This window comes from Pseudomonas sp. DWP3-1-2, assembly GCF_049896285.1.
Lineage (GTDB): Bacteria > Pseudomonadota > Gammaproteobacteria > Pseudomonadales > Pseudomonadaceae > Aquipseudomonas.
Genome location: NZ_JAFCTZ010000001.1, coordinates 507335 through 564022 on the forward strand (window position 1 = coordinate 507335; position 56688 = coordinate 564022).

The following is a 56688-nucleotide window of genomic DNA, read 5'->3' on the forward strand; positions in this document are numbered from 1 at the left end:
TTTGATTCACGCCGAGTTGTTCGGTTATGAGCAAGGGGCGTTCGAAGGTGCCCAGAAGCGCAAGATCGGCCGTATCGAGGCCGCCGATGGAGGAACGCTGTTTCTCGATGATATCGGCGATCTTCCCATGGACGCCCAGGCCAACCTGCTGAGGTTCTTGCAAGACAGGCACATCGAACGCATCGGCGGTAGTGAGCCGATCCCCGTCGATGTCCGGATATTGGCGGCCACCCATGTGGACCTTGAAGCGGCGATTCGCAAAAAGCGTTTTCGCGAGGATCTGTATTACCGCCTCAACGTCTTGCAGGTCGGAACGGCCCCCCTGCGTGAGCGACATGGGGACCTGGCGCTGCTGGCTAATCATTTCGCCCATTTCTACAGCCAGGAGACCGGACGCCGGGCACGCAATTTCAGCCAGGACGCGTTGGTAGCCATGGGCAAGCACGACTGGCCGGGAAATGTGCGTGAACTGGCCAATCGGGTGCGGCGTGGTCTGGTTCTGGCCGAAGGTCGGCAGATTGAAGCCTCTGATCTGGGGTTGCTGGGGGAGGATGAGATCGTCACCAGCATGGGGACTCTGGACGAATACAAATCCCGAGCCGAGCGCCAGGCGCTGTGCGATGTGCTGACCCGGCACAGCGACAACCTCAGTGTTGCCGCCAAAGTGCTGGGTGTATCACGTCCGACCTTTTATCGATTGCTGCACAAACACCAGATTCGTTGAGGGATGTGGGGGGCTATACGCCGGGCTTCACGACTCGGCGAGCAGTCCCCGAACAGCCGCGAAAGCCTGATGCCTGCGAGTGAGCCAATCTCCGCTGATGATTTGGTAGGGCTGTTGATGCGTTTCGAACCAGCGCTGACTGTCTGAGAAAAATGCCTGACGCAGTTCGAGTTCGGGCTGGCAACGCTGCCCATCGCTGATCCACTCAACGCCCTCGGGTGCCAGCAACAGGTGCAGGTCGTAATGACGCTGGAGCAACTGGTGCTCGACCCAGGCAGGGCAATCCCCGAACAACGTGCGACTCCAGAGCATATTGCTCAACAGGTGCGTGTCGAGAATCACCAGCGCGCAAGCGGTAGCGCGGGCGGCATCTTCCTGGTCGAGTTGGCCTTGGGCAATGACCGGGATATCCGCGTACACGGTGTCCCGTTGCTGCGCGTCAATAAACTCGCGTACGTACTCACCCACCACGACGCCGCCAAAATGCGCTTGAATTTGCCCTGCCAGCCAGCTTTTACCGCTGGATTCCGGGCCGGCCAGCACGAGGACTTTCATTGGGCCGCCACCGGGACACGATGCCACTCACGCCAGCCCTGAATCGCCAGCAACAAGAACATGGCGTAGAGCCCTGCGGTGACGTACAGCGCCTCGTAAACAAACAGGCCCACAAAAATGAAATCAATCGCGATCCACAATGGCCAGCATTGCACGCGCTTCTGTGCCATCCAGACTTGCGCCACCAGGCTGAAGCCTGTCAGGGCAGCATCCAGCCAGGGCTGCGTGGCATCGGTAAAGCTGGACATGAGACCGCCCAGCAACAGGCTGGTGACCCCGCCCACTGCCAGGCCGATGAGAACCGAGCCCGGCGACAGCGATGTGACCGCACGTGGTTTTTGCGTTTGTCCTCGCTGGGTCCACTGCAGCCAGCCATAGACCTGCAGGGCGGCATAGATCACCTGTAGCAACATGTTCGAATACAGTTTGACGTCGTAGAAGATCCAGCTGTAGATCAACACCATGACCAGCCCTATCGGCCAGCACCACGAATTCTGTTTGACCGTCAGCCAGACAGCGATTACGCCCAAGGCTGCGGCGAACAGTTCAAGAGGGGACATTACTGCTCCTTGCAGGGGGGAGAAAAAGCGCGGCGATTGTAAGCGGATATTGAACAGTCCGGCAGATTTTGCTGATGGAAATGCTGTTCGGCCCCCTTAAACGCGTGCCTATGGCTGAAACGTTACTTCTGACCTCGTGACGCCACGCCCAGACACCAATGTTCAATGCGCGCGCAGGTGTCGCAAGGTCTGTTAGCATCGCGGCGCCTTGCACAAAAATGATCGCCAAGTAGCGGTTTTTACGGGCTTTTCACATTTGGCCGGGCATATTCGCAACCGTTTGAATCACCTATAACTAAGAGGCCTGCTTCGAGCAACGCTTCACTGGGGGAATGATGGATCTTTGGACCGCCGCTCAGGCATTTATTCTTGGCGTAGTGGAGGGTTTGACAGAGTTTCTGCCCATTTCCAGTACTGGCCATCAGATTATCGTCGCTGACTTGATCGAATTCGGTGGGGAACGCGCCATGGCGTTCAACATTATTATTCAACTGGGAGCGATTCTGGCGGTGATGTGGGAGTTTCGCCGCAAGATTCTTGACGTGATCACCGGCTTGCCCAGGCAGCGGGAAGCGCAGCGTTTTACCCTGAACCTGCTCATCGCGTTCATGCCCGCCGTGATATTAGGGGTCATTTTTGCGGACCTCATTCACGAATACCTATTCAACCCCATTACCGTTGCAACCGCGTTGGTGATCGGCGGGGTCATCATGCTCTGGGCCGAGCGCCGCGAGCATGTGGTGCATGCCCATAGCGTCGATGAAATGACCTGGAGCGATGCGCTGAAAATCGGTTTCGCTCAGTGTCTGGCGATGATTCCAGGCACTTCCCGTTCGGGCTCCACGATTATTGGCGGCCTGCTGTTCGGGCTGTCGCGCAAAACCGCCACGGAGTTTTCATTCTTCCTGGCCATGCCGACGATGGTTGGCGCGGCGGTGTACTCGGGCTACAAATACCGGGAACTGTTTCGCCCGGATGACTTCCCGGTGTTTGCCGTGGGTTTTATCACGTCCTTTATCTTCGCCATGATCGCCGTACGTGGCCTGCTCAGATTCATCGCCAGCCATAGCTATGCGGTATTTGCCTGGTACCGGATAGCCTTCGGTCTGTTGATTCTCGCCACCTGGCAGTTTGGCTGGGTGGACTGGACATCGGTCAAGGGCTGAATAAACCATGGATGAACCCAACCTGTCGAAAAGCAAGAGAAACGTCGAACCCGCCCGGGCCAGACGTTCGATGCAGTTCCCGCAGCTCAAGCTGATCGTCTTGATTGTAGTGTGCGCCGTTCCTTTATTCGGTGCCTTTTCGCTGCTGCTTCAGGGTTCCTGGCTGCCCGCCGCCATTTACCTGGGCATGAGTCTCCTGGCGTTTGGTCTGTATTGGCGAGACAAGCGTCAGGCCCGCCTCGACGGTTGGCGCACGCCGGAGAAAGTCCTGCACGGCGTGGAGCTGTTGGGCGGATGGCCAGGTGCTCTGCTGGCGCAGCAAGCGTTCCGGCACAAGACGCGCAAGTTCAGTTACCAAATGGTGTTCTGGCTGATTGTTCTTCTGCATCAGGTGGTGTGGATTGATTGGCTGTTTCTGGGGGGTAACTTTCTGGCGCGGCATTTCTACTGAGCTGGATTTTCAACGCGATTTGCAGGCGCTTGGGCAAACGACTCACGACGAGCTGGTGGGAGCGCGTGAGCAAGTCCTGCAATTCAACGTCCGAGAGTGAGTAGGGCACCGCCACGCTGATCCAGTAAGCTCTGGCGAGATAAGGCGCCGGGCGAATGCCGGGGCGGTCCACATAGCCCAGGAACAGTTCAGGTCCTACCTTGAACGACAGCCCTTTACCGGCAAGGTCCATCACGGCGAACATCTTGTTCCCGGCCACCGAAAACACCCGGACACCTCCCCATTTGTAATCTTCGCGAGCGCCTGGCAGGTTCAGGCAAAATTGCGCGACTTCTTCTGTCTGCATGACGGCTCCTGTGCAGGTTGTTCAAACACAACCGGTATCGGCGGTGAACGAAACGCTGACGTGTTCGATCCAGGCGCGAACCGCAGGCAACATGCCGCGTCGCTGAGTATAGGCGGCCTGAAGGTTGCCTCCGGGAAGTGACCACTCGGGTAGCAGCTGGATCAATTCGCCGCTCGCCAATTCTTCATGGCAGTTCATCATCGGTAACAGGGTGAACCCCAACCCGCGCAATGCCGCGCTTTTACGTATCGGAAAATCGTCCACTACCAGACGGGCTTGCAGGGCCACTTCACACCGCTCGCCATTGAGATGCTGCAACTGGAAGTGAACCTTGCGATCGGCCTCGATAGCGCCAAGTACCGGCAGACTGGCCAAATCCGCCGGTGTGTGAATGCGTTTACCTTCCAGCAGCGCCGGGGAGGCAACCAACGCGGCTCTGGCCGGCAACAACTGCCGTACGATCAGGCTCGGGTCTTCATCCCCGATATCACGGACGCGCAATGCCACATCAATGCCTTCGTTGACAAGATCGACCCGGCGATTGACCAGTATCAGTTCGAGCTCTACCTGAGGGTGGCGCAGTAAAAATTCGTTTACCACCGAAGACAGGTTCCAGTGAATCATCCCGACGGGGCAAGACACTCTCAAGCGCCCCCGCGGCTCCGCAGACAGGGAGGCGACGGCTTCGTCGGCCATTTCCGCCTCCAGCAGCATTGCCTGACAGTGACTTAAATAGCGCTCGCCGACCGCCGTAAGGGCGAGTTTACGGGTGGTCCGTTGCAGGAGACTGGTATTCAAGCGGGTTTCAAGCTCGGCAATGCGGCGTGACAATCGTGATTTGGGGATACCCAGTTGCCGGCCAGCCGCCGCAAACCCCCCGGCCTCGACCACCTTGACGAAGTAATAGAGATCATTGAGGTCCTGCATGGGTCTACCTATTGTCCTATGAGTAGGACGAACTATCGCATTTATGCGGGCTAATCAGCTATTGGTTTGCACGGTAGGATTATCCCACTTGATCGCCAAGCGGCGATTCTCACTTGGGAAGCACGTTATGAAACTTTTGCACATCGATTCCAGCATCCTCGGCGATCACTCCGCTTCGCGTCAGCTAAGCCGCGCCGTTGTTGAAGCATTCCAGTCCGCTGAACCTGCCAGTCAGGTCACTTATCGCGATCTGGCCAGCGATGCATTGAGCCACTTTTCCGCGGCAACCCTGGCGGCAGCGGGCACGCCGCTTGAAGGCCGTGACGCTGAGCAGCAACGGGAAGTGGACAGCAACGAAACCATGTTGCAAGAGTTTCTCGATGCGGACGTGGTGGTCATCGGCGCGCCCATGTACAACTTCACGATTCCGAGCCAGCTCAAGGCCTGGATCGACCGTATCAGCGTTGCAGGTCGCACGTTCCGTTACACCGAAGCCGGTCCTGAAGGGCTGTGCGGCGGCAAACAAGTGATCATCGTGTCGACTGCGGGCGGCCTGCACGTCGGCCAGCCTACCAGCGTCGGTCATGAAGACTTCCTGCGGTTGCTGTTCGGTTTCGTCGGCATCACCGACGTGAAGTTCGTATTTGCCCACGGCCTGGCCTACGGTGATGAGCCTCGTGCCAACGCCATGAACGCTGCGCAGAAACTGATCGCCGAAGAGTTGTTCGCCGTAGCCTGATGGTTTATCAAAACACCTCTTGGGACCGGCTTTAGCCGGGAAGAGGAAAGGGCATTCGCTGCATCTGCATCGCCTGAAATACCCTTTCCCGGCTAAAGCCGGTCCCACGGGTCAGGAACATTGTGCGAGCGCCTACAAAACCCAGCCGCGAGCTGCCTGACAAGACCGTCCAACTTTTGGGGGGACAGTTCATATCGCACGCCTGCTGAACAGAACGACCCCAAAGCCTTAACCAGGCTTTGGGGTTTTTTGTTGTGCGCCGTGCCAATCGCTCAAGAGGTCCCGGCCAGGAAATAAACCGTTGTTCAGCCGCCACCGCTTTTGTTGGCCTGCCTTGTGCACTATTTCATTCACAACCACTCAAAATCGAAGATACGCCGGCGTATAGGGGTTCGTTGCGGGGCATTTGGCTCGTCTCGGCTCCTATTCATTGGCGCGATGGTGTTCCCCAACAGTGCAGAGTAGGGGTTTTGTCATGATGCGTTTGTGTGCATTGCTGCTGATGGGTTTGCTCAACGGCGCGCTTTCGGTGCAGGCCCAGGCCGTGGAGAGCTGGAGTGTCGGGTTTCATCAGCTCGACTTCCCTGATCCGCTGGATTCGCAACCCATGCACGCCATCGCGTTTTATCCCTCCACGGATCAGGCGCAGTTGAGCAAGATTCAGGGTTATACGATTGAAGCCACTGAGGACGCCCATATTGCAATGGGCCGCTTTCCGCTTCTGGTCCTCTCCCATGGCAATACCGGCACGCCGCTGGCGTTGCACGATCTGGCCACTTCGCTGGCGCGTCAGGGTTTCGTTGTCGTTGCAGTGCTTCATCCGGGTGACAATTACCTTGATCACAGCCGTCTGGGCAGTCTGAGCAATCTTTACGGGCGACCGCTGCAGGTTTCACAGGCGATCAGCGCCGCGCTGCTCGATCCCCTGCTTGCGCCTTACCTGAGCGCTGATCAGGTGGGCATCATTGGCTATTCGGCGGGCGGCGAGACGGCGTTGATCCTGGCCGGTGCCCAGCCAGACCTGGCGCGCTTGCGCAAGTACTGCTTGCAGCGTCCGCAGGACCGTGACGCTTGCAAGACGCAGGGCCAGTTGATTGCAGACCGCGACGACTTGAGCCCACAGGCTGATCCTCGGGTCGGCGCGATTATGTTGATGGCGCCCCTGAGCCTGATGTTCGGGCGCACGGCCCTGGGTGGCGTTCACGTGCCGGTGCTGATGTACAGCGGTGATGGCGACGAACTGGTGGCCGTCGACATGAACGCAGATGCACTGGCGCGCAAGTTGCCGCAACCCCCTGACTACACATTGTTGGCTGGAGCAGGGCACTTTGTGTTCATGGCACCTTGCAGCGAAGATCAGAGGGCCGCAGCGCCCGCCTTGTGTACTGATCGCGAAGGCGTGGATCGGGAAGCTATCCATCGCTATTTGAGTGACGAAGCCGTGCGCTTCTTTGAAGGGGCCTTGGGCGTTCCCGAACTGAAGGCTGGCGGCCTGCAAACCGCTCATCAACACGTACTGCAAACACATGACTAAGCCGGGGTGGTGCTCAGGGTTTTCAAGTAATCGCCAAATCCACCTTGGGCACGTGCGTTGAGTCGGGTGCTGGTGGTAACGCGAGGCCGACAACTCCAGGCGATAGCACTCACAAGAACACCACTTCAAAGGGGCGCATTAACCTTTCCAGGGCAGAAGGCGGTAAAACCGGCTCCAGCCCAATCAACGGATCACCTTCCAGCTGGCTGGCGAACGCGTGAGCGGCATGGCGCTTGCGCGCAGTGGTCATGGGGTCCAGGAGGATTTTTCGGGCCCGATCCCAGGGCATACGCTCGTCTTCGGGCTCTGCCCAATGCCAGGCCCAGATCGGCACCTCATGAAACTGCGCGCCCACGGCGGCGGCGGCACGCGCGCTGGCGCGACCTACCGCTTCATGATCGGCATGACCGTCCTGGGCCCAGGTGGCAAACACCACATCGGTGGGGCACAGGTAGCGTTCAAGAAAGGCCACCAGTTCGTCTTCCTGTTCGGCCACCGCGCTGTCGCAGAAGCCGCCGCGAATCCATTTCAAACTGTGCAGCGGGATGTCCAGACGGCGCAGGGCTTCTGCGCTTTCCTGGGGGCGGATGATGCCCAAACGATCAGTCGGCCAGGTCTGCGACCCAGGATGACTGGTGCTCCCATCAGTGATGGAGATCAGCTTCAACGGGCGTTCCAGTTGCGCCAATTGGCGCATCAGTCCACCGCAGCCCAGGATTTCGTCATCCGGGTGAGGTGCGATCACGACCGCTCGGGAATTGACTGGCACCAGAACATCCACTGTGATAACGGGCAGTTGAGCCAGTTTTTGCGAATTATTCCATGCTTGCAGCGAGGTTCCGCCGCCCACGATTGGATTGTTTTTCATAGCAGCCACTTCCTTGATGGCGTAGCCCCATTGGAGCCGGCAGTCAGTTGACCCAGCACCGCGAGGTCTCTTTCGGCATGACTTTGCCTGAGAAATACCGGCAGATCAGCGATCAGCCGGGCGAAATGCGCGTCCTTGCAATAGGGGCTTGCCCCCAGTGCTCGACCGACGTGCATCATGATGTGTTCAGCGCTTTGCTCGACCACCCCACGACAACGCCGAGCGATAAGCTCGGCGTCGTCATGTGGAGTTGAATCAAGGCTGACAGCGGCTGCGTGAAGCACACTGGACGCGCTGTGCAATGCAATATCCACTGCACCCAAATGCGCCAGTGCATGAGGTTCATCGTGCCGACTGGCATGAAGCAACAAACGCTGGGCAATCCCGCGTGCCGCTCCCTGCCAGCAAGCGGCAATACCGATTGCCCCTTGCCAGAACCCCGGACGGGCCAGGTAGGCCCCAGGGTCGCCGATCGCCACTGCTTGAGCGTTGTCGAAGATCACTTCAACGCTGCCCGTTGCGCCCATACCCACTGCGCGCCAACCCTCAGTCGTGACGGTCACGCCCGGCTGATCCAGCTTGACCGCCACCAGTTGCTGGCGGTCCTGCGGGTCCCAGACGGTCATGAGTGCGTGGCTTACTACCGCGGCACCCGAACACCAGGCTTTGCGGCCGTAAAGCCGAGGCTCCTCGCCCTGTAGGTGAAGATTGACCCGGGTCTGGGGAGGTTCGGCGGTCCAGGCCCCCCACGTGCTGCCCGAGTCGGGCGGGGCAGCATGAAGCTCTTGCATGATCGCCAGAGCATCCGTATGACCTTCGAACAGTTTGCACAGCCCCAGGTCATGTCCGGCAACGCACGCCAGCGCCTGCCAGCGCTCAAGTGTCTGACCCCCGGCAGGCAATGGCAGTTGGTCCAGCCCTTCATTGACCAGCGCCTGCAAGCCCTCACCCAGCGCACGCGTGTCGGCATAGCCGTGCTTGCGCCAGTCAAGAAACTCGCTCAGCGCCAGGCTCATGGCTGTTCGTCGCGCTGCAATTCAAACAGCAGCAGGGAGCGCGCAGTCACGGTGTACTCGGCACCAAAACCAAACTCTTCGTGCAGGCGTGTATCCGGTTGGTTGGTGTCGATCAGGCAAGTCCAGTGAGCACCTTCAGGCACCTCAGGCAACGTGAAGTTGACCCCGTCATGGTGGGAGTTGACCACCAACAGCAAGGTGGCGTCAGAACCCGGACGACGAATACCGGTTTCCTGGGCGCGGCCATCCATCAGCATGCCCAGGCAACGGGCGTTGGCGTCTTCCCACTGCTCGATGCCCATTTCGCTGCCGTCCGGAGACAGCCAGGTCACGTCCTTCACGCCGATTTCTTCATTGTAATCGCCCACCAGGAAGCGGCTACGACGCAGAATCGGATAGGTCTGACGCAGCTTGATCAGACGTTTGACGAACTTGAGCAGCGCCTTGCCGTCTTCGTCCAGATCCCAGTTGACCCAGCCGATTTCACTGTCCTGACAATAGGCGTTGTTGTTGCCGTGTTGGGTGCGGGCAAACTCGTCACCGGCGACCACCATCGGCGTGCCTTGGGCCAGCAGCAAGGTGGCAAAGAAGTTACGCATCTGCCGCAAGCGCAGGGCGTTGATTTCCGGGTCGTCAGTCGGGCCTTCGACGCCATGGTTCCAGGACAGGTTGTTGTTACTGCCATCCTGGTTGTTTTCGTCGTTGGCTTCGTTGTGCTTGTCGTTGTACGACACCAGGTCGTGCAGCGTGAAACCGTCGTGGGCGGTGATGAAGTTGACCGATGCCTGAGGACGGCGACCGCGCTGGTTGAACATGTTGCCCGATGCCGTCATGCGCCCGGCGAAGTCGGCCAGTTGGGCCTCGTCACCTTTCCAGAATGCCCGCACGGTATCGCGGAATTTATCGTTCCACTCCATCCAGCCTGGCGGGAAGCCACCGACCTGATAACCGCCCGGGCCACAGTCCCACGGCTCGGCAATCAGTTTCACCTGACGCAGCACAGGGTCCTGGCGGCACGCCACGAGGAAGCTGTGACGCTCGTCGAAGCCGTCGTGGTAACGGCCGAGAATGGTTGCCAGGTCGAAGCGGAAACCATCGACGTGCATTTCTGTCGCCCAATAGCGCAACGAATCCGTCACCATCTGCAGGACGCACGGATGACTCAAGTCAAGCGTGTTGCCCGTACCGGAATCGTTGATGTAGAAGCGCTTGTCATCCGGCATCAGGCGGTAGTACGACGCGTTGTCGATACCGCGCATGGACAGGGTAGGGCCCAGCTCGTTGCCTTCGGCCGTGTGGTTGTAAACCACGTCGAGGATGACCTCGAGACCAGCGTGGTGCATGTGCGCGATCATCTCCTTGAACTCGGCGATCTTGCCGTGGGCAAGGTAACGCGGGTCCGGGGCGAAAAACGCGATGCTGTTGTAGCCCCAATAGTTGGTCATGCCTTTTTGCAGCAGATGCTGGTCATTGACGAACGCATGGATAGGCAGCAGTTCGACGGAGGTCACACCCAGCTTGCGCACGTGATCAATGACCTGCTCGACCATCAGGCCGGAGAACGTCCCCTTGAGTTCATCAGGTACGTCCGGGTGGCGCATGGTGAAGCCGCGCACATGGGTCTCGTAGAGAATGGTTTTGTCCCACGGCACACTGACCCGCTGATCGCGACCCCAGGTGTAAGCCGGGTCAATGACCTTGCTTTTGGGAACGAAGGGCGCGCTGTCGCGCTCGTCAAAGCTCAGGTCGCCATCGGGATGGCCGATGGTGTAGCCGAACAGGGCTTCAGACCATTTCAATTCGCCGACCAATTGTTTGGCGTAGGGGTCGATCAGCAACTTGTTGTGATTGAAGCGATGGCCGTTTTGCGGGTCATAAGGCCCGTAGACGCGATAGCCATAGATCAGGCCCGGATGCGCATCAGGCAGGTAGCCGTGGAAGATCTCATCGGTGTATTCCGGCAGCTCGATTCGCTCAAGCTCCACTTCGCCGGTCGAGTCGAACAGGCAAAGTTCCACTTTGGTGGCGTTGGCCGAGAACAACGCGAAGTTGACGCCCAGGCCGTCCCAGCTCGCACCGAGGGGGAAGGGCAAACCTTCCTTGATGCGCGAGGGATTGGCCTCTGGAGCCCCTGGCTTTTCCTGGGGGGACTCGGCTTTGGGAGCCTCTTTTTTTGCGGTTTTGGATTGCTGCGTGCTCATGGTTAATCCTGGTGTCGGAGATTTTCAAGGCGGCCGAGGCCGCTATCGAAGCGTTGACTTCAACAAAAAACTAAAAAAAGGGGGACTGCCGCAGAGGTCGACCGGTACCGGGTCATACCTCTGCGGTCTTGATCTGACGCTGGGCCTTGCTTGCTCAGGGGGCCGAAGGCTTGCGCGGTTTCTTCTCGACGCTTTTCGCAGGCTGTTCTGCCTGCGTTGCCGGCGCGGGAGGCTTGGCCTTGACTGCCGCCTTTGGCGCAGACGCCGGTTTGGCTGCTGTTTTGGCCGGCGATTTCGCAGCCGGCGCAGCCTTTCCATTGGTCACGCCATCAGCTTTGGGTTTAGGCTTGGCCGCTTTACGAGCCGTGGACTTCTCAGGAGCCAGCGCCTCGGCTTCAGCCAGTTTGCGAGCCATTTCCCAGTGACGCTCATCCTGACCTGTGGGCTGGCCTTCTGATTCCCATATCTGATACGCAAACTCGCGAATTCGTTTTTCGTCGGCACTCATCTCGACACTCCCAGGTATTACGTAGTTTTAATAAACAGGTTCACAGAAAAATCCTGAAGCGCTGCACTGAGCAACAACTCGCTATCAGGTGTGACTACAGTCTCCGAAAAAAGTCCCTTCCATGTTGTATCTGTCTCCGTGAACGGTAACAGGACGCGCGTATCGCCCCAGCTATCGGCATTGATGAATGGAGCCTGGGCAGTACCCAATAGTTCACTGAACACGCGTGGAACGATGACAATAGCGCTTGCCCCATCGAGTATTCGGGCGAAGGCCACCACGTGCTCAGCATGGATACCGGCCACTTCCAATGGGACATACCGGCCGCGACTGAACAGATCCGGATGCTCGGCGCGTACGTTCAACACCTGGGCGATAGCGGCCTGTTTCACGCGCCCGTCCTGCCAGTTACCGAGCAGTTCGGCAATCGCGCGAGGCTCGCTCAATGACTGCTGACGGGCAGCATAGTCCACCGGGCGACGGTTATCCGGGTCCACCAGGCTGAAATCCCAATACTCCGTACCCTGGTAAAGATCGGGTACACCGGGAACGGTATTGCGAAGCAAAACCTGCGCCAGACTGTTAAGCGCGCCCGCTGCCGCAATACGGTTTGCCGTAGCACCCAAAGACTGACGCAGCGCAAGGCCTTCAGGACTGAGCAGGATGCTGTGCAGAAATTCCCGGCAGGCACGTTCGTAGGGTTCGTTATTGGCGCTCCAGCTGCTCTGCAGCTTGGCTTCGCGCAGGGCTTTTTCCTGCCACTGAGTCAGTCGCTCGGCATAGGTTTTGTAGTCGGCGTCGCTTTCCAGACCGAAAGGCCAACTGCCCAGCATCGCCTGATAGAGCATCAGCTCATCGCCTGCGCTGATCGCAACCTCTGCCCCTTTGAGGGGCAAGGCCAGTTGTCGCCAGCGTTCCACTTGCTCGGCATACCAGCCGGAACACTCGCTCAATACCGCCAGTCGTGTACGGGTGTCTTCGCCGCGCTTGTGGTCGTGAGTGGCGGTCGCCAACAGGTTGTCGGGAAACGACTCGATGCGCTTGAGACAGGCCCCATGGAAGTCTTCAACCGGCGCGCTGAAATGCTGGGGATGAAACCCCACATCGTTGCGCGACAACAACACGGCGCTGCGATAGAACGACGTGTCTTCCACTGACTTGGCCGCCACGGGGGAGGTGAGTTGCTGGAAACGAATGCACGCGTTGCGGTACAGCTTGCGTTTGGGGCCACGCGGCAACTGCCGCCACGATTCGCCGCCCAGCCAGCGTTGCAGGTAATCAAGCACCTGCCAGTCAGCCTCGCTCAAGGTCGTACGCGCGCCTTGCATGGCCTGTTGGAAAAACCGGTCATCTTCTTCGGATCGGCCGCACACACTGATGTACGTGCGATAGATCGGGAAGTTCACCACCAACGCCAGCAATGCACGGCGAATGGCGCCCAAGGTCAGGTCGCGGCTCATCAGATCGCTGCGCGCCACTTGTAGCAGGGATTGCGCGACATTCTCGAAGTCCCCGGCCAGGGTGCCGTGCAGGACCAGATCCCGGGCTTCCAGCACTTCCTCATTGAAGTCAGCCGTGCGCTCACTCAATCGGCTCCACAACTCTGCCAACGGCGCTTGCCCCTTGGGATCATGTTGCAGCAGCGACACCTGATTCATGAACTCGTAACCGGTGGTGCCGTCCACGCCCCAATCTTCACGCAATTGCTCATCAGGGCCGAGGATCTTCTCGACGAAGATCGGCAAATGCGCCAGTTCGGTGCCCGCGGGCCGTTGGGAGAGCAGGCTTTCCACACGACGGCGAAGCTTGCGGCAATAGCCGCGTGGATCGGCGAGACCGTCGATATGGTCAATGCGCAAACCGTCCACCAACCCCTTGGCGATCAATTCGAAGATCTTGCCATGGGTGGCTTCGAACACATTGGGCCGCTCTACACGCAGGCCGCCCAATTCGTTGATGTCGAAGAATCGACGCCAGTTGATGTCATCACCTGCCGTACGCCAACTGGCCAGGCGATAGTGCTGATGCTCCAGCAACTGATGCAGACGATCAAAGCCTTCAGGCTGGCTCGAATCAAAGCGCGCCAGGTTCTGTTGGATGGCCTCGGCTATAGCAGTGTCGCGGGCCAGTTCAGCCAGTTCGGCACGCGCCTGGCGGGCACGCTCGTACGCTTGCGGGTACTGCCCAAGCGCGGCGAAACGCTTGCTCAACTCGTTCAGTTGCGGGTGTTCGGTTGAGTCGAGCAGGGGGCCATAGGTGATCGGGTTGACCGGGAAGTGATGCTGGTAGTGCTCAATGTAAAAAGCGCCCTGTTCGGCGTCGAACCGCAGCGGAATTTCCCCCGCCTGCAACACGGTGCCGTAATCGCTGCTCAGAAACGGCAACAGCAACTGCCCCTCAAGCAGCGGATCGGGTGAGTTCCACTGAATATCGAAGAAGTCGGCATAGGGGCTGCGGCGTCCCCATTCAAGGAGATCAAGCCACCACGGGTTGTCTGCACCGCCCACCGCCATGTGGTTGGAGACGATATCCAGGATCAGCCCCATGCCCTGCTCACGCAGGGCTGCGACCAGTCTAAGCAGGGCGGGTTCGCCGCCCAGCTCCGGATTGATCACGCGGGGATCAACCACGTCATAACCGTGCATTGACCCGGCGCGCGCCTTGAATAGCGGTGACGCATAGATGTGGCTGATTCCCAGGCTGGCAAAGTAGGGCACCAGCGGCACCGCATCGTCCAGTGTGAAGCCTTTATGGAACTGCAAACGCTGTGTGGCCCGCAGGGCTTGGAGTTGACGGGTCATTGGTCACGCTCCGCAGCTTGTAGACGTGCCTGGGAGAGCAGTTCAACGCGTCGGGCGACGTGCGGATTGTCTAGCAAGCCAGCGCAGTCCCCTGGCAACCTCCGCCGCCAGTTAGGATGGCTGTCCGTGGTTCCGGGCAGGTTGAACTGTTCATCCAGACCCATGGCGTCTTCCATCGGCAGCAGCACCAGCGGAGCCCGGGTATGCCCTAGATAACGAATGGACGCATCAATGATTTGATCCACCTCGTTGGCATTACCGGTGAAATTGTCAGCGTTTTGCTCAAGTGCGGTGCACAAGCCTGCGCGTTCGCGCTGTCGATCCTGACGCCACTGATGCGCTTGTTGCTCATCCACAAAATTCAGTTTCAGATTCCAGTCGATGTCTTTTTCGGCCAGCCATCCTGCCAAGGTGGGCAGATCATGCGTGCTGGTCATGGCCAGCGCTTCGTCCGACCAGTCCAGCACGGGTTTGAAATGGGCGTTGTGCTGTTCGAACAACAGCACACGCATGCCCAGAATGGCCCGTGCCGACAGTTTTTCATGAAGCCCTTCGGGCACGGTGCCCAGGTCTTCGCCCAGCACGACGGCCTTGTGCCGCCAGGATTCGAGACTCAGCAGGCGCAGCATGTCGTCCAGCGGATAATTCAGATAGGCGCCTTCACTTGCCGCCGCGCCCACGGGCACCACCCAGAGCCGTTGCAGGCCCATGATGTGGTCGATACGCAACCCGCCCGCATGGGCGAAATTGGCCCGCAGCATCTCGATAAACGCCCGGAAGCCATTGCGCTTGAGGCCATCCGGCGAAAACGCCGAGATGCCCCAGCTTTGGCCGGAGCGATTGAGGATGTCTGGCGGCGCGCCGACGGTCAGCTCGGAAAGCAGCTCATCCTGACGACTCCAGGCCTGGCTGCCAGCGCCATCGGCACCCACCGCCAGGTCGGCAATCAGGCCCACACGCATGCCGCTGCTACGCGCCGCGATTTGAGCGCGTTCCAGGCCTCGCGCCATCAACCATTGAGCGAACGCATGAAAGCTGATCTGCGGGCCGTGCTCGGCGGCAAAGCGGGCGATGGCGTCACTGCGCGGGTCCTTGAGCTCCAACGGCCATTCATGCCAGTTCTGGCTGATACCCAGGCGGTCGCACTCGCCGCGCAGGGCTTCGAAACGACAGTGGTTCTCCAGCGCCTCACCGCCGCTGTGGCGGAAGCTGTTGAAGTCTTCGTACAACGGATGATCGCAGCTGCTGAACGCATCGTAGAGCTTGTGCAGCAGCTTCCATTTGGCAGCGGCTGCAGCGGGCCAGTCGATCAGCTCGAGACTTTCCAGGCGCTTGAGTTCATCGCCAAGCCCGGTCTCATCGATGGCCAGGCGCAAGGCCCGCTCACCCAGGATCGTGCCCGGCGAGCAATACAGGCTGTTAAGGAACAGTCGGCTCGAAGGCGAGTAGGGGCTGTATCGGTGAGGATCGTTGGCAAACATTGCATGCACAGGGCTGATGGCCAAGGCGTCAGCTCCGCGTTCGCCCGCTGAACGGGCCAGCGCTTCCAGAGCCTGAGTGTCGCCGAATCCGCCATCGCCTTCGCGCCGCAAGCCATACAACTGAACGGTCAGGCCCCACGTGCGTGCAACCTGGGTGTCGGTGGCCATGGCCATGCTGAAGCAGGTTTCGGGAGCGACGGCAATGGTGAGGTGTTGTCCCGCGATGCTCAGCTGTTGATAGCCGACGGGTGCCAGGGCCGGCAACTGGCCGGTGGCGGTCAGGTTGGCGGCGATGGTTGCGCCGTCTTCCAGGGACAGCACAAAGGGTGTTCCAGGTTCAAACCAGGCGCTGAGATTCAGGTTGCTGCCGTGGTCGACAGTCAACAGCGGCGGCGGAGTGGCCTGATGGTTGGCGGCCAACAGCCGCTGCAGGCTGGCGTCGATCTGGTCATGGCTGTCGGCGGGATAACCCAGACCATCCAGTACTTTGCACAGCACTTCAGGGCTGACCCGTTGGGGCCTTCCGTTTGCATCGATCCAGTCCACTGACAGGCCCGCTTCGGTGGCCAGTGCCTCTAATTGCTCATTGCTCATCCTGTATCTCCGAAACATCTGTTGCTATCAGGCTGACAATGGCCGTGTAAGGATTGAGGGTGCCCCGCCGGGAAAGTTCTGCCGCATGTGGCAGTGTTTCGAAAAGAACACTGCCGGGATGCCATTCAGGGGCAGCCACTGCATGCTCGGAGAGGTTCAGGTCGATTCGCAACAGGCTGCCGTCCCCCATGCTCCAGCGAGCACTGACGGCCCCGTCGCTCAGCTCCTGGCAGTCAATCGCTTGCGCGCCCTCAAGGCGTGGCATGATTTCGCGATGGCGAATATCAAGCAGTTGGCGGTAGAGCTCCAGCCAGCTGAGGTGATCGGCACCGATGTCGGTTTCCAGATACACCGCGTCGAACGCCGGCTTACAGGCGTCGAAAGTGGCGGGTTCGTTGGGGTCGGGAATGTGCTCGCGCTTTTCTTCATCGGCAAACGCGGCGAAGTCGGCGAACTCACCGCGCCGGCCTTCACGTACTGCGTCAGCCAGTTCGCCATGATGGTCGGTGAAGAACAGGAATGGTTCGCTCGCGGCCCATTCATCGCCCATGAACATCAGCGGGATCATGGGGGAAAGCAGCAACAACGCGGTGGCGGCTTTCAGCGCAGGGCCATGACTGATCTGCGAGAGCCGTTCACCAAAGGCCCGATTGCCGATTTGATCGTGGTTTTGCAGAAACAGCACAAAGGCGCTGGGGGGTAAATGCCCGCTCGACTCCCCGCGCGTATGACCGTGACGCGTGCTCTCGCCCTGATACACAAAACCCTGGCTCAACAGACGCGACAGTTTGTTGGTGGCCTGGTGAGCGAAGTCCGAGTAGTAGGCGTCGGTTTCGCCGGTCAGCAACACGTGCAGTGTGTTGTGCCCGTCGTCGTTCCATTGCGCATCGAAGCCTTGTTCCAGCAGGCTTGCCTGATTGAACTCATTCTCAAGGTTGAGCCACACGTGACGCGGCGCAGGAATATGCTCATGGACCGTCGCGGCAAGCTCGGTGAGAAAGGTCGAATCATTGATGGCGTGGACAGCGTCCAGACGCAGGCCGTCGAAACGGTACTCCTTCAGCCACATCAGGGCATTATCAATGAAGAAATCCCGCACTTCGCGGCGCCGGAAATCAATGGCATCACCCCAAGGCGTGCTCACATCGCTGCGGAAGAAGCCTTTGGCGTAGCTGCCCAGATAATTGCCATCTGGCCCGAAGTGGTTGTAGACCACGTCAAGGATGACCATCAGTCCAAAGCCATGAGCCGCGTCGATCAGGTGCTTGAGTTCTTCCGGCGTGCCATAGGTGGATTGCGGCGCGTAGGGCAGAACACCGTCATAGCCCCAGTTTCGGGTTCCCGGAAACTGCGCGATGGGCATCAGTTCAATCGCCGTGACGCCCAGTCCGGCCAGCCGTTCCAGATGCTTTTCAATACCGGCATAGCCGCCCAGCACGCCCGCGTGAACCTCATAGATCACCGCTTCATGCCAGGGGCGACCCTGCCAGTCAGTGTTCTGCCATTCATAGGAAAGGGGGTCGACTACAACGCTGGGGGAGTGAACGTCAGAAGCTTGGGCGCGGGAGGCGGGGTCGGGGACTTCCATGTCTCCGTTGATCTTGTAGCGGTAACGAGTGCCCGCCGGGCAGCGGGCCTCAAGTACAAACCAACCATCGTTTTGCGCAACCATGGCCAGTGACTGGCCATCTTGCACTTCGACATTCACTGCTTTTGCATCAGGTGCCCAGAGGGCAAACCGGGTGTTTTCAGAGTCCAGTAATACGGCGCCGTGGCGCCAGTTCTTGTCCGTACGCAGAGGCATCCGTCTACCCCTAAATTAATAATGAATTGAAACACCCACGTTCTTCTTCAACAGGTCCTGATAAAGCTCTGCGTATGGCTCTACCGCTTGGTGCCAGTTGAAAGGGGCGGCCATCGCTCTGCAGCGCATGGCGTTGAGCAACGCCGGGTTGGCGAATACTTTGAAAGCTCGGTTCAGCGCTTCGGTATAGCTTTCCACCGTCGATTCATCGAAAAGGAAACCCGTCACGCCGTCTTCAATCGTGTCGGCCAGTCCACCCGTATTGCGGGCAACCGGCAGCGATCCGAAACGTTGCGCATACATCTGGCTAAGGCCGCAAGGCTCGTAGCGAGAAGGCATGAGCAAAAAGTCGCTGCCAGCAAACATGCGCCGAGCATCGGTTTCATTGAAACCTACACGGACGCCGATCTGCCCCGGAAACCTGAGCGCCAGATCACGCATGGCGTCTTCTTCCTCAGGCTCGCCACGACCGATGATCGCGATTTGCCCACCCTGGGCGACGATATGCTCGGCAACACCAATGGTCAGATCCAGACCTTTTTGATAGACCAGACGCGACACCACAGCAAATAGAGGCCCGGTAGAGGGCTCGAGTTCAAACAATTCGCGAACATGATCGGCGTTGATTTCCTTGCGCTGCCATTCGTTAGGCGCGAAGTGGCAAATCAGGTGTTCATCGGTCGCCGCGTCCCAACTGGCATCAATGCCATTGGGGATGCCACTGAGCTGGCCACGATTGGCTTTGCTCTGCAGGAAACCTTCCAGCCCGCAACCAAACTCAGGCGTGGTGATCTCTTTGGCATAGGTCGCGCTGACGGTGGTGATATGGCTGGCGTACGCCATACCTGCCTTGATGAAGGACAGCTTGCCGTAAAACTCCATGCCGTCAGCGCTAAGCGCTTCCTCTGGAATGCCAAGTTCACGGCTCGAACCGGTGCTGACCGTGCCTTGGTAGGCCAGGTTGTGAATGGTGAAAATGCTAGGCGTCGTCTGCCCGCGCCAGCGCATGTACGCCGGAGCAAGGCCCGCTGGCCAGTCATGGGCGTGGACCAGTTCAGGGCACCATTGAGTCTTGACGGCGCCTGCTGCAAAGTCAGCGGCAGCCAGGCCCAGACGTGCGAAACGAATATGGTTGTCGGACCAGTCGCGACCGTTGTTGTCGGCGTACGGCGTGCCTTCGCGTTCATACAGCTCAGGGCAGATCAGCACGTAGATGACCAGCCCGTCCTTCATGTCCATGCGGCCAATCTTGCAGGGCGGCAGGGCGGCGTAACCGCCCAGTTGACTGATGACATGAATCGGGTTGCCACTATTGAGGACCTGCGGATAGCCGGGTATCAGCACACGGACGTCGTGCAGGTGACGCATGGCTCGCGGCAGAGCAGCAGACACATCGCCAAGCCCCCCAGTCTTGACCAGGTCAGCCAGTTCCGACGTCACGAACAGCACTTTACGTCTGTTGACCGGAGCAATGGTTGGCTGTGAGGTAGGCAGTTGCAGCAGTGGAACGCTTGTCGTAGCGAAAACCGGCAGATGCGTCAGCTCGCTGGCCGGCTGATTAAAACTCTCTCCCTTCTGGGTTTTGACAGCGGCGCTTATCATCGTTTTCTCCCATTAACACAGTGTTAGTACTGCACTTGAGTTTTTTATAGGCCATGTCCTATGGCCGGGCGTAAAAACACTACGCAAGATCAGTACCCATTTACCGATTGCGTAGAGAATGGACAGGTGGGCAGCGTCTTGATTTTGATTCTAAACCGATAGCATAGGCGCTCTATTAAGCTGACCCGTGGGTATTTCAGAAGTTTCGACTTTTTTCGTAGGAAATGTCTGGAACGCGGCTTATCGCGGAATTCTTAACGGCCTGAGAGCGCGTAAGAGGTCGCTGTACACGCCCTTACGCTCCTTTGTGGAGCGTCATTTTTGAAGGGTTGCTACTCCAGACCGCCTGTCGGATTGTTCGACAATCTATCCGTTTCATTACCTGTTCGGGCAGCTTCAAGGCCCTCGCGGCCTGTTTGTGCGCACGAAAACCGCAGTTGCCTTGTCCTGGTGCAGAGGCTCAATCCCGTTTTGCGCAGAGATAAAGCAACACTTGCCCTCCGGACATTTCAGGGTGCGTCGGGATAGAATCAGCGACCCAAAGCCGAACCCCAAGGGAGAGGCCCATCAAAGCAGTCAGGTGAGGAAGCCAATGCAAGCCCCCGAGGTAGTGGTACTGCAAGCGAGTTACACCAATCAGGTTCACGCTGAAGCGATTGGCTTTTTGCTCAATCAATATGCCCAGGACGCCATGGGCGGGGGCAATACCTTGTCCATTGATACGCAGCAGCAATTGGCGATCGAGCTGGCCAAACGGCCTTATGCGTTCAGTGTTTTGGCCTTTGTCGCAGGGCAGCCGGTCGGGCTGGTCAACTGCTTCGAAGCCTTCTCCACGTTTCAGTGTCGTCCACTGGTGAATATCCATGACGTAGTGGTTGTCAGCGAACAGCGTGGGTTGGGCATCAGCCAGAAGATGTTGACGAAGGTGGAAGAGATCGCCCGCCAGCGGGGCTGCTGCAAGCTGACCCTTGAGGTGCTGGAAGGCAACACCGTCGCGCAGAACGCTTACTTGAAGCAGGGCTTCGCCGGCTATGAACTGGACCCTGCCATGGGTAAGGCGATGTTCTGGCAGAAGACGCTCTGAAACATGGCCGGCCGCTGAATCAGTAACGCCTGCTGCCCGCTGATACCGGGGCCTGTCATTGCTGGCAGGCCCCGGTATCAGGTTATTGTTGGGCGACTTCCGGAGCGGGCGGTGTCGGTGCCGTATTTTCCAGGCGAGCAAAATCAGTGAGGCCTTTCTCATGGTAAGGATCACCAATCAGGCGTGGTCTTTCCTTGAAGTCAAAGCTGACCAGGCTTTTGGTCGGGTCTAGCTCATCGAACGAAAGCCCGGCCAGCTGTGCCCACGTGTGAATCAGCTCTGAACTGCTGTAAGGCCTGTCTTTGATGCTGGTGAAGTCCCAGTTATGGGTTTGCTGCCACTTGGGTGACGCATAGACCATGAAGGGCACGGTATACATCGGCAGGGTGGGCTTGGCTTCGTTTCGGCCCAGCACGTTATGCCCCGGAGAGTCGTAGACGTCTTCACCGTGGTCGGACAGGTACATCAAAAAGCCATTGGGATCGGCTTTGGCGTACTCTTTGATCAGGCTGGACACCACGAAATCATTGTAAAGCACGGCGTTGTCGTAGCTGTTATACAGCTCCAACTGGCTGTCGCTGATCGCCGCAGGCACGCCTGTACGGTCGGTAAACTTGTCGAATGCCGGCGGGTAGCGATACTGATAGCTCATGTGCGTGCCCAGCAGGTGCACGACAATCAGCTTGCGTGGCGCGGCGTCGGCCAAGGCCTTGCCGAACGGTGCAATCACGTCGCCGTCGTACTGCCGGGCATTCTGGTTGCGGTTGTTATTGAGGTACACCTGTTCATCGGCCTGTTCGGAGAACGTCGTGAGCATGGTGTTGCGCTTGGTCATGGTCTGCTGGTTGGTGATCCAGAACGTTTTGTAGCCCGCCTGCTTCATCACGCTGACCAGCGATGGCGTCTTCAGGTAAAGATCCGGGTGCTCTTCGTCGGCGAAGGTCAACACCTGCTGCAGCGCTTCGATGGTGTAGGGGCGCGGCGTAATGACGTTGTTGAAAACCTGCAGCTCGTTCTTGAGCTGATCCAGATTCGGCGTGGTCTTGCGCTGATACCCATAAAGGCTCATGCGCTGGCGATTGGTGGATTCGCCAATCACCAAGACCAGGGTTGCCGGCAAACCGGCCTGCTGGTCTTTCAGATGGCTGAGCGGCGGGATATTGCTGCTGCTCGTCAGCATGTCCTGCATATTGTCCAATTGCTGCGTGTAGCGGTGGTAGGCCACCAGCATCTGCCATGGCACGGCAGGTTCTATTCGCGTTTCAAACGCTTCGATGCCACTGGCCAGATCATCGTGACGAGCTATCTGCTTCGCCAGGGGATAGCCAATGATTGCCACCAACAATACGGTCGCCACGGCCCAGGCTCGACCTCGTGGCAGGTAAACCGGGCGCAGGCGCGTCCAGAGGAAAATCGCAAAGGCTGTGTGAGCAATAAACGCCAGAATGATCCACCAGGCGAAATACTGCGTCGCGTATTCACCCGCTTCGGACACGTTCGATTCGAACATGATGAAGATGACGCTCTGGGAAAACTCTTGTTGATAGATGAAGAAGTAGCCAAGGCTGGCCATCGAACATGCCCACAGGACGACGCCAATCACGGCGGCCATCAGGCGGGTCCTGGCCGGAAACATCAGCATGGGGGCAAGCCAGATACCGCTCATCAAAAACGCCTGACGGAAGCCCGAAAACCCTGAGGTATCCGTCAACTGAATCAGTAATTGAGTGATACCCGAGAAGTACCAGAAAAAAACGAACAGCCAGGCAATACCTGCCCAATCAAAACCGTTCGGAGTCGTATCGCTCCGTTTAACCCTAGCCATCAAACACTCCAACTCATTCAGTTGAGCGACCCGAAACAAAGGTTCGGATCACTCGCTACGCCGCCGGTGTCATGAGGCATAACACCAGGGGCCTTTCACGGGCCGGCAAGTATCGCGACGCCAGTGTGAAAAAAACGTCAGGCGTTCAGGCACATTGGGGTGGCGGTAAAAGGTCAGACATTACAAAATGTGTCTCGCAGCGGTTCAGCGGCAGGAAGCCGCGAAGGCGGATCACACAAGGGCAATAAAGAGAGCAAGCGGACAAGCCAACGAACAGGGCTTGCCGCGAGGGTCGATTGTGAAGCGGGGGACGGATCAGGCTTGCAGGGCGGTCAGAGGCTCGCTGGCGCTGGACTGTTGCAGCATGAGGCTCAGATGAGCGACCTTTTTCTGCAATTGATCGCGCTCTTCTTTAAGCTTGCGCAATTCATCACGGCGAATAGAGACGTAGAGGGTTTGTGGTGCAAGTGCTGGTAGTAGTGTGCTCATTGCTTACCTCGCGAATGGCGGGACTCAACCTGAAAGGTCCGGTGCAATGACTATCGAACGCCGAATCGCCTCTGCATACCTTTCTATCGGCTGCAATTCTGATTTCTTTTGCCCGGGATTGGAACTTTTTTATTTTCAATGGTCGCGAAGGTTTCCAGGCGCGACAGAATGACTTATTCAAAAGCCTGAACGCAGGCTTTGGCTGGCGGCGGGGAACCGACGTCCAGACTTTCATGACTAACCTCTCATGTGAAGGCCCCCTTGGGCGGGCCGGATGTGAGGCAATCTTTCTACGAATCAGGAGCAAGGCCACATGCAACTTGGAATTGTCGGGCTGGGCCGCATGGGCGGCAATATCGCAAGACGTCTGATGCTTGACGGTCACACCACCGTGGTATTTGACCGCGATGAGGCCTCGCGCGACGTGTTGGCCAAAGAGGGCTCAATCGCCGTAGCAGACCTGGCAGCCATGGTCGCCGCGATGGAACAACCCCGCGCGATCTGGGTCATGCTGCCCGCTGGCGATGCGACAGAAGACACCATCAATGCCCTCGCCGAATTGCTTGACGCGAATGACGTGATCATTGATGGCGGCAACACCTTCTATAAAGATGACGTACGTCGCGCCAAGACCCTGGCGGCCAAGGGGTTGCACTATGTCGATGTGGGCACCTCGGGCGGTGTCTGGGGGCTGGAGCGCGGCTATTGCATGATGATCGGCGGCGAGAATGAAATTGTTCGTCGCCTGGACCCGCTATTTGAAACCCTCGCACCCGGCTATGGCTCGATAGCGCGCACCAAAGGCCGCGATGCGGCGGACGACCGGGCCGAGCGTGGTTATATTCATGCCGGTCCTGCTGGCTCCGGGCACTTTGTGAAGATGATTCACAACGGTATCGAATACGGGATGATGCAAGCCTTTGCCGAAGGGTTCGATATCCTCAAGCAAAAGAACTCGGAAAATCTGCCGCCCGAACAGCGCTTTGACTTGAACATGGCTGATATCGCCGAAGTATGGCGTCGCGGCAGCGTGGTCTCTTCCTGGCTGCTGGACCTCACCGCCGATGCCCTGACCACCGACCCGAAACTGGATGCCTACTCCGGTGAAGTGGCCGACAGTGGTGAAGGCCGCTGGACCATCGAAGCTGCCATGGAACAGGCCGTGCCGGTGCCGGTGCTTTCCAGTGCGCTGTTCGCCCGCTTCCGCTCGCGGCAGAAGAGCTCTTATGCAGATAAGTTGCTTTCTGCAATGCGCTTTGGTTTCGGTGGGCACAAGGAGCCAAAATAATGGGGTTGTCGCGCAGCACGTCCCAACAAACTCCCGCTGTTGCGCCGCCCACGACGCTATTTTTATTCGGCGCTCACGGCGATTTGGTCAAGCGCTTGCTGATGCCCGCACTCTACAACCTGGCCCGTGATGGGCTGGTTGGCGAGAATCTGCACATCGTCGGCGTTGACCATAACGCGATCAGTGACGTCGATTTCGCCAAAAAGCTTGAGGATTTCATTCGTCAGGAAGCCGCCAGCAAGGTGACGGAGGGCGGCAAAGAGCCTTTGGACCCGGAGCTGTGGGGCAGCCTGGCGAACCGGATCAGCTACATACAGGGTGACTTTCTCGACGACTCTACTTACGCCGATATCGGTGCCAGGATTGCCAGCACCGGCACGGGCAACGCGGTGTTCTACCTGGCGACCGCGCCGCGCTTTTTCAGCGAGGTGGCTCAGCGACTGGGGGCTTCAGGATTGCTGACCGAGAGCGACGACAGCTTTCGCCGAGTCGTCATTGAAAAACCGTTCGGTTCCGACCTTGCCAGCGCTGTCGCACTCAACGCCTGCTTGCTGAAGGTGATGAGCGAGAAGCAGATCTACCGGATCGATCACTATCTGGGCAAGGAAACCGTTCAGAACATTCTCGTCAGCCGGTTTTCCAACGCGCTGTTCGAGTCATTCTGGAACAACCATTACATCGATCACGTGCAGATCACCGCGGCTGAAACCGTCGGGGTGGAAACCCGGGGCAGTTTTTACGAACACACCGGCGCGCTGCGCGACATGGTGCCTAACCATCTGTTCCAGTTGCTGGCGATGGTGGCCATGGAGCCGCCGGCGGCTTTCGGTGCCGACGCGGTTCGTGGCGAAAAAGCCAAGGTGGTCGGGGCGATTCGCCCTTGGTCCGAGGAAGAAGCGCTGGCCAACTCCGTCCGTGGCCAGTATGCCGAGAGCAGCGAAGGAGGCCAGGTCATTGCGGGCTATCGGCAGGAGGCCAGAGTCGAGCCGGACAGTACCACCGAGACCTATGTCGCCCTCAAGGTGATGATCGATAACTGGCGCTGGGTTGGTGTACCTTTTTATCTGCGTACCGGAAAGCGCATGGGCGCACGCAGCACCGAGATTGCCATTTCGTTCAAACCTGCGCCTTATGCGCAGTTTCGTGACACCGAAGTGGACCGCCTCAAGCCCAATTACCTGCGCATCCAGATCCAGCCCAATGAAGGCATGTGGTTCGACCTGTTCGCCAAGCGTCCAGGCCCGACGCTGGACATGGAGGACATCGAGCTAGGGTTTGCCTACAAGGACTTCTTCGAGATGCAGCCGTCCACCGGCTATGAAACCCTGATTTATGACTGTCTGACCGGCGACCAGACGCTGTTCCAGCGCGCTGATAACATCGAAAACGGCTGGCGTGCCGTGCAGCCGTTTCTGGATGCCTGGCAGAAAAACCCCCATGTCGAGTTCTATAAGGCGGGGGAAGATGGGCCGGTTGCAGCCGATGACTTACTGGGCCGCGATGGCCGCGAATGGCGGGATATAGATGTCTGACAATTCAAAGCACGAAGTCCGATTCCTGCTCTCCGACGTTGACGGCACGCTGCTGCGTCCCGACCACAGTCTGAGTCAGGCCAATATGGACGCCGTTGCGCGCTTGAGGGTCGCCGGCATTCTATTCACGATTGCCAGCAGTCGTCCGCCCCGGGCCATGCGTCAGCAGGTCAAGGCGCTGGGCATCGACCTGCCTTACGTGGGGTTCAATGGTGGCAACATCATTAACCCAGATGGCAGTTTGATGGAGGCCTACCGAATCGCCGAGCCAGCGGCGAGGACCTGTATCGATCTGTTCACTCAGCACCCGGTTGCGCTTTGGGTCTTTGCTGACGATCAATGGTTCTTGATGGATCCAGACGGCGACTACGTCGAACACGAGCGCAATACGCTGGGCTATGAGCCTGTGCGAGTCGAGAGTTTCGAGCCGTACATGGATCGGGTAGACAAAATTGTCGCGGCCAGCAAGGATTTCGATTTGCTCATACGTCTGGAATCCGAACTCAATCCGCTTATTGACGGGCTTGCGCTGGCTGCACGATCCCAGCGGTACTACCTGGACGTCACTGCACTGGACGCCAATAAAGGCAAAGCCTTGTTGACCCTGGCAGAACGGTTTGGCATTGACCGTTCGCACACCGCCGCAATAGGTGACGGTGGCAATGATGTTGCAATGTTCCATCAGGCCGGCCTGTCCATCGCCATGGGGCAGGGCGAGGAGAGCGTGCGTCGCGAGGCCGATCATGTGACGGGCACCAATCTTGAGGATGGAGTGGCAACGGCGATTGAGCGCTACATTCTGCCGCGCTGACCCACACGGCAGAGCTGCGGATAACCAATAACACCTGGAACGGTGGACGCTTTTGATGGCTGCATTGATTGAAGACTACGCATTGCTCGGCAACTGCAAGACTGCCGCGCTGGTCGCCAGAGATGGGTCGCTGGATTGGTTATGTTTTCCACGCTTCGATTCACCCGCCTGCTTTGCGGCGCTGCTGGGCACAAGCGATAACGGCCGCTGGAAAATCTCGCCCCAGGCCCCCGTTACGTCAACAGAGCGCAGATACCGTGAAGGCACACTGATTCTCGAAACGATTTTCGAGACGTCGACCGGTCGGGCCATGCTGATCGACTTCATGCCCATTGAGGCCGGCAGCCATGTGGTGCGTGTCGTGGTGGGGCTTGAGGGCGAAGTCGATTTCGCCATGGACCTGGCCATCCGGTTCGACTACGGCAGCGCGGTGCCTTGGGTAGAGAACAGGGACGGTCAGACGTTGACGGCCGTAGCGGGGCCGGAAATGCTGGTGCTACGTGCCTCCCAGGGCCTGCATGCGCTGGATCATCATACGGGCTGTGATTTCCGTATCTCTGCTGGCCAGCGTGAAACCTTCGTGTTGGGTCATCAGCCGTCTACAGAAGCGCTTCATCCCGCCCTCGTCATTGAACAGGCAATGGAGCAAACCGAACGCTTCTGGCGCGAGTTTTCGGATCGATGCCCTGACGTCGGGCAGTGGACCGTACAGGTCAAGCGGTCGTTGCTTACCCTCAAAGCCATGACCTATATGCCCACCGGCGGTATCGTCGCGGCGGTGACGACCTCGTTGCCCGAACAGCTGGGGGGTGAGCGCAATTGGGACTACCGGTATTGCTGGTTGCGCGATGCAACCATGACCTTGCTTGCGTTCATGAACCTGGGTTACTTCGAAGAAGCCTCGGCATGGCGTGACTGGTTGCTGCGCTCAGTGGCCGGTAACCCGGAGCAGATTCAGATCATGTATGGGCTCGGCGGCGAAAGACGCCTGCCGGAATACGAGCTGCCCTGGTTGAGCGGTTACGAAAATTCCAGCCCTGTGCGCATTGGCAATGCAGCGGCGACGCAGATGCAGCTGGATGTCTATGGCGAGGTCGCCGACGCCATGACCCAGGCATTGAAAGGCGGGTTGCCACGCTTGCCGCGCAGCATCGCGATCTCCAAGGTCATCATGCCGTTCCTTGAGAGCGTATGGCATCAGCCGGACGAGGGGATCTGGGAGATCCGATCGGAACCGCGCCACTTCACCCATTCCAAAGTCATGACCTGGGTGGCCTTTGATCGCGTTTCGTCCCTGATCGACCAGACCGCTGTCACGGATGAAGACCGTGCCTTGGCGCAACACTACCGCGACGTGGCTGACCGGATACACGCCGATGTATGCGTGAACGGCTTTGATCCCGAACTGGGCAGCTTCGTGCAGACCTATGGCGCCAAGGCGCTGGACGCAAGCCTGTTGCAAATTGCCTTGACGGGTTTCCTGCCGGCCGATGATCCACGGGTGATCGGCACCGTTGCCCAGATCGAGCGCACCCTGATGCAGGATGGCTTGCTGTTGCGCTACGACAGTGAACACAGCACCGACGGCGTATCAGGCAACGAAGGAACATTTCTGGTCTGTTCGTTCTGGCTGGCGGATGTCTATGTCCTGCTGGGTCGGCGGGAGAAAGCCAAAGCGCTCTTTGATCGCTTGTGCGGGCTGTGTAATGACGTGGGGCTGCTGGCTGAGCAATATGACCCGCGCGGCAAGCGCATGCTGGGCAACTTTCCCCAGGCGTTCAGTCACATTGGCATTATCAATACGGCGCTGAACCTGCACCGCGCGGCATGTCCGGTCCAGTCACGGGCGATGTGCGAGGCCAAAGCCACGTCGTAATCGACCGGCTACTGCGTTACATGGCTTTTCTGAAGGTCAGATTGATCCGCTGCTCGCCCAGCAGCGGATGCTCGGCCGGTTTGATGGGCAGAATGCCGTGATAACGCAGGCGATCGACGCCGCCCCAGACCACGATATCGCCATGTTGCAGGGCAACGCGGCGGGCCTTGTCCTTGCGCTCGAGGCCGCCAAACAGAAACACCGCTGAAATACCCAGCGACACCGAGACAACAGGCCATTGCAGGTCCTGTTCGTCCTTGTCCTGGTGCAGAGACATTTTGGCCCCCGGCAGATAGCGGTTGATCAGGCAGGCATCAGGAATGAAATCCGGAAAGCCTGTTTCCGACGCCGCCGCACAGGCAAGCTCCATCAGCACTTGGGGCATTGCGGGCCAGGGCTGACCTGTTTGTGGGTCAACGGCGCTATACCGATAGCCATGGCGGTCAGTGGTCCAGCCGACGCTGCCGCAACTGCTGAGCGCAGCAGACATGGTAAAGCCGCCAGGTGTGACCATATGTCTAAACGGTGCCTGGGCCAGGACAGCCTGCACAGCAGGGAGCATGGGCTGAACCCAAGGCAAGGCGAAGCCACGCAGAACCCAGGAGCAAGGGCCGATCTGTTCCACCGCAGCCTGTGACTGCAATGGCTCGTTGCCGAACAGATCGAAGGTGAGCGGGGTGTTGCCTTCCAGCTTCATAGGCGCGCAGAAGGGCGGGGGTTACAAAGCTTTGCTGACTTTGACATCGGATATGACGTCGCCGCTTTGGCCGTGCATCTTCTCCAGTGCCGAACGGGCTTCCTCAACCGAGGCGCAGCTCAGATGGGCAAACTCGAAACGACGTTCGCCGTTGAGCTTGTAGCTGACAGCAAATTTGGTAGTCGGGTTCGCAGGCGTATTCACGAGGGCTCCTTGGTGACAGCGGTAATCAACTCAAGCGTGAGGTCGAGCGGCGTACGATTTTGATCGAGTGAGTGAAGTTGGTCTTACGCCCCCCGTTGGTGTCCATTTTGCGTCCAGAGGTATCAATGGTGATATTCCAGAACCCCGTGCTTGGGGCTGCGATTTTCGCGGGGAACTTGTCGAACGCACCGCCGTGATAGGTGTGGCGACCGCCATTCTTGAAGCTGCGGAAGTTCGAATCGTTCATCAGGCGGATATTGCAAAGCTGGGAGCACTCAATGACGACCAGGTCGTCTTCGTTGAGGTGCTCGCGCTGGTGTACGAATTTCATGAATGTCTCCGACGGTGAGGCTTTTTTCGAAAAATCAAAACGATAGCATGGCGAGCGCTGGCATGGCCTGGTGATTGAAACTTAATTGCAGTGTTTGTGGCTAAAAGTACCCTCGCCGGGATTTAATCGCGCTCACGCTTGTCGTAGGACTTTATTTAGGAGGATTGTATGAAATTGGGTGTCGTCATTTTGGCTCTCGCGATGACCGGCTGTGCCACCGTCGCAGACATCGAGCACACACCAGCCACGATGAACGTGATGTCTGGCAAAAATCCGAAGGAATATGCCGAATGCTTCGTCAACAAGATCGCCGGCAGCCGCAAGCCGCCGACCATCGAGCCGCATCACGATGGTCTACGCGTCATCGTCGCGCAGAAATTCAGTAAGGATCCGGCCGCTATTCTGGATATCGAAACGCGCTCCGGCGGCAGCTCGATCAAGGTCTATGAACGCTTGTCAAACCTGCCGATACGCCCTAAAGACGTTCAGCGCGCGGCCACAACCTGTATCTCTGGTTGATACGTTCAGGCTGCTGACTCGCAGCCTGCACGGTTCCCTTGAGCACATCGTTGCGCGGGGAAAGGTTTACTTGCACACCACCAACACGCTGCGGCTTTTGAAGTTGCCGACGTCTACGCCCAGTGTCTTGTCCGATTCTTTCGGCTGGGGCGTGCCGTCGGTGCCGACTATTTCATAGCCCGTGCCTGCACAGGAGGCGTCTGCTTTCTCATAGCAACTGGCCCACGACATGGCTTCGCCCGAGCAGTCGATGCTCAGGCCCTGCTTGCCGTTTTTCAGGTAGGTATTGGATGCAGTCGCACAGCCGGCAAGGCCCAGAACAGCAACAACGAACAAAAGTCTGATCATGTTTTTTTTGCGCTTCGTAATTAAGGCTGAAGAAAGGAAAATCCTGATATGCGGGTTTGACCTGCGGAAAGTGCCATCGTTCCGGCATCACTCTGCAGGCATTGCAATTAAGGCTTGGGGCTTGACCGGCGGCGGGCCGCCTTGGGTTGGTCCTGAAGGACCGCAGCGACCTCGACGGCTGCAGCTTCCGTGGCGAACGGGCCCGCAATGGCCTCGCCGTCCGTAGCGGTTACCCACCATTGGCCATCATTCAGCTTTTTGATCAGATAACCATTTACGCTTTTTACATCCGACATCGAAACTGCCTCGTTCCATAGGTGTTAAAGGGCCATGATAAAACGACTGTCATCGGGCTGTCGCCCTCGGGACATCGCCGGTGGATTGCTCTGTTCAAGCCAGGTACTGATGACCTGCCCGATGCGTCCGGTCTGGCCCTGCTTGATAGGCCAAGGCCATTGAGTCTGCGACACACAAAGCGATTGCCATGCAATATTCCTACGCAATCCAAAGTGGTCAGCTACGCTTGAATGAGTCGTTATGCAGCTGTGCAGAGGGCGAGGACGCCGTCGTGCTTATGCCCGAATGGAAGCCATTTCGCCAAGCGGATTTTGCCCGCGTCAGGGCTCTGATGCGCATGCCGGCGCTATCCGGTGGCCGCATTATCTATGATTGTGCGGAACTATCTGCTCAAGGATTCCTCTACCATGGCATCGGACGGCCAGTGGCGGGGCATTGTAAGGTGACCTCCGCCTGATTAGACTGCGCCGCAAACACCCAGCCTTTATCAAGGACTTTTATGATCAAAAAATGCTTGTTTCCAGCAGCCGGTTACGGCACTCGCTTTTTGCCAGCGACAAAGGCCATGCCCAAAGAAATGCTGCCGGTGGTCAACAAGCCACTGATCCAGTACGGCGTGGAAGAAGCACTTGATGCGGGTCTGAATGAAATCTCCATCGTTACCGGTCGTGGCAAGCGCGCGCTTGAAGACCACTTCGACATCAGTTACGAGCTGGAAAACCAGATCAAGGGCACCGACAAGGAAAAATACCTGGTCGGTATCCGTCGCCTGATCGACGAGTGCAGCTTTGCGTACACCCGTCAGACTGAAATGAAAGGTCTTGGGCACGCTATCCTCAGCGGTCGGCCGCTGATCGGCAATGAATCGTTCGCCGTGGTGCTGGCGGATGACTTGTGTGTAAACCTTGAGGGCGAAGGCGTATTGGCCCAGATGGTCAAGCTGCACAAGCATTATGGCTGCTCGATCATTGCAATCCAGGAAGTGGATCCCAGCGAAACCCAAAAATACGGTGTTATCGCCGGTGAAGAGATCAAGCCGGGCTTGTTCCGTGTGACTAACATGGTCGAAAAACCAAAGCCTGAAGATGCGCCATCCAACATGGCGATCATCGGTCGCTACATCCTGACGCCTGATATCTTCGAAAAAATCGAAGCCACCGAGCCGGGTAAAGGCGGCGAAATCCAGATCACTGACGCCCTGATGAAGCAGGCTGCCGAAGGCAACGTACTGGCGTACAAGTTCCAGGGCACCCGTTTTGACTGCGGCGGCGCGGAAGGCTACATCGAAGCAACTAACTTCTGCTTCGAGCATTTCTACAAGAAAGGCAGCTAACCGACTGAGTTTCTTTCAGAGTTGTTTGTAGGACAAAGCCACCTCAGGGTGGCTTTGTCGTTTCTGACTCAGCGCTAAGCGGTTATGCTATCGACCTGCTCAGGAGACTCTCATGGCTTACGATTTCGACCTCTTTGTAATTGGTGCCGGCTCCGGCGGCGTGCGCGCCGGACGGTTTGCCGCTGGTTTTGGTGCCCGGGTGGCCGTTGCCGAGAGCCGTTATCTAGGCGGTACTTGTGTGAATGTCGGCTGCGTGCCCAAGAAATTTCTGGTCTATGGCGCCCACTTCTCAGAAGACTTCGAGCAGGCCAAAAGCTTCGGCTGGACCAGTGGAGAGCCAGCGTTCGATTGGTCAACGCTTATCGCCAACAAAGATGCACAAATCAATCATCTGAACGGCATCTATCGCAACCTGCTCGTGAACAGCGGCGTAACGCTGCTTGAAGGGCACGCAAAACTGACCGGGCCTCATCAGGTGCAGGTCAACGGTCAGACGTACAGCGCCGAACATATCCTCATCGCTACCGGTGGCTGGCCGCATGTGCCGGAGTTCCCGGGTTCCGAGCACGCCATTACGTCCAACGAAGCCTTCTTTCTCAATGAACTGCCCAAACGCATTGTCGTGGTGGGTGGCGGATACATTGCGGTTGAATTTGCCTCGATTTTCCACGGGCTTGGCGCTGACACGACGCTGATGTACCGGGGCGAGATGTTTTTGCGGGGCTTTGATGGCAGCGTCCGCACGCACCTGCATGAAGAATTGACCAAGCGGGGCATGGACGTCCGCTTTAACGCGAATATCGAGCGTATCGAAAAGCTCAGCGATGGCAGCCTGCAGTTGCACCTGCAGGATGGCAGCACGCTCAATAGTGATGCGGTCTTCTATGCCACTGGCCGCCGCCCGATGCTCGACAACCTTGGTCTGGAAACCGTGAACGTCAAGCTCGACAAGGATGGCTATGTCGAGGTGGATGAGAACTACCAAAGCAGCGAGCCTTCCATTCTGGCAATAGGCGATGTGATTGGCCGCGTGCAGCTCACCCCTGTGGCGCTGGCCGAAGGCATGGCCGTTGCGCGGCGTCTTTTCCAGCCTGACCAATACCGGCCGGTGGATTACTCGCACATTCCGACCGCGGTATTCAGCCTGCCGAACATCGGTACCGTCGGCCTGACTGAGGAACAAGCCCGCAAGGCGGGTCATGAGGTGCAGATTTTCGAAAGCCGCTTCCGGCCAATGAAGCTCACGCTGACCGACAATCAGGAGCGCACCCTGATGAAACTGGTGGTGGACGCCAAAACAGACAAGGTTCTGGGTTGCCATATGGTCGGGCCAGACGCCGGGGAAATTGTCCAGGGCCTGGCAATCGCGTTGAAGGCCGGTGCAACAAAACGTATTTTCGATGACACCATTGGCGTGCACCCGACACTGGCTGAAGAGTTTGTAACGATGCGCGCAGCGGTTGCCCCCAAGCCGGCCTGATTCAGGCGAGCGCAAGAGCATGGCCCGAGATTCAGGATGAAGCTCGGGAATCCCCCGATATTTTCTGGAAGGACCCAGTCGTTGAGCAGACCTTACCCTTGGGCAGTGCTACCGCTGCATCCTGCTGAGCAAGACGAAGACACCATGCGCAAGATAGATGCTTTGCGTGAAAGCGAACGACAATTCCGCACCCTGGCTGACAACATGAGTCAGTTGGCCTGGACAGCCGATCCTGCCGGCAATGTGTATTGGTACAACGAGCGCTGGTACGAGTACACCGGCTCATCGCTTGAAGCCATGCAGGCTTTAGGCTGGCGGTCGGTGCATCATCCGGATCACGTAGAGCGCGTCACGGCACGTTCTTCCCATTGTTTCGCCACGGGATCGATCTGGGAAGATACGTTTCCTTTGCGCGGCAAAGACGGCACTTACAGTTGGTTTCTTTCCCGCGCATTGCCCATGCGCGACGAAGAAGGTCATATCACGCACTGGCTGGGGACTAACACTGACATCACGGCTCAGGTCAATGCCGAAGAAGCATTGCGCGAACTGAATGAAAGCCTCGAACTTCGGGTGGCTGAGCGGACCCGCGAGTTGGCATCCATCAATGAATTGCTGCAAAGAGAGATGGCTGAGCGTGAGCAGGCCGAAGAGGCGTTGCGCCATGCGCAAAAGATGGACGCCATTGGCCAACTGACTGGCGGCATTGCCCACGACTTCAACAACATGCTCACGGGCGTTCTGGGTGCGCTGGATCTCATTCAGCGTCGGGTGGCCGCAGGGCGTGTCGGGGAGATCGACCGTTATATCAACGTGGCCGTCACTTCGGCCAATCGCGCCGCCGCGCTGACTCACCGTCTCCTGGCGTTCGCGCGTCGCCAATCACTCAATAACCGCAACGTCGACGTCAACCGAATGGTGTCGTCCATGGAAGAGTTGTTGCGTCGCACCACGGGTGAAAGTATTGAGTTGTGCATCGATCTGGACGACGCGCTGTGGCAGACCCATACCGACGAGCATCAGTTGGAAAACGCGCTTCTGAACCTGGTCATCAACGCCAGGGATGCCATGCCTGGGGGCGGCAGACTGACAGTGCGCAGCCGAAACGTCCAGATTGACGCCCAGCAGGGCATGATATCCCCCGGCAACTACGTGCAACTGAGCATTGAAGACACCGGCTGCGGAATGTCGGCGGACGTGATCGGTCGCGCTTTCGATCCCTTTTTCACCACCAAACCTATCGGGCAGGGCACTGGCCTTGGGTTGTCCATGGTGTATGGCTTTATCAAGCAGGCCGGTGGTCACGTTCAGATCGACAGCGTCGAGGGCAGGGGAACGCGTATTGATCTCTATCTGCCATGTCCGTTGAAGGCTCAAGCGAAGGGCGTGATGGAAGCAGACCCCACCCAGGCGCCTCGAGCGATTGAGGGCGAGCGTGTGTTGGTCGTCGAAGATGACGATGCAGTCAGAATGCTGGTCATCGATGTACTGCGCGAACTGGGCTACTCAACCCTGGAAGCTAACGATGGGAAGGCCGCCTTGCCTCTTCTGCAAGGGGGCGAACGAATTGATCTGCTTGTCACGGACGTTGGCTTGCCCGGCATGAACGGACGTCAGCTTGCGGAAATCGCCCGTCAGTATCGGTCGGGGCTGCAAGTGCTGTTTATCACCGGTTATGCCCCTGACGCTCAGGTTCGCGGTGATTTTCTCGACTCGGGCATGGACCTGTTGGCCAAGCCCTTCAGCGCCGATGAGCTTGCGCAAATGGTCAGAAAAATGATCGAAGGACACTCGCCCGTTCAGGCTTGATCGGGCGGTAGGGGCGGGGCATCGTGCGTGTCCGGTTCCTTGCGCAGGTTCTCCAGTGCCAGCTCGGTCTTTATCAGGATCAACTCCAGAACCCGGCTTCGTTGCTCCCGTTCAGTCACGCGTTGCTTGAGGTCGCTCACCTCATCCTGACTGCTGCGCAAACGCTCATCCAGCAACGCCTGTCGGGTCTGTGACTGTTGCAGGCGTTCCATTGCCTCGTTGGCCTCAAGTTTCAGCTTGCTCAGTTGATCCTTGTGATTCTCCAGTTCGCGAGTGGCGCTGCGGCTTTCAGTCAGCAGACGTTCATTGGCGCGATTGAGTTGGGTGATTTCTTCCTGGCGCATCAGTGCGTTTTGCTGGGCCTGGCGCAATTCCATCTGTACTTGCTGTACCTGCCCTTCGTGACGGCGCTGCTCCTGATCGCGTTGCTCCTTCACCGAATTGCGGTAATGCTCAAGGGCATCTCGGGCATGAACGTGCTTTTCTTCCAAAGAGCGGATCTGCCCATCCTTGTCTTCCAGCCGCGTTGCCATGTCCTGATTGGCTTGTCGCAGGCGGGCATTCTCGGTTTGCTCACCCTGCAACTGCTCGCCGGTTGCCAGCAACCTCATGCTTTGCTGTTCCAGCTCCCCGGTTTGGTGGGTAAAGCGCCGGGTTAAATCAGCCAGCTCATTACGTGTCGCTATCAATTCGTCCTGCAAGGCGCTTTGGCGTGTATCGAAGGCAGTCTGCGCCTGAGCGATGTGTTCCTGTGCCTGTTCGTTGAGGCGCTGGGCGAGGCGAGCAACCAACTCAGTCAGCTCCTCACCGATGGTTTCCTGAGGCGCGCCACGGCGCATATCCGTTTCATCCAGCTCTTTCAGGTAGCGATGAATAGTGGTTTTTGAGCCGGTATTACCCATCTCGACTCGCACGGCATCAATGCTGGGATTCTCGCCCCGTGCCAGGAGCGCCAGACGTGCAGTCTGCACCGTTGACTTGTTTACGCCGCCGCGAGCCATATGATCTCCTACGATTTCGTACTGTGGTATGTATCCTGTAATTACATACTATAGAAGTCTTTATAGATTTGATAATTCGCGTAAATTCAGCACGTGATAATGGGGTATTATCCCGTGTCAGAAGCGCTGCTCACGTTTTTGGCACCAAAATCAGTACGCACACGGGAATTCAGGCATGACGGACGTCGATCGCTACATCGCAGCCGCAACCAGAGACAACACCCGACGGAGCTACCGGGCATCCATTGAACATTTCGAAGTGACGTGGGGCGGCTTTCTGCCCGCTACCAGCGACGCGGTCGCCCGGTATCTGGCCAGCTATGCAGGCTCGCTGTCGGTCAACACACTGAAATCCCGGCTTTCGGCGCTGGCCCAGTGGCACAACAGCCAGGGCTTCCCCGATCCGACCGGGGCACCGGTGGTGCGTAAAGTATTGAAGGGCATTCGTGCCCTGCATCCGGCTCAGGAGAAACAGGCCGAACCTCTGCAGTTGCAGCATCTGGAGCAAGTCGCACAGTGGTTGGAACACGAAGCCAGTCAGGCTGCGGCTGACGGTGATTATCCCCGCCTGTTACGCAGTCGGCGGGACAGCGCGCTGATTCTGCTGGGGTTCTGGCGGGGTTTTCGCAGCGACGAGCTGTGCCGCGTGCAGGTGGAGGATGTACAGGCCGTAGCAGGGTCCGGCATCACTCTGTACCTGGCCCGTAGCAAAAGCGACCGTGACAATCTGGGTAAGCGCTATCAGACCCCCGCGCTGCAGCGTCTTTGCCCGGTGCAGGCGTATGTCGAATGGATGAAGTGTTCTGCCCTGGTCCGAGGTCCGGTTTTTCGCGGCATTGATCGGTGGGGCAACCTCAGCGACAAGCCGCTGCACGCCAATAGCATCATCCCGTTGCTGCGTTTTGCCCTGGAGCGGGCAGGTGTTCCGGCGCAGTTGTATACCAGCCATTCCCTGCGTCGCGGTTTTGCAACCTGGGCCCATCACAATGGCTGGGACCTCAAGTCACTGATGAGCTACGTCGGCTGGAAGGACATGAAATCCGCCATGCGCTACCTCGAAGCCACGCCGTTCGCCAGCCGGGATGAAAAGCTCATGCAGATTTCGTCTATTAATGAAGATCTCTTATAGTGAAAAGCAATCAGGAGCATGAGGTTTGCCAATGAGACCCTGCCGATGATTGTGCGTAAGCTTCACTCCATCGAATTCAACCCATCAGGAGATTCACCGATGCCTATCATCAACAGCCAAGTAAAACCGTTCAAAGCCACTGCATTCCAGAACGGCGCGTTCGTCGAGGTTTCCGAAGCTGACTTTAAAGGCAAGTGGTCTGTCGTGTTCTTCTACCCAGCCGACTTCACCTTTGTATGCCCGACCGAACTGGAAGACCTGGCTGACAACTACGCCGAGTTCAAAAAACTGGGCGTCGAAATCTACGGTGTGTCCACTGACACTCACTTTGCCCACGCTGCATGGCACAACACTTCGCCAGCCATTGGCAAAATCCAGTACCCATTGATCGGCGACCCGACTCACCTGCTGTCGCGTAACTTCGACGTCCTGATCGAAGAAGCAGGTCTGGCTGACCGTGGCACCTTCGTGATCAACCCAGAAGGCCAGATCAAAATCGTTGAGCTGAACGACGGCGGTGTTGGCCGTGACGCTAACGAGCTGCTGCGCAAAGTGAAAGCCGCTCAGTACGTTGCTGCTCACCCAGGCGAAGTTTGCCCAGCCAAATGGAAAGAAGGCGAGGCGACTCTGGCTCCCTCCTTGGACCTGGTCGGCAAGATCTAAGTCAATGATAGAGCTGGGGGCCGTGAGCTCTTGAGCAAGTAAACCGCATCGCCCCCAAAAACGCCCGGGCGACCATCGCCTGGGCGTTGTTTTTTCTACCCTCTTAAAATGGAAATCGCCCGCATGTTGGACGCCAATCTTAAAGCCCAGTTGAAGTCGTACCTGGAACGGGTCACACAACCGATCGAGATCGTCGCGTCCCTTGATGACGGCGCGAAATCCCAGGAAATGCTGGCACTGCTCAACGACGTGATCAGCGTTTCGAAAAACATTTTCCTCAATGAAAGCGGTGACGATGCGCGTACTCCGTCGTTCTCGCTCAACAGCCCTGGCAAAGATATCAGCCTGCGTTTCGCCGGTATCCCCATGGGGCATGAATTCACTTCGCTGGTGCTGGCCCTGCTGCAGGTTGGCGGCTATCCGTCCAAAGCCAGTGCCGAAGCCATCGAACAGGCCCGCTCGCTGCAAGGTGAGTTCAGGTTCGAAACTTACTTCTCCCAGTCCTGCCAGAACTGCCCGGATGTCGTCCAGGCGTTGAACCTGCTGGCGGTGCTGAACCCCAACGTGCATCACGTTGCCATCGACGGCGCGCTGTTTCAGGACGAAGTGACTGATCGCCAGATCATGTCGGTGCCCAGCGTTTACTTGAATGGCGAACTGTTCGGCCAGGGCCGCATGGGGCTGGAAGAAATCCTGGCGAAGATCGACACCAGTGCCGGTGATCGCCAGGCAGCCAGACTGAACGCCAAAGAGGCGTTTGATGTGCTCGTCGTAGGCGGTGGGCCAGCGGGTTCGGCGGCGGCGGTTTATGCAGCGCGCAAGGGGATCCGTACCGGTGTGGCGGCGGAGCGTTTTGGTGGTCAGGTGCTGGACACCATGGCGATTGAAAACTTCATTTCGGTTCAACACACCGAAGGCCCGAAACTGGCGGTAGCCCTTGAAGAGCACGTCAAGCAATACGAAGTCGACATCATGAACCTGCAACGTGCCGACAAGCTGATTCCAGGCACAAATGGCGCGCTGCATGAAGTGAAGTTTGCTGGCGGCGCCAGCCTCAAGGCCAAGACCGTGATCCTGGCAACCGGTGCGCGCTGGAGGGAGATGAATGTCCCGGGCGAGCAGCAATATCGCAACAAGGGCGTAGCGTACTGCCCGCACTGCGATGGTCCGCTGTTCAAAGGCAAACGCGTCGCGGTGATTGGTGGCGGTAACTCTGGCGTAGAAGCTGCAATCGACCTGGCCGGTATCGTTGCCCATGTGACACTGCTTGAATTCGACGTGCAGCTGCGCGCTGATGCTGTCCTGCAGCGCAAATTGATGAGCCTGCCTAACGTCACCGTCATCACCAACGCCCAGACGTCGGAAGTCACCGGTGACGGGCAGAAGGTCAACGGTTTGCGCTACAAGAACCGCCTCAATGGCGAAGAAATTGCGGTGGAGCTGGAAGGTATCTTTGTTCAGATCGGCCTGTTGCCCAACAGCGACTGGCTCAAAGGCAGCATCGAGCTGTCGCCCCGAGGCGAAATTGTGGTCGATTCTCGCGGTGAAACGTCCATCCCGGGTATTTTCGCAGCAGGCGACGTCACGACCACGCCGTACAAACAGATCATCATTGCCTTGGGTGAAGGCGCCAAAGCGTCCCTGAGCGCCTTTGATCACTTGATTCGTACGTCCGCGCCAGCCTGATAATGGGCCAGCAAAAAGGGCCTCATGAGCAATCATGAGGCCCTTTTTTTGTTATGTGTTACAGCGGTGCGGGCTGGATGATCTCTACCCAGTAGCCATCCGGGTCTTTGATGAAGGCGAGACTGTTCATGCGGCCATCCGCCAGACGCTTCTGGAAATTCACGCCCAGGGTTTCGAAACGCTCGCAGGCGGCGTGGACGTCTGGCACGGAGATGCAGATATGCCCGAATCCACGGGGATCGGTGTTGCCGTTGTGATAAGCAAACGCCGGATCGTTTTCGGTGCCGTGGTTGTGGGTCAGTTCAAGGATGCCCGGGATCGACTTCATCCAGTGGGTGCGTGCCGCGTCATCGGCGGGAATCTGTGACTTGTCCACCAGCGCCAGGAAGTACAGGCTGAATTCGGCCTCGGGAAAGTCGCGCTTTTCGACCAGGCTGAAGCCCAGAACACGGGTGTAGAAATCGAGGGAAGCGGTGATGTCCTTGACGCGCAGCATCGTGTGATTGAACACGAATTGCTGGGTGGCAGCTTCCGGTTCTGCTGTCACGCCGGGAAACGAGTTGAGTAGTTGCAGGCTCATGGATAACTCCGGTTGAGTGTTCAAAATGCGTTAAATGGTACGGGGGTGTCGCTCGATTGCCAAACGTGCGAGCAATAAGGCGTCGTTGCTCTTGTTCATCGCAGCCTGGCGCGTCAGACTTTCCAGCTTACGCCTTGAGGAAAGCCCCATCATGTTCATCCGGTTAGCCCCCGTATCGATTGCGGGCCTTTGCCTGTTATTTGCTTCAGGCTTCATTCAGGCAGGTGATGCCATGATCAATTGGCCCGAAGGATGGCAGATTGAATCCCTGCCGGTTGAAGCCGATGTTGCCGGCAAGCCCGCTGCACCGTTAAGACAACGGGCCGTCAAGAATGATCAGGCGGGTAATCCAATGATGGTGATGGAGCTCACCCAGTCGCCCTTGGTGGCGGGGCACCAGGTTAACGTAGAGGGTGTCTTGCTGGAGATGCGCAAGTCGATTCAGGTGATGTTTGCCCGAAGTGGATTTCAAAGCGTCTGCACCCGGACACGCCAGGGCACCTTGAGCCAGATGCCTGCCCTGGAGACAACCTGTACCATCACCCAGAACGGAGTGCATGTGATGACCCAGACGCTGGTGGCGACGGCGAATAAAGAAATGGCCTGGTCGCTTTCCTATGCAGGCTCTGCTGCGGGTTATGCCGCGACGAAGGAAGAGGCTCAACGCATTCGGGATGGCTTGCGCCTTGGCGTGGGCCAAGGACAGACGCCTGAGTGAAAACGCAGGCAAAAAGAAGCCCGCCGAAGCGGGCATTGGGGCGCTAATCCTTTAGCAGCCTCTATCCTGAGATACGGGGTGTGAAAAATTCGTGAATCAATTGTTCGAATTTTACGATCATTCTCGGTAAAAAAATCAGAACATTCTGACGAATAAGAACGACAGAACGGGCAGCTTTATTTTTTTATATCCGAGGATCTGTGCCGCGACGAGCGCCGTTAAATAAGAGGCGCGCGAGTGAAGCGTCAGCCAAAGTTCAAGCGTAGTTAAACGTTATTGAACAAACTTGAACAATTCTGACCGATGTCTGCTGTATTCGATGCAATACTTTTAATCGCTCGATATCAATTGACACCAATAAAAAAGCCCTGCACCGCAGGGCTTTTTATATTCAATGGCCGGGCTCAGGCGCGCAGCCATGAATCAACGGTGTCGACACCGTATTGCTCTTTCCAGGATTTCAAACCGCGATGGTTTCCGCCTTTGGTCTCGATCAGTTCCCCGGTGTGCGGGTTCTGATAGACCTTGATCACGCGTGCCCGACGACGCTTTGGCCCCGTAGCCACAGGCAGTGAGGACGAGCCTTTAGGGTCGAGGATTGCGATGATGTCACGCAGGCTTTTGTCATAGCTGCTCATCAAGCCCTGGAGTTTCTGCTCGAATTCAATCTCCTTCTTTAGCCCGGCATCGTTCTTCAAGGATTCCAGCTGTGCAAGCTGCTCTTGAAGGGCTTTTTCTGCTGCTCGAAACTCGGCAAGTCTAGACAAATAACATACTCCGAAAGTGTATTGGCTGTAACCCGCCAACAAGGCATGCAGAGAACAGCTGTTGGCTGATTCGCTCGCGAGATGCGATACCCAGGGACCAGGTGCAGATGGGCTTGATAAAAAAATAAAGCTGGCCTTCAGTCCCGCCCTGAAGAGGAGGGTAGTTGCATCCGCTGCCAGTAAATGATGCACGTTTTTTTCGAGTTAGAAAACAGTCTATTGATAATTAAGTACTGAAACGAGGGATGAGCAGTTCCGCTTTTCCCTGTGCGTTGTGTTACTACGCGAAGCGAGACGTAAGTTATTTCCGATAGTAGCGATCGACAGAAAAAAAACAGCGCCTGTGGGCAGACCTGCGCAGCGCTATAAGCCTTGTTGCAACACCGGATCGTCCGGATTTTGCTGCTCCAGCTCCGCCAGCAGTACCTGCACCCTTTGCAATTGACCGTTTTCTTTCCAGTAGTTGATCAGCAGTACCCGTGCGCGCCGGTTTCCAGGCTGACGCTCGAGGATTTCCATTAATTGTTTCTGAGCCGCCTCGAGTTGGTTCAGGTCATGCAGCGCAACCGCCAAATCATAACGGTAGTCATTGTTCTCCGGTTCCAGCTCCAGAGCCTTGGCAAGCCCCAACAGTGCGTATTCCTGTTGGCCATGATTCAGCAGCCACATCCCGAGTGCGTGCTGCAAACGAGAAGACTGAGGATGTCGCTCCAACAATCGACCCAGTAGTTGCCGCGCTTTATCGGTCTGGCCTTGCTTGTCCATAAGGTGAATCTGCGCCAGAGCAGCGTCGAGGTTCTCCGGCTCAAGGGCCAGCGCCTGCCGAACCCAGTCCAGTGCCTCCGTAAAATGGTTGTCATGCATAGACAACTGAGCCAACAGCAGCTGATTGTCTACGCTGGGCGGCTCGATTTTCAGGGCCGTTTCATAGTCGTCAACGCTTTTTTCAAACGCTGCAAAATACAGCCCCAGATCATCGGGAGTCAGTCCGAGCATTGCTCGGGTGGCGCTGAACCGTACGCTGGGTTCGGGATCCTCCAGCAATGGGCCGAGCAACAGGCTGCGTTGGCCCGGAGATACCAGCGCCGTTACGGCAGCGACCGCCGCCTGGCGAACCAGAGGAGAATCGTTGCGCAGGTCCATACCGACCCGTTTCAGTGCCTGGGGGCTTGGGTAATTGCCGATCTCGGCCAGCAGGCTGGCGCGCCGGATATCTGAAAGATCGGTCCTGGCCAATTGCTGATACAGCACCCTTGCAGCGCCGGGTTTGCCGTTGTGCGCCTGTTCGAGGGCCTCAGCGTAGGTGTGATTGAGCGGGGCCGGCACAGGGGGGGAGGACGGGCTGCGCCAGGCAAAAAATCCCAGAATCAACAGAAGCAACAGCAGGGCAAGCGCGCCTTGTTTCAGTAAGCGACGTCGAGCAATTACTTGAGTGGAAGTTTCGGGTAAAGGCGATTTGGGCATACCGATATCCAATTCATGTCGGATTGCAGCTTCAGGGAGTGCTCGCTGGCTGTCAAACGTCAATGCCGGCAATTAACCGAAATGGAGGAGTGCAGCCATAAAAAAGCCCCGCGACTCAAAAATCGCGGGGCTGTTGCTTGGGCAGATGTCGCAAGCCGCCGGGTCGGGGCTACCGTTCAGCGGTCACGTCGCGGATCAGGCTTGAGGTTGCCAGCCGCCACCCATTGCCTTGTAAATCGCAACGATGCCACGGTACAGGTCGATTTCCGCCTGGGCCTGTGAATCCTCGGCGGCCAGGCGCTCGCGCTCGGCATCAAGCAAAACGAGGAAGTCCGTCGTGCCTTCCCGATACTGAACCGAGGCCAGATTCGCCGCTGCGCGACTTGCTTCGCTTTGACGAATGATCGCGAGCAGCCGTTGCTGGCGTTTATCGTAGTCACTGAAAGCATTTTCCGACTCTTCAAGGGCCATCAGGACCTGCTGCTCGTAGTTGGCCAGCGCGCCCTCTGCATCGGCGTCAGCACCGCGAATCCGTGCTCGCACACTGCCTAGGTCGAAAGCCGCCCACGTGATGCTGGGGCCCAGCGCCCAGGCTTTGGCCGCCGAAGAGCCGATCTGCGATCCGCGTCCGGCGGTGAATCCCAGGAAGCCGCTCAGGCTGACCCGAGGGAACAGGTCTGCCGTCTCCACCCCGATGCGGGCAGTGGAGGAGGCCAGTTGGCGTTCTGCCGCCCAGACATCGGGACGATGACGCAGCACTTGAGTGGGATCGCCGATGGACAACTGTTTGGCAATGGCGGGCAGTTTCGACGGGCTCAGGTCGACGCTGAGGGTTTCCGGTCGCTCGCCCAGTAATGTGGCAATGCGATTGCGCTGACGCGCCTGTTCGGCTTGCAACTGTGGCACCGAAGCCTCCACCGCCGCGAGCCGCGCATCAGCCCGTACCACGTCCAGCTCGTTACCCACGCCCGCATCGCGCAGTTGGGCGGTGACACCACGAGAGTCCTGTTGATTCTTGAGGTTGTCCCGTGCAATACGCTCTCGCAGTTGAGCCCCGCGCAACTGGCCGTAGGCATCGACCACTTCGGCGGTCAGCGTGACCTGCAAGTCATACAGATTGGCCTCGGCGGTTTGCTGATCGGCCTCGCTGGCCTCCAGTTGGCGCTGGATGCGTCCGAACAAGTCGATTTCCCAGGCCATGTCCAGCCCCAGGTCATAACGCTCGCTGTGCACCCGGCGTTCAGTAATACCCGGCTGTTGGCCCTTGCCCTGGTCACTGCTGACCCGACTGGTGATCACCGGCATGGCATCGTTGCTGACGTCGTCGCGGATCGCTCGGGCAGCTTTGAGTCGGGCAAAGGCGACCCGTAGTTCACGGTTGCCATTGAGTGATTGAGCCACCAGTTTGTTCAAGATCGGGTCGTCGAATTGCTGCCACCAGAGCGCATCCAGATGAGTGCGATCGTAGCTGCCCTGAGACGCTGCAGTGACTTTGGCAGGCGCTGTGTCAGGGGCTTTGTAGTCCGGCCCTACAGCGCACGCGGCCAGGGCCAGAACCAGCAGACTCGGTAAAAACAGTTTTACGCTCATGGATGCGTCTCCAACTGCAGAGCCTTGTCCGCTTTGCGGGCCTCTCTACGTTCAACGAAATTGCGGATCAGGACATAGAATACCGGTGTCAGCAGCAGGCCGAAGAAGGTCACACCCAGCATGCCGGAGAACACCGCGACGCCCATGGCATGGCGCATTTCGGCACCGGCCCCACTGGAGAACACCAGAGGCACAACACCCATGATGAACGCGAAGGACGTCATCAGAATCGGACGCAACCGCAAGCGACAGGCTTCCAGTACGGCGGCAAGTGGCGTCATGCCTTCGCTCTGTTTGTCCTTGGCAAATTCCACGATCAGAATCGCGTTCTTACAGGCAAGTCCCACCAGCACGATGAGCCCGATCTGAGTAAAAATGTTGTTGTCGCTGCCGGTCAGAATGACGCCGGTAATGGCAGACAACAGTGTCATTGGCACGATCAGGATCACTGCCAGCGGCAGGCTCCAGCTTTCGTATTGAGCGGCCAGTACCAGGAAGGCCAGTAGCACGCAAAGCGGGAACACCAGCAGCGCCGTATTACCGGACAGGATTTGCTGATAGGTAATCTCGGTCCACTCGTAGGTCATGCCGTTGGGCAGTTCAGCCTTGAGCAGTTTTTCCATGGCCGCCTGGGCTTGCCCGGAGCTGTAACCTGGAGCGGCTGCGCCGTTGATCTCTGCCGTGATGAACCCGTTGTAATGCATTACCCGATCAGGCCCTGCGGTATTGGTCACGTTGATGAAGGTGGCCAGCGGGACCATTTCGCCTCGATTGTTGCGTACCTTGAGCTGACCGATCTGATCGGCATCCTGGCGAAATTGTTGCTCGGCCTGAACGTTGACCTGATAGGTACGACCGAAGCGGTTGAAGTCGTTGGCATACAACGAACCCAGGTAAACCTGCAGGGTGTCGAAGATGTCGCTGATAGCAACCCCGTGAGTCTTGGCTTTCTCACGATCAATCGCCGCATCGACCTGTGGCACGTTGACGGTGTAGCTGGTGAACAATGCGGCCAACTCGGGAACGTTGTGGCTCTTGGCGATCACGTTCATGGTTTCTTTGTACAGCTCGTCGTAACCCAGGTTGCCCCGATCTTCGATCTGCAGGCGGAACCCGCCGATGGTGCCCAGACCTTGAACCGGTGGCGGCGGGAAGATCGCCATGTACGCATCCTGAATGGCGCCGTACTTGCCATTGAGCGCCCCGGCGATGGCACCGGCCGACTGGCTGATGTCCTTGCGCTGGTCGAAAGGCTTGAGGGTCACAAACACGATGCCGGCGTTCGGGCTGTTGGTGAACCCGTTGATGGACAGCCCCGGGAAGGCAATCGCACTTTCCACACCGTCCTGTTTCAGGGCGATCTCCGACATGCGCTTGATGACATCTTCCGTGCGGTCCAGGCTCGCGGCGTCGGGAAGTTGCGCGAAGGCGACCAGGTATTGTTTGTCCTGAGGCGGGACGAAGCCGGTCGGTGTGGTGGCGAAACCGAAGTAGGTCAGGACCATCAACCCTGCGTAGACAATCAGCGCGATACCACTGCCACGGATCACTCGCCCGACCACGCCTACATAACTGTCGCTGGCACGTTTGAATACACGGTTGAACGGGGTGAACAGCCACCCACCCAGGATTCGGTCAAGGAATCTGGAGAAGCGGTCCTTGGGGGCGTCGTGAGCTTTGAGCAACACGGCCGCCAGCGCTGGCGACAGGGTGAGCGAGTTGAACGCCGAAATGACGGTGGAAATCGCAATCGTCAACGCAAACTGCTTGTAGAACTGCCCCGTCAGCCCGGAAATAAAGGCGGCCGGAACGAACACCGCACACAGCACCAATGCGGTGGCGATGATCGGCCCGGTGACTTCACGCATGGCCCGTTTGGTCGCTTCGACCGGGTTGAGCCCGAGTTCGATATTACGCTCGACGTTTTCCACCACCACAATCGCATCGTCCACCACGATACCGATGGCGAGCACCAGTCCGAACAGGGACAGCGCGTTGAGTGAAAAGCCGAACAAGTGCATCACAGCGAAGGTGCCGATCAGCGACACTGGCACGGCCACCAGGGGAATGATCGATGCCCGCCAGGTTTGCAGGAACAGGATCACCACCAGAACCACGAGTATCAGGGCTTCAAACAGCGTATGCACGACCGCTTCGATAGAGCCCCGCACGAACACCGTCGGGTCATAGGCAATGGCGTAATCCATCCCTTGAGGGAAGCTTTTTTTCAGCTCGGCCATTGTGGCGCGCACGTCATTGGAAATGTCGATGGCGTTGGAGCCAGGGCGTTGGAAAATCGGAATTGCTACGGCGGGCTGGTTATCCAGCAGCGAACGCAAGGCGTATTGGTTGGAACCCAGCTCGATCCGCGCAACATCACGCAGACGAGTGATTTCGCCATCCGCGCCCGCGCGGATCACGATGTTCTCGAACTCCTCCTCACTGACCAGACGGCCCTGGGTATTGATCGACATCTGGAAGCTGGTCGCAGACGGCGAGGGCGGAGCACCTAACTGGCCGGCGGCTACCTGACGGTTTTGCTCGCGAATCGCATTGACTACGTCGGTTGCCGTGATATTGCGCGAAGCGGTTTTGTTCGGATCCAGCCAGACCCGCAGCGAGTAATCGCCCATGCCGAACAGCTGCACATCACCTACACCGCCAAGGCGGGCCAACTCATCCTTGATATTGAGGATGGCGTAGTTGGACAGATACAGCATGTCGTAGCGTTTGTCCGGCGAGGTCAGATGGACCACCATCGTCAAATCCGGTGACGCCTTGTCCACGGTGATACCGATACGCGTCACTTCCTCGGGAAGCTTGGGTTCGGTGCGGGTCACCCGGTTCTGCACCTGCACCTGGGCGTTATCCAGATCCGTGCCCAGTGCAAAGGTAATTGTCAGAGTGATCTTGCCGTCCGCCGTGGATTGCGAAGACATGTACAACATGTTCTCGACCCCGGTGATGGCCTGCTCCAATGGCGCGGCGACGGTTTCACCGATGACTTTAGGGTTGGCGCCCGGGAAGTTTGCGCGCACCACGACAGTAGGCGGCACGACTTCAGGGTATTCACTGATGGGCAGTTGGAATAGCGAGATACCACCGGCGATCAGGATCATCAGCGACAACACCGCCGCGAAGATCGGTCGCGAGATAAAAAATTGCGAGAAATTCATCTGATTAATCCCTTAACCGCGTGGCGTAGCAGTGCTGTCGGCTTTGACGGCCACTTTGGACGTCACTTGCGGCAGATTGCTGGCTTCCAGGGCCTGGCGTTGTTTGAGGAGGGCGGCGAGGGTTTCCGCGCTGGCCATCTGTGTCATTTGCGGCTCTACAGGCTGACCGGGGCGAACACGCTGCAGTCCCTTGACCACAATGGTGTCGTCTTTATTCAAGCCGCTACGCACGATGCGCAGGCCCTCGACTTTCGGCCCCAGTTCAACCGGGCGGTAGGCCGGCTTGTTGTCTTTGTCCATGACCAGCACGAACTTTTTGCCCAGATCAGTCCCCACGGCTTCGTCATTGATCAGCACGGCGGAGTAGGTGCCACTGCCCACCAGTTTGAGTCGCGCATACAAACCGGGGGTGAAGCTGCCATCCGAGTTATCGAAGACCGCTCGACCGCGAATGGTGCCGGTTTGAGGATCAACCTGATTGTCGACGAAGTTCATCTGCCCTTCGTGGGGATTGCCGCTTTCGTTCGACAGCCCCAGATAGACCGGCGTGGTCTGGCCACGCTGGCCCTTGCGGGCCAACTCGGTGTATTTGAGGAATACACGCTCGTCGGCATCGAAGTAGGCGTAGACCTTGTCGGTCGACACGACACTGGTCAGGGCCGTGACATCAGCCGTCACGATGTTGCCGGCCGTTATCTCGGCACGGCTGACGCGGCCGCTGATGGGCGAGGTGACACGGGTAAAGCTCAGGTTCAACCGGGCTAGATCAAGCTGTGCCTGGATCGCGGCTACACCGGCCCGCGCCTCCTGAGCACTGGTGGTTCGAGAGTCAGCCAGTTCGGCCGAGATCGCATTGTTGGTGCGCAAGTGTTCGCCACGCTCGGCTTCGCTGCTGGTGCGAGTGGCGGTGGCACGGGCTTGCTGAAGCTGAGCTTCCAGGCGGCGAACTTCGGACTGGAAAGGGCGCGGATCAATCTGAAACAGCTGGTCGCCTTTCTTGACCAGCGCACCGTCGGTGAATGTAACCGCATCGATCTGACCGGAAACCCTCGGGCGAATTTCAACGGTTTCCGGGGCCTCCAGCCGTCCGGTGAACTCATCCCATTCATTGACGGGTTGCTCCAGCACCTTGGCGACGCTCACTTGGGGGGCTGACGGTGCCATCGTCGCTTCTGGCGCGCGGCCGCAGGCACTGATTACCACCAGAGCCAGCGCGGCGAGGGGGTAACGCAGATGATTGAATGTCTGAGCCATAAGGAATCCGCCAATAAAGTTGAGATGGGCGGATTTTGTTGTGGAGGGTGTTATTGCACGAATCGAATGAAACAAAGGTCAATATCATTCGGAATGATATTGGCCTTCTTTAGAGCGTCACAATCAGAGGCCATCCGGATCACTGAAAGACATTCCAACCGGGCTCTGGATCAAGGGTTACGGCCGAAAACGGTTGAAGCCGCCCCCGGCCTGGCTGGACAAGACCGCGACGCAACATCAGGCATCTGCTTGATCAGATCAATGCTGTTAATCGTTTCTACCCGGAAAGTGCTACCCACAGGGAGACTGTCCAGAAATGCATTTAATTCCACTAAATTGTGGGTAAAGCCTATAAAACGCTAATAAAACACAATTATAGGGGATTAACTGCCTTGAGCCGGACGTTGGTTAACTCTATAATTTTGGGTGTTAAGTGGCGTTTAGCGGCAGAAGGCACGTTATGTTGGATTTGAGCTTCAGCAAACCGGAGGAGATCGTCAAGCGTCTCTGTGAGCGACTGCGCACGGAGCGACTGGCTCTGCAGATGACGCAAGCCGATGTGGCCGGTCGCGCCGGTATTGGGACCAATACCGTGTCCAACCTCGAAGCCGGGCGCAATGTCGGGCTGGAAAATATGATCCGTGTGGCCATGGTCCTGGGCCGGACCAAGGAGCTCGAAGGGTTGTTCCTGCCCAAGCTGGATAGCCTTGAAGACATTCGTCGATACGAAACCAGTGCTAATCGCCATCGGGCGAGGAGGAAGTCCGACAATGCTTGAGCAAGTGGACGTCTACTTCGATGGCTGGGGGGAACATTGGCTGTGGGGCTCGCTCGTGTCTACAACCGCCATCACCGGTCGCCCACAGGTTGTGTTTGAGTACAGCAACGAAGCGAAGCGTCGAGGTTTGGAGCTGTCGTCCTACACGCTTGCGCTGGAGGGCCCCCCGTTACGTCGAGGCTTTCCGTCACATCAGTTGGGCCTGCCTGGGCCTGTTTATGACTCGTTGCCCGATGGTTGGGGCATGCTGCTGATGGATCGATTGTTCAGACGACGCGGCCTCAACACAGTACGCATCGGACCTCTGGAACGGCTGGCCTATGTTGGCGACAGTGCCATGGGGGCAATGTCGTTCGAACCCGTGGCGCCCGAAATGCAAGGGCCTGACGCGCACATCCCCCTTGAACTGCTTGCCGTTGAGATTCAGGAAGTTCTCAGGGGGGAAGGTGGGGAATTCCTGCAGACATTGCTCCTGGTGGGGGGCTCGCCTCAAGGGGCCAGGCCGAAGGCGTTGGTCTATCGCGATCCTCAGACAGGAGCCTTTACCACCGCCGCCACACCGGGCTTTGAAGCCTGGATGATCAAGTTCCCGGCAAAAGGCGAACATCCTGAGGTGTGCGCTATCGAAATGGTCTATGCCGAGTGCCTGCGCATGTGCGGTATCCAGACTCCGGATACACAGCACTTTAGCCTGCCCAATGGGCTGGCAGCTTTCGCGAGTAAGCGCTTTGATCGTATCAACGGTCAGCGCGTGCCTATGCAGAGCCTTGCAGCCTTTACCGGGGCCGACTACACGTCACCGGGGGCCCTGGACTATGTCAACTTCTTGCGTGCGACACAGCTGTGCACCAACGATGTACGAGAGAAAGCTATTGCCTTCGAGCGGGCCGTCTTCAATGTCGCGTTCAATAACCGAGACGACCACCCCAAAAACTTCGCCTACGTCATGTCGCCGTCCGGTACATGGAAGCTGGCGCCAGCCTACGACGTCACTTTCTGCGAGGGGCCGGGGGGTTATCACCAGATGGACGTGATGGGCGAGGCCCTGGATATTGGCCGAGACGTGATGCTCAGACTTGCAGACGAAGCAGAAGTCTCGGTCGAGAATGCTGGCGGCATCATTGACAACATGTGCCGCGTCGCCAGCCAGTTTTTGGCCATCGCCGAAAACCTGTATCCAGGCGTGATCACCCAAGACACCCTGAATAACATCCAGGGCCGAATCGACGAGAACATCGAACGGCTGCGCTGACGTGGCTGCTCGGCTGGTTAATGATGCCCTTGACTTAGCTGACGACGTTACACTTCAACAGCCGAGAACGGTGGAAAAGCAGAGGATGTTTTTCCAGGACTCATGATTGAAGGTCAGGTGCATTAAAGACTGTCCGGATCCCCGAAAAACATTTTGACCAGGCTCTAGCACGGTAGTTATAGCGCGTGCAGTTGAAGGCTACCGACCGAACTTCTGGAGTCGTATATTCAAGCTGGAAGTGCGCCAACGGGCGGAGCTTCTGACGAAGGTTGAAGGTGCTCGGACCCAGGATTTGAGCCGATTCCAGGCGGAGCTGAAAGAGTGGGAAGCCGCTCACCCTGATGTGATGGTTCCCTAAGTGACGTTTCGAGTGAGTTTAGCTCTATCATGAGCTAGCGTTCATGCATGCGCTTTTCTGATCACTCGCTGGATACCGCCCCTATGAGAGACCTGCCGCCCACCGCGACCTTGCGCGCTTTTGAAGTTGCCACGCGACATCTGACTTTTACTTCCGCCGCACAGGAGCTGCATGTTACTCAAAGCGCGGTCAGTCACCAGCTTAAGCATCTTGAAGCGCTTTGGGGGCTGCAGTTATTTGAACGTGGCAAGGCGTTACGCCTCACGGCAGCGGGGTCTTCGCTGGCGCCCATCGTGCGGGAATTTTTCATCAGCCTGGAGGCGACTTTGGGTGATCTGCGCGAGCAAAAAGGCAGGGTTCGACTCAGCGTCAGCACCACCTATTCCTTCGCCCTCAAATGGCTGCTGCCACGCTTGCCGCGTCTCTCTCGCCAGCACCCCGAGGTGTTGGTCTCGCTGGACACCACGGATAAAATAATCCACTTCTCTCACGGTCAAGCTGATGTTGCGATCAGGCTCGGCAAGGGCGATTACCCAGGCCTGCATTCGGAGTTCTTGTTTGGGGAGCAGGTATTTCCTGTGGCCAGCCCCGAACTGCTGCGGCGCGTTGGGATACCACAGAGCCCCGCCGAATTGTTGCATTTCCCGCTGCTGACGCGGGATGGCGCCGAGTTGGTGCCAAAGTGGGAGGTGTGGTTTCAAGCTGTCGGGCTCGCCTATTTGCCGCTCAAGGAGAGCGTCAGATTTGGCGATACCAACATGACGGTCGAGGCGGCCTTACTCGGTCAAGGCGTTGCGTTGGTGCGCAGCGGGCATGTCGAGAGCGAAATCAGCGATGGCCGTTTGGTTCGGCTGTTCGATGTGCCGCTTCCATCGCCGCTTGCTTACTACTTCGTGTGCCCCAAGGGCATCGAATCGCAGCCGCACATCGCCAGTTTTCGTCAATGGTTAGCCAGTGAGGCGCTGAAAGTACAACGAGTAGAACAGTGATCCATGAGCATTCATTCATGCTGCGATGAAGAGACTTCTCTTTAGTCCCGGCGCCGGATTGCCTAAAGTGGCGCATGCCTATTCATCTCATCCTCCTCGTGCTTTTTGCCGCGCTCCTGCATGCCAGCTGGAATGCGCTGCTGCGCAGCGGTGCCGATCGGCTGTGGTCCATGACGGTGATGTGCATTGCAATCGCCATCACCAGTGTCGTCGCCGCAGCGTTCATGGTGCCCCCCGCGATTGAAAGCTGGGGCTACGCGGTGCTTTCGGGGTTGCTGCATGTGGGCTACAACTTGTTTCTGGTGCGCAGTTACCGGGTCGGCGACTTGGGGCAGATCTATCCGATTTCACGCGGATCGTCGCCGGTGCTGATCACCCTGGGTGCCGCCGTTTTTGCCGGAGAAAGCATCACGTCTGGTGAGTTGCTCGGTATTGCGCTGGTGTCAGGCGGGATTATTTCGTTGGCCTTCAGAGGGCGCAGTCTGTCGGTTCCCAGCCTGCCCTATGCGCTGGGGACGGGCTGCTTTATCGCGGCCTACAGCGTGGTCGACGGCATCGGTGCCAGGCTTTCCGGTGCGCCGCTTGCCTACACCGTGTGGATGTGCGCCCTGTGGGGCGTGCTGATGCCAGTGGTCTATATCGGCCTACGCGACACCCGCAGCTTGCTCTCCGTCCGGCCCGGAACAGTGACCGTTTTGGTCGGCGGGCTGGTCTCCTTGCTCGCTTATGGAATGGTCATCTACGCCATGAACGAAGCGCCCCTGGGCGCGGTATCCGCATTGCGCGAAACCAGCGTGCTGTTTGCGGCGTTGATCGGCTATGTGTTCCTCGGCGAGACGCTCACCGCACGGCGGATATTGGCGTGCGTAGTGATCGCCAGCGGCACCCTCATCATCGGCTGATACAGCCAACGGCTCAGGAGCTATGTTAAATGGTCAACGTCTCGCAGGCACCGCTGATTCTAATCACGGGTGGAAGTCGTGGAGTGGGGGCAGCAACCGCCCGGCTGGCGGCCGCAAGAGGTTATGACGTCGCTATCAGCTACGTTGCCAACGAACCCGCGGCGCTGGCGGTGGCTGCGGATGTAGAAGCCTTGGGGCGCAGAGCGTTGGCGATGCGGGCCGACAGTGCGGACCCTCAACAGGTGGCCGATTTGTTCGCGGCCATCGACCGCGCGTTCGGACGCATCGACGTACTGGTCAATAACGCTGGGATGCTGGCGCCTCAGTCACGCCTGGAAGACCTCGGCTTCGAGCGGATGCAGCGCATCTTTGCGGTCAATGCCATTGGGCCAATACTCTGCGCCCAACAGGCGGTGAAGCGCATGTCTTACCGCCACAACGGACCGGGCGGCGTGGTGATCAATGTCTCTTCGGCATCGGCGCGCCTCGGCAGCCCGAATGAGTACGTCGACTATGCGGCGTCAAAGGGCGCGTTGGAGACTTTCACCATTGGATTTGCAAAGGAGGTGGCCCGGGAAGGGATACGCGTCAACTGTATTCGCCCCGGACATATCTATACCGAAATGCATGCCAGTGGCGGCGAGCCGGGGCGGGTCGATCGTGTCAAGGACTCGATCCCCATGGGGCGGGGCGGTCAGCCTGAAGAAGTGGCACGCGCGATTCTATGGCTGGCGAGCGCGGAGGCATCATTCGTTACCGGTACATTCCTCGACGTAACGGGCGGTAAATGAGTCAGAGGCATGGATCATCGACTACTGCGCTCGGTTTCAAGTAACAGCGGGCTGCCTCACCTTACGACTCACTCCAGGTGTCTTGCCCGTAATGCGCTTGAATGCACGACTGAAAGCGGCCTGTGATGTATAGCCCAAACGCTGTGCTACCTCTTCAATCGGCAGCCTTTCGAGGCTCAGCCACTGGCTTGCAAGCCGCATTCGCAGTTCGGTGACATAGCGCAGCGGGGTCATGCCAATCGTCACTTGGAAGCGGTCCGCGAAGACCGAGCGCGAGGTATTGCAGTGCTCTGCCAACTGCGCAACGGTCCAGTCGCGGCCCGGTTGTTGATGGAGCGCAAGCAGTGCACCGGCCAAGCGTGGATCGCGCAAGGCGGCGACCAGGCCAGAAGCGTTCCCGCAGGCGCACTCCACCCAGCCGCGAACGACCATGGCGGCCACCACGTCGGCCAAACGCGCGAGGATACCGGCGAAGCCGACACGTGCGGCGCTGACCTCGCGTTCCATGGTGGTCAGGATAGGCACCAGTCCGGGGTAACGCTGGCCGCCGGCATCAATCAGCATCAGGCCCGGCATCAGCCGACCAAGACCATGGATGCTGCCCAGTTCAAACTCCATACAACCACTGAACAAAATAGTGCTCGGCGTGGGGCTGGCATCGGTTCCGGTATCCACTGCGCTGATGGTGTCACCGAGGGGGGCGCCGTATAGATGGTCGATGTCCTGAACAGGCACGTCCGGATGGGAAAACAGTTGATGGGCGGCGCCATGGGAGATGAACACGGCGTTGCCCGCAGTCAGCGCGTAGGTGGTGCCGTCCTCCATTTGCAGCACCGCAGTGCCGACGGCCATGAAGTGGAACCAGGCGTGCCCAGGTTTTTCAGCGAAGCCCAAACCGAAGGCTGGACCCGCTTGAATACGCCGGTATTCGACGCCACGCAGGCGCATGCCGCGCAACAGCTCGTTGATGAGATCCGAGGAAAGAGCAAACTGATCTACAGGCATCGTTCAGGTGTTTTAGTCAAAAAGTAGAGATTTTCGATCATAGATCATCCAGCTTTCGGTGCCTAGACTGCGGCTCGCAATGAAGATTGGGAGATCCGTGCAATGACTGACTGTGTATGTAATGCCGTATCCGACCGCCATCCCGGCGTCGGCTCGGATGTTGAGCCCACGACCCCCGCGTGGATGGCCGTCTTCTCGTTGGCAATGGGTGTGTTCGGATTACTGACCGCTGAGTACCTTCCGGCCAGTTTGTTGACGCTGATGGCAACTGACCTGGGAGTGTCCGAAGCGCTGGCTGGCCAGGCGGTAACGGTGACAGCCGTGGTTGCGCTGTTCGCTGGCTTACTGGTGCCAGGCCTGACCCGCAGCATTGACCGACGTTGGGTGTTGCTGGGGTTTTCCACGTTGATGGTCGCCTCCAATCTGTTGGTCGCCGTTTCCTCCAGCTTCGCGGTGCTGTTGTTGATGCGTATCTTGCTGGGTATTGCCCTTGGCGGGTTCTGGAGCATGGCGGCGGCGGTAGCGATGCGCTTGGTGCCGAGCGCTTTGTTGCCCCGGGCGCTGTCGATCATTTTCAGCGGCATTGCCATCGGCACGGTAGTGGCAGTGCCGCTGGGCAGCTATCTGGGCGGGCTATATGGCTGGCGCAGCGCGTTTTTTGCCGCGGCGGCGGTAGGCATGGTGACCCTGACTTTCCAGTCGTTCACTCTGCCGCGCCTCGCGCCGCGCCGGCCGGCAAGACTGCGCACCGTTTTCGAGGTGTTGCAGCGCCCGGGCATCGCCAT

The 56688-nt window shown here is 58.1% G+C and carries 49 protein-coding genes and 3 pseudogenes (2 of these 52 only partly in view); 24 read left to right on the forward strand and 28 right to left on the reverse strand.

Annotation, left to right across the window (positions count from 1 at the left end; genetic code table 11):
- Positions 1-724 carry the 3' portion of a sigma 54-interacting transcriptional regulator gene (locus tag ACP7B0_RS02440; RefSeq protein ID WP_426139334.1) on the forward strand. The gene continues 602 nt to the left of window position 1, outside the view, so the window shows 724 of its 1326 coding nt (coding positions 603-1326); its start codon lies beyond the left edge, outside the window; it ends in the stop codon at positions 722-724.
- 27 nt (positions 725-751) lie between these two features.
- Here the strand turns inward: ACP7B0_RS02440 and ACP7B0_RS02445 are convergent, their stop codons facing one another.
- Both ACP7B0_RS02445 and pnuC read right to left on the reverse strand, forming a co-directional pair.
- The gene (locus ACP7B0_RS02445) at positions 752-1279 is read right to left on the reverse strand and encodes an AAA family ATPase (RefSeq protein WP_426139335.1); all 528 of its coding nucleotides are present in this window, start codon (positions 1277-1279) and stop codon (positions 752-754) included.
- A complete protein-coding gene (gene pnuC, locus ACP7B0_RS02450; protein WP_426139336.1) occupies positions 1276-1839 on the reverse strand; it encodes a nicotinamide riboside transporter PnuC in 564 nt (187 codons plus the stop codon). Before pnuC ends, ACP7B0_RS02445 begins: the two co-directional genes overlap by 4 nt.
- 335 nt (positions 1840-2174) lie before the next feature.
- Between pnuC and ACP7B0_RS02455 the strand changes: the two genes are divergently transcribed.
- Positions 2175-3005 carry an undecaprenyl-diphosphate phosphatase gene (locus ACP7B0_RS02455; RefSeq protein WP_426139337.1) on the forward strand — a complete coding sequence of 277 codons (831 nt, stop codon included), beginning with the start codon at positions 2175-2177 and terminating at the stop codon, positions 3003-3005.
- A gap of 70 nt (positions 3006-3075) precedes the next feature.
- Positions 3076-3456: a DUF1294 domain-containing protein gene (locus ACP7B0_RS02460; protein WP_426140043.1), complete on the forward strand. Its 381-nt coding sequence runs from the start codon at positions 3076-3078 to the stop codon at positions 3454-3456.
- A 4-nt stretch (positions 3457-3460) separates the two neighbouring features.
- On the opposite strand, the pseudogene ACP7B0_RS02465 reads toward ACP7B0_RS02460, so the two are convergent.
- Positions 3461-3802, reverse strand: a pseudogene (locus ACP7B0_RS02465) (MmcQ/YjbR family DNA-binding protein); the annotation flags it as partial.
- A 21-nt stretch (positions 3803-3823) separates the two neighbouring features.
- Positions 3824-4729 carry a LysR substrate-binding domain-containing protein gene (locus tag ACP7B0_RS02470; RefSeq protein WP_426139338.1) on the reverse strand — a complete coding sequence of 302 codons (906 nt, stop codon included), beginning with the start codon at positions 4727-4729 and terminating at the stop codon, positions 3824-3826.
- A gap of 127 nt (positions 4730-4856) precedes the next feature.
- On the opposite strand from ACP7B0_RS02470, the gene ACP7B0_RS02475 reads away from it, so the two are divergent.
- On the forward strand, positions 4857-5468 hold the full coding sequence (locus ACP7B0_RS02475) for an FMN-dependent NADH-azoreductase (RefSeq protein ID WP_426139339.1): 612 nt from the start codon (positions 4857-4859) through the stop codon (positions 5466-5468).
- 475 nt (positions 5469-5943) lie between these two features.
- Positions 5944-7002 (forward strand): alpha/beta hydrolase family protein, encoded by a 1059-nt coding sequence (locus ACP7B0_RS02480; protein ID WP_426139340.1) that lies wholly within the window; start codon positions 5944-5946, stop codon positions 7000-7002.
- Here the strand turns inward: ACP7B0_RS02480 and ACP7B0_RS02485 are convergent.
- The 9 genes and pseudogenes from ACP7B0_RS02485 to glgA all read right to left on the reverse strand — a co-directional run.
- A pseudogene (locus ACP7B0_RS02485) lies at positions 6999-7106 on the reverse strand (glycosyltransferase); the annotation flags it as partial. The gene ACP7B0_RS02480 and the pseudogene ACP7B0_RS02485 sit on opposite strands and share 4 nt — an antisense overlap.
- A 5-nt stretch (positions 7107-7111) precedes the next feature.
- Complete coding sequence (locus ACP7B0_RS02490; RefSeq protein ID WP_426139341.1) at positions 7112-7870, reverse strand: PIG-L deacetylase family protein; 759 nt, start codon at positions 7868-7870, stop codon at positions 7112-7114.
- Positions 7867-8886 carry an acyl-CoA dehydrogenase gene (locus tag ACP7B0_RS02495; RefSeq protein WP_426139342.1) on the reverse strand — a complete coding sequence of 340 codons (1020 nt, stop codon included), beginning with the start codon at positions 8884-8886 and terminating at the stop codon, positions 7867-7869. Before ACP7B0_RS02495 ends, ACP7B0_RS02490 begins: the two co-directional genes overlap by 4 nt.
- On the reverse strand, positions 8883-11087 hold the full coding sequence (gene glgX / locus ACP7B0_RS02500; RefSeq protein ID WP_426139343.1) for a glycogen debranching protein GlgX: 2205 nt from the start codon (positions 11085-11087) through the stop codon (positions 8883-8885). The genes ACP7B0_RS02495 and glgX overlap by 4 nt, the downstream gene beginning before the upstream one ends.
- Positions 11088-11241: 154 nt before the next feature.
- Entirely contained in the window at positions 11242-11595 is a 354-nt protein-coding gene (locus ACP7B0_RS02505; protein ID WP_426139344.1) for a DUF2934 domain-containing protein, read from the reverse strand.
- A gap of 17 nt (positions 11596-11612) precedes the next feature.
- A complete protein-coding gene (locus tag ACP7B0_RS02510) occupies positions 11613-14396 on the reverse strand; it encodes a malto-oligosyltrehalose synthase (RefSeq protein ID WP_426139345.1) in 2784 nt (927 codons plus the stop codon).
- Positions 14393-16471 (reverse strand): 4-alpha-glucanotransferase, encoded by a 2079-nt coding sequence (gene malQ / locus ACP7B0_RS02515; RefSeq protein WP_426139346.1) that lies wholly within the window; start codon positions 16469-16471, stop codon positions 14393-14395. The genes ACP7B0_RS02510 and malQ overlap by 4 nt, the downstream gene beginning before the upstream one ends.
- Positions 16461-18275: a malto-oligosyltrehalose trehalohydrolase gene (gene treZ / locus ACP7B0_RS02520; RefSeq protein WP_426139347.1), complete on the reverse strand. Its 1815-nt coding sequence runs from the start codon at positions 18273-18275 to the stop codon at positions 16461-16463. Before treZ ends, malQ begins: the two co-directional genes overlap by 11 nt.
- Before the next feature lie 15 nt (positions 18276-18290).
- Complete coding sequence (gene glgA / locus ACP7B0_RS02525) at positions 18291-19877, reverse strand: glycogen synthase GlgA (RefSeq protein ID WP_426139348.1); 1587 nt, start codon at positions 19875-19877, stop codon at positions 18291-18293.
- Between the two features lie 592 nt (positions 19878-20469).
- Between glgA and ACP7B0_RS02530 the strand changes: the two genes are divergently transcribed.
- On the forward strand, positions 20470-20961 hold the full coding sequence (locus ACP7B0_RS02530) for a GNAT family N-acetyltransferase (protein ID WP_426139349.1): 492 nt from the start codon (positions 20470-20472) through the stop codon (positions 20959-20961).
- 82 nt (positions 20962-21043) lie between these two features.
- Here the strand turns inward: ACP7B0_RS02530 and ACP7B0_RS02535 are convergent, their stop codons facing one another.
- A complete protein-coding gene (locus ACP7B0_RS02535) occupies positions 21044-22786 on the reverse strand; it encodes a phosphoethanolamine transferase CptA (protein ID WP_426139350.1) in 1743 nt (580 codons plus the stop codon).
- A gap of 315 nt (positions 22787-23101) precedes the next feature.
- Complete coding sequence (locus ACP7B0_RS02540) at positions 23102-23275, reverse strand: DUF6026 family protein (protein ID WP_426139351.1); 174 nt, start codon at positions 23273-23275, stop codon at positions 23102-23104.
- Positions 23276-23588: 313 nt separating this feature from the next.
- Here ACP7B0_RS02540 and gnd point away from each other — a divergent pair, with 313 nt between their 5' ends.
- Genes gnd through ACP7B0_RS02560 form a run of 4 tightly spaced genes read left to right on the forward strand, consistent with a single transcriptional unit; the run spans position 23589 to position 28782 of the window.
- Positions 23589-24563: a phosphogluconate dehydrogenase (NAD(+)-dependent, decarboxylating) gene (gnd, locus tag ACP7B0_RS02545; RefSeq protein ID WP_426139352.1), complete on the forward strand. Its 975-nt coding sequence runs from the start codon at positions 23589-23591 to the stop codon at positions 24561-24563.
- Positions 24563-26095, forward strand: a complete 1533-nt coding sequence (zwf, locus tag ACP7B0_RS02550; protein ID WP_426139353.1) for a glucose-6-phosphate dehydrogenase — start codon at positions 24563-24565, stop codon at positions 26093-26095. Before gnd ends, zwf begins: the two co-directional genes overlap by 1 nt.
- Positions 26088-26906 (forward strand): HAD family hydrolase, encoded by an 819-nt coding sequence (locus tag ACP7B0_RS02555; RefSeq protein ID WP_426139354.1) that lies wholly within the window; start codon positions 26088-26090, stop codon positions 26904-26906. Before zwf ends, ACP7B0_RS02555 begins: the two co-directional genes overlap by 8 nt.
- 55 nt (positions 26907-26961) lie before the next feature.
- The gene (locus tag ACP7B0_RS02560) at positions 26962-28782 is read left to right on the forward strand and encodes a glycoside hydrolase family 15 protein (RefSeq protein ID WP_426139355.1); all 1821 of its coding nucleotides are present in this window, start codon (positions 26962-26964) and stop codon (positions 28780-28782) included.
- 16 nt (positions 28783-28798) lie between these two features.
- Here the strand turns inward: ACP7B0_RS02560 and alkB are convergent, their stop codons facing one another.
- The 3 genes from alkB to ACP7B0_RS02575 are packed head-to-tail and all read right to left on the reverse strand — an operon-like array spanning position 28799 to position 30014.
- The gene (gene alkB, locus ACP7B0_RS02565) at positions 28799-29479 is read right to left on the reverse strand and encodes a DNA oxidative demethylase AlkB (RefSeq protein WP_426139356.1); all 681 of its coding nucleotides are present in this window, start codon (positions 29477-29479) and stop codon (positions 28799-28801) included.
- 21 nt (positions 29480-29500) lie between these two features.
- Positions 29501-29683, reverse strand: a complete 183-nt coding sequence (locus ACP7B0_RS02570) for a hypothetical protein (protein ID WP_426139357.1) — start codon at positions 29681-29683, stop codon at positions 29501-29503.
- 25 nt (positions 29684-29708) lie between these two features.
- Complete coding sequence (locus ACP7B0_RS02575; RefSeq protein WP_426139358.1) at positions 29709-30014, reverse strand: DUF1883 domain-containing protein; 306 nt, start codon at positions 30012-30014, stop codon at positions 29709-29711.
- A 168-nt stretch (positions 30015-30182) separates the two neighbouring features.
- Between ACP7B0_RS02575 and ACP7B0_RS02580 the strand changes: the two genes are divergently transcribed.
- A complete protein-coding gene (locus ACP7B0_RS02580; protein ID WP_426139359.1) occupies positions 30183-30533 on the forward strand; it encodes a hypothetical protein in 351 nt (116 codons plus the stop codon).
- 66 nt (positions 30534-30599) lie between these two features.
- On the opposite strand, the gene ACP7B0_RS02585 is transcribed toward ACP7B0_RS02580, so the two are convergent.
- Positions 30600-30881 carry a hypothetical protein gene (locus ACP7B0_RS02585; RefSeq protein ID WP_426139360.1) on the reverse strand — a complete coding sequence of 94 codons (282 nt, stop codon included), beginning with the start codon at positions 30879-30881 and terminating at the stop codon, positions 30600-30602.
- A 107-nt stretch (positions 30882-30988) separates the two neighbouring features.
- Positions 30989-31177 carry a hypothetical protein gene (locus ACP7B0_RS02590; protein WP_426139361.1) on the reverse strand — a complete coding sequence of 63 codons (189 nt, stop codon included), beginning with the start codon at positions 31175-31177 and terminating at the stop codon, positions 30989-30991.
- A gap of 500 nt (positions 31178-31677) precedes the next feature.
- Between ACP7B0_RS02590 and galU the strand changes: the two genes are divergently transcribed.
- The 3 genes and pseudogenes from galU to ACP7B0_RS02605 form a co-directional block, all read left to right on the forward strand.
- The gene (galU, locus tag ACP7B0_RS02595) at positions 31678-32511 is read left to right on the forward strand and encodes a UTP--glucose-1-phosphate uridylyltransferase GalU (protein WP_426139362.1); all 834 of its coding nucleotides are present in this window, start codon (positions 31678-31680) and stop codon (positions 32509-32511) included.
- Positions 32512-32623: 112 nt separating this feature from the next.
- Positions 32624-33991: a glutathione-disulfide reductase gene (gene gorA, locus ACP7B0_RS02600; protein ID WP_426139363.1), complete on the forward strand. Its 1368-nt coding sequence runs from the start codon at positions 32624-32626 to the stop codon at positions 33989-33991.
- 135 nt (positions 33992-34126) lie between these two features.
- Positions 34127-35800 (forward strand): annotated as a pseudogene (locus ACP7B0_RS02605) (ATP-binding protein); the annotation flags it as partial.
- Here ACP7B0_RS02605 and ACP7B0_RS02610 read toward each other — a convergent pair.
- Complete coding sequence (locus tag ACP7B0_RS02610; RefSeq protein WP_426139364.1) at positions 35791-36801, reverse strand: DNA-binding protein; 1011 nt, start codon at positions 36799-36801, stop codon at positions 35791-35793. The pseudogene ACP7B0_RS02605 and the gene ACP7B0_RS02610 overlap by 10 nt on opposite strands.
- A 175-nt stretch (positions 36802-36976) precedes the next feature.
- Between ACP7B0_RS02610 and ACP7B0_RS02615 the strand changes: the two genes are divergently transcribed.
- The 3 genes from ACP7B0_RS02615 to ahpF all read left to right on the forward strand — a co-directional run bounded on the left by ACP7B0_RS02615 (position 36977) and on the right by ahpF (position 40279).
- Positions 36977-37930, forward strand: coding sequence for a site-specific integrase (locus ACP7B0_RS02615; RefSeq protein ID WP_426139365.1), 954 nt, complete (start codon positions 36977-36979; stop codon positions 37928-37930).
- 99 nt (positions 37931-38029) lie between these two features.
- Positions 38030-38593: an alkyl hydroperoxide reductase subunit C gene (gene ahpC, locus ACP7B0_RS02620; protein ID WP_426139366.1), complete on the forward strand. Its 564-nt coding sequence runs from the start codon at positions 38030-38032 to the stop codon at positions 38591-38593.
- 123 nt (positions 38594-38716) lie between these two features.
- A complete protein-coding gene (gene ahpF, locus ACP7B0_RS02625) occupies positions 38717-40279 on the forward strand; it encodes an alkyl hydroperoxide reductase subunit F (RefSeq protein WP_426139367.1) in 1563 nt (520 codons plus the stop codon).
- A 58-nt stretch (positions 40280-40337) separates the two neighbouring features.
- Here ahpF and gloA read toward each other — a convergent pair whose 3' ends face one another.
- On the reverse strand, positions 40338-40859 hold the full coding sequence (gene gloA, locus ACP7B0_RS02630) for a lactoylglutathione lyase (RefSeq protein ID WP_426139368.1): 522 nt from the start codon (positions 40857-40859) through the stop codon (positions 40338-40340).
- A gap of 151 nt (positions 40860-41010) precedes the next feature.
- Here gloA and ACP7B0_RS02635 point away from each other — a divergent pair, with 151 nt between their 5' ends.
- Positions 41011-41577: a DUF4946 domain-containing protein gene (locus tag ACP7B0_RS02635; protein ID WP_426139369.1), complete on the forward strand. Its 567-nt coding sequence runs from the start codon at positions 41011-41013 to the stop codon at positions 41575-41577.
- A gap of 404 nt (positions 41578-41981) precedes the next feature.
- On the opposite strand, the gene ACP7B0_RS02640 is transcribed toward ACP7B0_RS02635, so the two are convergent.
- The 5 genes from ACP7B0_RS02640 to mexE form a co-directional block, all read right to left on the reverse strand.
- Complete coding sequence (locus tag ACP7B0_RS02640; RefSeq protein WP_426140044.1) at positions 41982-42344, reverse strand: histone-like nucleoid-structuring protein, MvaT/MvaU family; 363 nt, start codon at positions 42342-42344, stop codon at positions 41982-41984.
- A 363-nt stretch (positions 42345-42707) separates the two neighbouring features.
- The gene (locus ACP7B0_RS02645) at positions 42708-43808 is read right to left on the reverse strand and encodes a tetratricopeptide repeat protein (RefSeq protein ID WP_426139370.1); all 1101 of its coding nucleotides are present in this window, start codon (positions 43806-43808) and stop codon (positions 42708-42710) included.
- 195 nt (positions 43809-44003) lie between these two features.
- Positions 44004-45398, reverse strand: coding sequence for an efflux transporter outer membrane subunit (locus ACP7B0_RS02650; RefSeq protein WP_426139371.1), 1395 nt, complete (start codon positions 45396-45398; stop codon positions 44004-44006).
- On the reverse strand, positions 45395-48574 hold the full coding sequence (locus ACP7B0_RS02655; protein WP_426139372.1) for an efflux RND transporter permease subunit: 3180 nt from the start codon (positions 48572-48574) through the stop codon (positions 45395-45397). Before ACP7B0_RS02655 ends, ACP7B0_RS02650 begins: the two co-directional genes overlap by 4 nt.
- A 12-nt stretch (positions 48575-48586) precedes the next feature.
- Positions 48587-49828, reverse strand: coding sequence for a multidrug efflux RND transporter periplasmic adaptor subunit MexE (gene mexE / locus ACP7B0_RS02660; protein ID WP_426139373.1), 1242 nt, complete (start codon positions 49826-49828; stop codon positions 48587-48589).
- Positions 49829-50288: 460 nt separating this feature from the next.
- Between mexE and ACP7B0_RS02665 the strand changes: the two genes are divergently transcribed.
- The 5 genes from ACP7B0_RS02665 (at position 50289) to ACP7B0_RS02685 (ending at position 54898) form a co-directional block, all read left to right on the forward strand.
- On the forward strand, positions 50289-50606 hold the full coding sequence (locus ACP7B0_RS02665) for a helix-turn-helix transcriptional regulator (RefSeq protein WP_426139374.1): 318 nt from the start codon (positions 50289-50291) through the stop codon (positions 50604-50606).
- Complete coding sequence (locus tag ACP7B0_RS02670; RefSeq protein WP_426139375.1) at positions 50599-51858, forward strand: type II toxin-antitoxin system HipA family toxin; 1260 nt, start codon at positions 50599-50601, stop codon at positions 51856-51858. Before ACP7B0_RS02665 ends, ACP7B0_RS02670 begins: the two co-directional genes overlap by 8 nt.
- Positions 51859-52299: 441 nt before the next feature.
- Positions 52300-53205 carry a transcriptional regulator GcvA gene (gene gcvA / locus ACP7B0_RS02675; RefSeq protein ID WP_426139376.1) on the forward strand — a complete coding sequence of 302 codons (906 nt, stop codon included), beginning with the start codon at positions 52300-52302 and terminating at the stop codon, positions 53203-53205.
- Positions 53206-53279: 74 nt separating this feature from the next.
- On the forward strand, positions 53280-54107 hold the full coding sequence (locus ACP7B0_RS02680; RefSeq protein ID WP_426139377.1) for an EamA family transporter: 828 nt from the start codon (positions 53280-53282) through the stop codon (positions 54105-54107).
- A 29-nt stretch (positions 54108-54136) separates the two neighbouring features.
- Positions 54137-54898: an SDR family oxidoreductase gene (locus ACP7B0_RS02685; protein ID WP_426139378.1), complete on the forward strand. Its 762-nt coding sequence runs from the start codon at positions 54137-54139 to the stop codon at positions 54896-54898.
- Positions 54899-54934: 36 nt separating this feature from the next.
- Here ACP7B0_RS02685 and ACP7B0_RS02690 read toward each other — a convergent pair whose 3' ends face one another.
- A complete protein-coding gene (locus ACP7B0_RS02690) occupies positions 54935-55903 on the reverse strand; it encodes an AraC family transcriptional regulator (RefSeq protein ID WP_426139379.1) in 969 nt (322 codons plus the stop codon).
- Between the two features lie 102 nt (positions 55904-56005).
- Between ACP7B0_RS02690 and ACP7B0_RS02695 the strand changes: the two genes are divergently transcribed.
- Positions 56006-56688, forward strand: the 5' portion of a protein-coding gene (locus ACP7B0_RS02695) for an MFS transporter (protein ID WP_426139380.1). The gene runs 568 nt beyond the window's last position; the window shows 683 of its 1251 coding nt (coding positions 1-683); the start codon lies at positions 56006-56008; its stop codon lies off the right edge, out of view.

What these genes read in the sequence shown, in the direction of transcription:
- ACP7B0_RS02445 (WP_426139335.1), bottom strand. Translation starts at nt 1,279, where the DNA reads ATGAAAGTCCTCGTGCTGGCCGGCCCGGAATCCAGCGGTAAAAGCTGG.
- pnuC (WP_426139336.1), bottom strand. Translation starts at nt 1,839, where the DNA reads ATGTCCCCTCTTGAACTGTTCGCCGCAGCCTTGGGCGTAATCGCTGTC.
- ACP7B0_RS02455 (WP_426139337.1), top strand. Translation starts at nt 2,175, where the DNA reads ATGGATCTTTGGACCGCCGCTCAGGCATTTATTCTTGGCGTAGTGGAG.
- ACP7B0_RS02460 (WP_426140043.1), top strand. Translation starts at nt 3,076, where the DNA reads ATGCAGTTCCCGCAGCTCAAGCTGATCGTCTTGATTGTAGTGTGCGCC.
- ACP7B0_RS02470 (WP_426139338.1), bottom strand. Translation starts at nt 4,729, where the DNA reads ATGCAGGACCTCAATGATCTCTATTACTTCGTCAAGGTGGTCGAGGCC.
- ACP7B0_RS02475 (WP_426139339.1), top strand. Translation starts at nt 4,857, where the DNA reads ATGAAACTTTTGCACATCGATTCCAGCATCCTCGGCGATCACTCCGCT.
- ACP7B0_RS02480 (WP_426139340.1), top strand. Translation starts at nt 5,944, where the DNA reads ATGATGCGTTTGTGTGCATTGCTGCTGATGGGTTTGCTCAACGGCGCG.
- ACP7B0_RS02490 (WP_426139341.1), bottom strand. Translation starts at nt 7,870, where the DNA reads ATGAAAAACAATCCAATCGTGGGCGGCGGAACCTCGCTGCAAGCATGG.
- ACP7B0_RS02495 (WP_426139342.1), bottom strand. Translation starts at nt 8,886, where the DNA reads ATGAGCCTGGCGCTGAGCGAGTTTCTTGACTGGCGCAAGCACGGCTAT.
- glgX (WP_426139343.1), bottom strand. Translation starts at nt 11,087, where the DNA reads ATGAGCACGCAGCAATCCAAAACCGCAAAAAAAGAGGCTCCCAAAGCC.
- ACP7B0_RS02505 (WP_426139344.1), bottom strand. Translation starts at nt 11,595, where the DNA reads ATGAGTGCCGACGAAAAACGAATTCGCGAGTTTGCGTATCAGATATGG.
- ACP7B0_RS02510 (WP_426139345.1), bottom strand. Translation starts at nt 14,396, where the DNA reads ATGACCCGTCAACTCCAAGCCCTGCGGGCCACACAGCGTTTGCAGTTC.
- malQ (WP_426139346.1), bottom strand. Translation starts at nt 16,471, where the DNA reads ATGAGCAATGAGCAATTAGAGGCACTGGCCACCGAAGCGGGCCTGTCA.
- treZ (WP_426139347.1), bottom strand. Translation starts at nt 18,275, where the DNA reads ATGCCTCTGCGTACGGACAAGAACTGGCGCCACGGCGCCGTATTACTG.
- glgA (WP_426139348.1), bottom strand. Translation starts at nt 19,877, where the DNA reads ATGATAAGCGCCGCTGTCAAAACCCAGAAGGGAGAGAGTTTTAATCAG.
- ACP7B0_RS02530 (WP_426139349.1), top strand. Translation starts at nt 20,470, where the DNA reads ATGCAAGCCCCCGAGGTAGTGGTACTGCAAGCGAGTTACACCAATCAG.
- ACP7B0_RS02535 (WP_426139350.1), bottom strand. Translation starts at nt 22,786, where the DNA reads ATGGCTAGGGTTAAACGGAGCGATACGACTCCGAACGGTTTTGATTGG.
- ACP7B0_RS02540 (WP_426139351.1), bottom strand. Translation starts at nt 23,275, where the DNA reads ATGAGCACACTACTACCAGCACTTGCACCACAAACCCTCTACGTCTCT.
- gnd (WP_426139352.1), top strand. Translation starts at nt 23,589, where the DNA reads ATGCAACTTGGAATTGTCGGGCTGGGCCGCATGGGCGGCAATATCGCA.
- zwf (WP_426139353.1), top strand. Translation starts at nt 24,563, where the DNA reads ATGGGGTTGTCGCGCAGCACGTCCCAACAAACTCCCGCTGTTGCGCCG.
- ACP7B0_RS02555 (WP_426139354.1), top strand. Translation starts at nt 26,088, where the DNA reads ATGTCTGACAATTCAAAGCACGAAGTCCGATTCCTGCTCTCCGACGTT.
- ACP7B0_RS02560 (WP_426139355.1), top strand. Translation starts at nt 26,962, where the DNA reads ATGGCTGCATTGATTGAAGACTACGCATTGCTCGGCAACTGCAAGACT.
- alkB (WP_426139356.1), bottom strand. Translation starts at nt 29,479, where the DNA reads ATGAAGCTGGAAGGCAACACCCCGCTCACCTTCGATCTGTTCGGCAAC.
- ACP7B0_RS02575 (WP_426139358.1), bottom strand. Translation starts at nt 30,014, where the DNA reads ATGAAATTCGTACACCAGCGCGAGCACCTCAACGAAGACGACCTGGTC.
- ACP7B0_RS02580 (WP_426139359.1), top strand. Translation starts at nt 30,183, where the DNA reads ATGAAATTGGGTGTCGTCATTTTGGCTCTCGCGATGACCGGCTGTGCC.
- ACP7B0_RS02585 (WP_426139360.1), bottom strand. Translation starts at nt 30,881, where the DNA reads ATGATCAGACTTTTGTTCGTTGTTGCTGTTCTGGGCCTTGCCGGCTGT.
- ACP7B0_RS02590 (WP_426139361.1), bottom strand. Translation starts at nt 31,177, where the DNA reads ATGTCGGATGTAAAAAGCGTAAATGGTTATCTGATCAAAAAGCTGAAT.
- galU (WP_426139362.1), top strand. Translation starts at nt 31,678, where the DNA reads ATGATCAAAAAATGCTTGTTTCCAGCAGCCGGTTACGGCACTCGCTTT.
- gorA (WP_426139363.1), top strand. Translation starts at nt 32,624, where the DNA reads ATGGCTTACGATTTCGACCTCTTTGTAATTGGTGCCGGCTCCGGCGGC.
- ACP7B0_RS02610 (WP_426139364.1), bottom strand. Translation starts at nt 36,801, where the DNA reads ATGGCTCGCGGCGGCGTAAACAAGTCAACGGTGCAGACTGCACGTCTG.
- ACP7B0_RS02615 (WP_426139365.1), top strand. Translation starts at nt 36,977, where the DNA reads ATGACGGACGTCGATCGCTACATCGCAGCCGCAACCAGAGACAACACC.
- ahpC (WP_426139366.1), top strand. Translation starts at nt 38,030, where the DNA reads ATGCCTATCATCAACAGCCAAGTAAAACCGTTCAAAGCCACTGCATTC.
- ahpF (WP_426139367.1), top strand. Translation starts at nt 38,717, where the DNA reads ATGTTGGACGCCAATCTTAAAGCCCAGTTGAAGTCGTACCTGGAACGG.
- gloA (WP_426139368.1), bottom strand. Translation starts at nt 40,859, where the DNA reads ATGAGCCTGCAACTACTCAACTCGTTTCCCGGCGTGACAGCAGAACCG.
- ACP7B0_RS02635 (WP_426139369.1), top strand. Translation starts at nt 41,011, where the DNA reads ATGTTCATCCGGTTAGCCCCCGTATCGATTGCGGGCCTTTGCCTGTTA.
- ACP7B0_RS02645 (WP_426139370.1), bottom strand. Translation starts at nt 43,808, where the DNA reads ATGCCCAAATCGCCTTTACCCGAAACTTCCACTCAAGTAATTGCTCGA.
- ACP7B0_RS02650 (WP_426139371.1), bottom strand. Translation starts at nt 45,398, where the DNA reads ATGAGCGTAAAACTGTTTTTACCGAGTCTGCTGGTTCTGGCCCTGGCC.
- ACP7B0_RS02655 (WP_426139372.1), bottom strand. Translation starts at nt 48,574, where the DNA reads ATGAATTTCTCGCAATTTTTTATCTCGCGACCGATCTTCGCGGCGGTG.
- mexE (WP_426139373.1), bottom strand. Translation starts at nt 49,828, where the DNA reads ATGGCTCAGACATTCAATCATCTGCGTTACCCCCTCGCCGCGCTGGCT.
- ACP7B0_RS02665 (WP_426139374.1), top strand. Translation starts at nt 50,289, where the DNA reads ATGTTGGATTTGAGCTTCAGCAAACCGGAGGAGATCGTCAAGCGTCTC.
- ACP7B0_RS02670 (WP_426139375.1), top strand. Translation starts at nt 50,599, where the DNA reads ATGCTTGAGCAAGTGGACGTCTACTTCGATGGCTGGGGGGAACATTGG.
- gcvA (WP_426139376.1), top strand. Translation starts at nt 52,300, where the DNA reads ATGAGAGACCTGCCGCCCACCGCGACCTTGCGCGCTTTTGAAGTTGCC.
- ACP7B0_RS02680 (WP_426139377.1), top strand. Translation starts at nt 53,280, where the DNA reads ATGCCTATTCATCTCATCCTCCTCGTGCTTTTTGCCGCGCTCCTGCAT.
- ACP7B0_RS02685 (WP_426139378.1), top strand. Translation starts at nt 54,137, where the DNA reads ATGGTCAACGTCTCGCAGGCACCGCTGATTCTAATCACGGGTGGAAGT.
- ACP7B0_RS02690 (WP_426139379.1), bottom strand. Translation starts at nt 55,903, where the DNA reads ATGCCTGTAGATCAGTTTGCTCTTTCCTCGGATCTCATCAACGAGCTG.